The 57,671-nt window shown below is 44.9% G+C and carries 48 protein-coding genes, 3 tRNA genes and 1 pseudogene; 26 read left to right on the top strand and 26 right to left on the bottom strand.

Annotation, left to right across the window (positions count from 1 at the left end):
• Positions 1-248 precede the first annotated feature (248 nt).
• A complete protein-coding gene (locus Aso01_RS14155) occupies positions 249-482 on the bottom strand; it encodes a DUF456 domain-containing protein (protein WP_004932406.1) in 234 nt (77 codons plus the stop codon).
• A gap of 429 nt (positions 483-911) precedes the next feature.
• Positions 912-1,604 (bottom strand): DsbA family oxidoreductase, encoded by a 693-nt coding sequence (locus Aso01_RS14150; RefSeq protein WP_004932408.1) that lies wholly within the window; start codon positions 1,602-1,604, stop codon positions 912-914.
• A 173-nt stretch (positions 1,605-1,777) separates the two neighbouring features.
• Between Aso01_RS14150 and Aso01_RS14145 the strand changes: the two genes are divergently transcribed.
• Both Aso01_RS14145 and Aso01_RS14140 read left to right on the top strand, forming a co-directional pair.
• Positions 1,778-2,542 (top strand): hypothetical protein, encoded by a 765-nt coding sequence (locus Aso01_RS14145; RefSeq protein WP_004932410.1) that lies wholly within the window; start codon positions 1,778-1,780, stop codon positions 2,540-2,542.
• 19 nt (positions 2,543-2,561) lie between these two features.
• The gene (locus Aso01_RS14140) at positions 2,562-3,119 is read left to right on the top strand and encodes an RBBP9/YdeN family alpha/beta hydrolase (protein WP_004932412.1); all 558 of its coding nucleotides are present in this window, start codon (positions 2,562-2,564) and stop codon (positions 3,117-3,119) included.
• A gap of 45 nt (positions 3,120-3,164) precedes the next feature.
• Here the strand turns inward: Aso01_RS14140 and fadA are convergent, their stop codons facing one another.
• Positions 3,165-4,337, bottom strand: coding sequence for an acetyl-CoA C-acyltransferase FadA (gene fadA, locus Aso01_RS14135; protein WP_004932414.1), 1,173 nt, complete (start codon positions 4,335-4,337; stop codon positions 3,165-3,167).
• 13 nt (positions 4,338-4,350) lie between these two features.
• Complete coding sequence (fadB, locus tag Aso01_RS14130) at positions 4,351-6,504, bottom strand: fatty acid oxidation complex subunit alpha FadB (RefSeq protein WP_004932415.1); 2,154 nt, start codon at positions 6,502-6,504, stop codon at positions 4,351-4,353.
• A gap of 455 nt (positions 6,505-6,959) precedes the next feature.
• Between fadB and lpxO the strand changes: the two genes are divergently transcribed.
• The 7 genes from lpxO (at position 6,960) to Aso01_RS14095 (ending at position 13,686) form a co-directional block, all read left to right on the top strand.
• Entirely contained in the window at positions 6,960-7,874 is a 915-nt protein-coding gene (lpxO, locus tag Aso01_RS14125; RefSeq protein ID WP_004932417.1) for a lipid A hydroxylase LpxO, read from the top strand.
• A 178-nt stretch (positions 7,875-8,052) separates the two neighbouring features.
• Entirely contained in the window at positions 8,053-8,631 is a 579-nt protein-coding gene (locus tag Aso01_RS14120) for a CHAP domain-containing protein (RefSeq protein ID WP_004932419.1), read from the top strand.
• A gap of 102 nt (positions 8,632-8,733) precedes the next feature.
• Positions 8,734-10,533, top strand: coding sequence for an excinuclease ABC subunit UvrC (gene uvrC, locus Aso01_RS14115; protein ID WP_034435207.1), 1,800 nt, complete (start codon positions 8,734-8,736; stop codon positions 10,531-10,533).
• A gap of 96 nt (positions 10,534-10,629) precedes the next feature.
• Complete coding sequence (locus Aso01_RS14110; protein ID WP_004932425.1) at positions 10,630-11,421, top strand: thioesterase family protein; 792 nt, start codon at positions 10,630-10,632, stop codon at positions 11,419-11,421.
• A 107-nt stretch (positions 11,422-11,528) separates the two neighbouring features.
• Positions 11,529-12,116: a CDP-diacylglycerol--glycerol-3-phosphate 3-phosphatidyltransferase gene (gene pgsA, locus Aso01_RS14105; RefSeq protein WP_004932427.1), complete on the top strand. Its 588-nt coding sequence runs from the start codon at positions 11,529-11,531 to the stop codon at positions 12,114-12,116.
• A gap of 109 nt (positions 12,117-12,225) precedes the next feature.
• Positions 12,226-13,074, top strand: coding sequence for a bifunctional transcriptional activator/DNA repair enzyme AdaA (locus Aso01_RS14100; RefSeq protein WP_004932429.1), 849 nt, complete (start codon positions 12,226-12,228; stop codon positions 13,072-13,074).
• A 3-nt stretch (positions 13,075-13,077) separates the two neighbouring features.
• The gene (locus Aso01_RS14095; RefSeq protein WP_004932431.1) at positions 13,078-13,686 is read left to right on the top strand and encodes an alpha-ketoglutarate-dependent dioxygenase AlkB family protein; all 609 of its coding nucleotides are present in this window, start codon (positions 13,078-13,080) and stop codon (positions 13,684-13,686) included.
• 32 nt (positions 13,687-13,718) lie between these two features.
• Here the strand turns inward: Aso01_RS14095 and Aso01_RS14090 are convergent, their stop codons facing one another.
• Positions 13,719-14,495, bottom strand: coding sequence for an IclR family transcriptional regulator (locus tag Aso01_RS14090; RefSeq protein ID WP_004932434.1), 777 nt, complete (start codon positions 14,493-14,495; stop codon positions 13,719-13,721).
• A 453-nt stretch (positions 14,496-14,948) separates the two neighbouring features.
• Between Aso01_RS14090 and Aso01_RS14085 the strand changes: the two genes are divergently transcribed.
• Genes Aso01_RS14085 through Aso01_RS14075 form a run of 3 tightly spaced genes read left to right on the top strand, consistent with a single transcriptional unit; the run spans position 14,949 to position 18,289 of the window.
• Positions 14,949-17,039 carry an FUSC family protein gene (locus tag Aso01_RS14085; protein WP_004932436.1) on the top strand — a complete coding sequence of 697 codons (2,091 nt, stop codon included), beginning with the start codon at positions 14,949-14,951 and terminating at the stop codon, positions 17,037-17,039.
• Positions 17,032-17,241, top strand: a complete 210-nt coding sequence (locus tag Aso01_RS14080) for a DUF1656 domain-containing protein (protein ID WP_004932438.1) — start codon at positions 17,032-17,034, stop codon at positions 17,239-17,241. The genes Aso01_RS14085 and Aso01_RS14080 overlap by 8 nt, the downstream gene beginning before the upstream one ends.
• Positions 17,242-17,275: 34 nt before the next feature.
• Complete coding sequence (locus tag Aso01_RS14075; protein WP_004932440.1) at positions 17,276-18,289, top strand: HlyD family secretion protein; 1,014 nt, start codon at positions 17,276-17,278, stop codon at positions 18,287-18,289.
• A 39-nt stretch (positions 18,290-18,328) separates the two neighbouring features.
• On the opposite strand, the gene ruvX is transcribed toward Aso01_RS14075, so the two are convergent.
• The 3 genes from ruvX to recN all read right to left on the bottom strand — a co-directional run bounded on the left by ruvX (position 18,329) and on the right by recN (position 21,096).
• Positions 18,329-18,772 carry a Holliday junction resolvase RuvX gene (gene ruvX, locus Aso01_RS14070; RefSeq protein WP_004932443.1) on the bottom strand — a complete coding sequence of 148 codons (444 nt, stop codon included), beginning with the start codon at positions 18,770-18,772 and terminating at the stop codon, positions 18,329-18,331.
• Positions 18,765-19,319 carry a YqgE/AlgH family protein gene (locus Aso01_RS14065; RefSeq protein WP_004932445.1) on the bottom strand — a complete coding sequence of 185 codons (555 nt, stop codon included), beginning with the start codon at positions 19,317-19,319 and terminating at the stop codon, positions 18,765-18,767. The genes ruvX and Aso01_RS14065 overlap by 8 nt, the downstream gene beginning before the upstream one ends.
• Before the next feature lie 115 nt (positions 19,320-19,434).
• The gene (recN, locus tag Aso01_RS14060) at positions 19,435-21,096 is read right to left on the bottom strand and encodes a DNA repair protein RecN (protein WP_004932448.1); all 1,662 of its coding nucleotides are present in this window, start codon (positions 21,094-21,096) and stop codon (positions 19,435-19,437) included.
• 125 nt (positions 21,097-21,221) lie between these two features.
• Between recN and Aso01_RS14055 the strand changes: the two genes are divergently transcribed.
• From Aso01_RS14055 to Aso01_RS14040, 4 genes are all read left to right on the top strand, one after another.
• On the top strand, positions 21,222-22,526 hold the full coding sequence (locus Aso01_RS14055) for a tetratricopeptide repeat protein (RefSeq protein ID WP_004932450.1): 1,305 nt from the start codon (positions 21,222-21,224) through the stop codon (positions 22,524-22,526).
• Positions 22,527-22,610: 84 nt separating this feature from the next.
• Positions 22,611-22,937, top strand: coding sequence for a pyrimidine/purine nucleoside phosphorylase (gene ppnP, locus Aso01_RS14050; RefSeq protein ID WP_004932453.1), 327 nt, complete (start codon positions 22,611-22,613; stop codon positions 22,935-22,937).
• Positions 22,938-23,038: 101 nt separating this feature from the next.
• On the top strand, positions 23,039-23,785 hold the full coding sequence (gene rlmB, locus Aso01_RS14045; RefSeq protein WP_004932455.1) for a 23S rRNA (guanosine(2251)-2'-O)-methyltransferase RlmB: 747 nt from the start codon (positions 23,039-23,041) through the stop codon (positions 23,783-23,785).
• Between the two features lie 37 nt (positions 23,786-23,822).
• Positions 23,823-24,752 (top strand): DMT family transporter, encoded by a 930-nt coding sequence (locus tag Aso01_RS14040; RefSeq protein WP_004932459.1) that lies wholly within the window; start codon positions 23,823-23,825, stop codon positions 24,750-24,752.
• Here the strand turns inward: Aso01_RS14040 and coaE are convergent.
• Genes coaE through pilB form a run of 4 tightly spaced genes read right to left on the bottom strand, consistent with a single transcriptional unit; the run spans position 24,728 to position 29,155 of the window.
• Positions 24,728-25,327 (bottom strand): dephospho-CoA kinase, encoded by a 600-nt coding sequence (gene coaE, locus Aso01_RS14035; protein ID WP_004932462.1) that lies wholly within the window; start codon positions 25,325-25,327, stop codon positions 24,728-24,730. The two genes, Aso01_RS14040 and coaE, sit on opposite strands and share 25 nt — an antisense overlap.
• Before the next feature lie 2 nt (positions 25,328-25,329).
• Positions 25,330-26,190 (bottom strand): prepilin peptidase, encoded by an 861-nt coding sequence (locus Aso01_RS14030; RefSeq protein WP_004932465.1) that lies wholly within the window; start codon positions 26,188-26,190, stop codon positions 25,330-25,332.
• Positions 26,190-27,416: a type II secretion system F family protein gene (locus Aso01_RS14025; RefSeq protein WP_004932468.1), complete on the bottom strand. Its 1,227-nt coding sequence runs from the start codon at positions 27,414-27,416 to the stop codon at positions 26,190-26,192. The genes Aso01_RS14030 and Aso01_RS14025 overlap by 1 nt, the downstream gene beginning before the upstream one ends.
• A 23-nt stretch (positions 27,417-27,439) precedes the next feature.
• A complete protein-coding gene (gene pilB, locus Aso01_RS14020) occupies positions 27,440-29,155 on the bottom strand; it encodes a type IV-A pilus assembly ATPase PilB (protein WP_004932470.1) in 1,716 nt (571 codons plus the stop codon).
• Positions 29,156-29,418: 263 nt separating this feature from the next.
• On the opposite strand from pilB, the gene tpiA reads away from it, so the two are divergent.
• From tpiA to Aso01_RS13975, 9 genes are all read left to right on the top strand, one after another.
• Positions 29,419-30,216: a triose-phosphate isomerase gene (tpiA, locus tag Aso01_RS14015; RefSeq protein WP_004932474.1), complete on the top strand. Its 798-nt coding sequence runs from the start codon at positions 29,419-29,421 to the stop codon at positions 30,214-30,216.
• A gap of 9 nt (positions 30,217-30,225) precedes the next feature.
• The gene (gene secG, locus Aso01_RS14010; RefSeq protein WP_004932477.1) at positions 30,226-30,555 is read left to right on the top strand and encodes a preprotein translocase subunit SecG; all 330 of its coding nucleotides are present in this window, start codon (positions 30,226-30,228) and stop codon (positions 30,553-30,555) included.
• A 56-nt stretch (positions 30,556-30,611) separates the two neighbouring features.
• Positions 30,612-30,696 (top strand) — tRNA-Leu (locus Aso01_RS14005).
• Positions 30,697-31,184: 488 nt separating this feature from the next.
• Positions 31,185-31,261 (top strand) — tRNA-Met (locus Aso01_RS14000).
• 87 nt (positions 31,262-31,348) lie between these two features.
• Positions 31,349-31,425, top strand: a tRNA-Met gene (locus tag Aso01_RS13995).
• 204 nt (positions 31,426-31,629) lie between these two features.
• A complete protein-coding gene (gene rimP, locus Aso01_RS13990; protein WP_004932478.1) occupies positions 31,630-32,154 on the top strand; it encodes a ribosome maturation factor RimP in 525 nt (174 codons plus the stop codon).
• Positions 32,155-32,189: 35 nt separating this feature from the next.
• Positions 32,190-33,674: a transcription termination factor NusA gene (gene nusA, locus Aso01_RS13985; protein WP_004932481.1), complete on the top strand. Its 1,485-nt coding sequence runs from the start codon at positions 32,190-32,192 to the stop codon at positions 33,672-33,674.
• Positions 33,675-33,685: 11 nt separating this feature from the next.
• Positions 33,686-36,391: a translation initiation factor IF-2 gene (gene infB, locus Aso01_RS13980; RefSeq protein ID WP_004932482.1), complete on the top strand. Its 2,706-nt coding sequence runs from the start codon at positions 33,686-33,688 to the stop codon at positions 36,389-36,391.
• Positions 36,391-36,792, top strand: a complete 402-nt coding sequence (locus Aso01_RS13975; RefSeq protein ID WP_004932486.1) for a ribosome-binding factor A — start codon at positions 36,391-36,393, stop codon at positions 36,790-36,792. Before infB ends, Aso01_RS13975 begins: the two co-directional genes overlap by 1 nt.
• A 43-nt stretch (positions 36,793-36,835) precedes the next feature.
• Here the strand turns inward: Aso01_RS13975 and Aso01_RS13970 are convergent, their stop codons facing one another.
• From Aso01_RS13970 to Aso01_RS13905, 14 genes and pseudogenes are all read right to left on the bottom strand, one after another.
• Entirely contained in the window at positions 36,836-37,240 is a 405-nt protein-coding gene (locus Aso01_RS13970) for a Na+/H+ antiporter subunit G (RefSeq protein ID WP_004932488.1), read from the bottom strand.
• Positions 37,241-37,249: 9 nt separating this feature from the next.
• Positions 37,250-37,525: a monovalent cation/H+ antiporter subunit F gene (locus Aso01_RS13965; protein WP_004932491.1), complete on the bottom strand. Its 276-nt coding sequence runs from the start codon at positions 37,523-37,525 to the stop codon at positions 37,250-37,252.
• Complete coding sequence (locus Aso01_RS13960; RefSeq protein WP_004932493.1) at positions 37,522-38,049, bottom strand: Na+/H+ antiporter subunit E; 528 nt, start codon at positions 38,047-38,049, stop codon at positions 37,522-37,524. Before Aso01_RS13960 ends, Aso01_RS13965 begins: the two co-directional genes overlap by 4 nt.
• Positions 38,050-38,051: 2 nt before the next feature.
• Complete coding sequence (locus Aso01_RS13955; protein WP_004932495.1) at positions 38,052-39,860, bottom strand: monovalent cation/H+ antiporter subunit D; 1,809 nt, start codon at positions 39,858-39,860, stop codon at positions 38,052-38,054.
• Positions 39,860-40,228 (bottom strand): Na+/H+ antiporter subunit C, encoded by a 369-nt coding sequence (locus tag Aso01_RS13950; RefSeq protein WP_004932497.1) that lies wholly within the window; start codon positions 40,226-40,228, stop codon positions 39,860-39,862. The genes Aso01_RS13955 and Aso01_RS13950 overlap by 1 nt, the downstream gene beginning before the upstream one ends.
• 2 nt (positions 40,229-40,230) lie before the next feature.
• Positions 40,231-43,074 (bottom strand): monovalent cation/H+ antiporter subunit A, encoded by a 2,844-nt coding sequence (locus Aso01_RS13945; RefSeq protein ID WP_004932499.1) that lies wholly within the window; start codon positions 43,072-43,074, stop codon positions 40,231-40,233.
• Positions 43,075-43,399: 325 nt separating this feature from the next.
• Positions 43,400-44,770 carry an AAA family ATPase gene (locus tag Aso01_RS13940; RefSeq protein ID WP_004932502.1) on the bottom strand — a complete coding sequence of 457 codons (1,371 nt, stop codon included), beginning with the start codon at positions 44,768-44,770 and terminating at the stop codon, positions 43,400-43,402.
• Positions 44,771-44,784: 14 nt separating this feature from the next.
• Positions 44,785-46,287, bottom strand: a complete 1,503-nt coding sequence (locus tag Aso01_RS13935; protein WP_004932507.1) for a UvrD-helicase domain-containing protein — start codon at positions 46,285-46,287, stop codon at positions 44,785-44,787.
• A 9-nt stretch (positions 46,288-46,296) separates the two neighbouring features.
• On the bottom strand, positions 46,297-47,070 hold the full coding sequence (gene hisIE / locus Aso01_RS13930; RefSeq protein WP_004932512.1) for a bifunctional phosphoribosyl-AMP cyclohydrolase/phosphoribosyl-ATP diphosphatase HisIE: 774 nt from the start codon (positions 47,068-47,070) through the stop codon (positions 46,297-46,299).
• 228 nt (positions 47,071-47,298) lie between these two features.
• Positions 47,299-48,918: an ABC1 kinase family protein gene (locus tag Aso01_RS13925; RefSeq protein ID WP_004932515.1), complete on the bottom strand. Its 1,620-nt coding sequence runs from the start codon at positions 48,916-48,918 to the stop codon at positions 47,299-47,301.
• Between the two features lie 13 nt (positions 48,919-48,931).
• Positions 48,932-49,597, bottom strand: a complete 666-nt coding sequence (locus Aso01_RS13920) for a ubiquinone biosynthesis accessory factor UbiJ (protein WP_004932518.1) — start codon at positions 49,595-49,597, stop codon at positions 48,932-48,934.
• Between the two features lie 13 nt (positions 49,598-49,610).
• Positions 49,611-50,555 (bottom strand): bifunctional demethylmenaquinone methyltransferase/2-methoxy-6-polyprenyl-1,4-benzoquinol methylase UbiE, encoded by a 945-nt coding sequence (ubiE, locus tag Aso01_RS13915; protein WP_004932521.1) that lies wholly within the window; start codon positions 50,553-50,555, stop codon positions 49,611-49,613.
• A gap of 170 nt (positions 50,556-50,725) precedes the next feature.
• Positions 50,726-51,430, bottom strand: coding sequence for a DUF8198 family protein (locus Aso01_RS13910; protein ID WP_004932524.1), 705 nt, complete (start codon positions 51,428-51,430; stop codon positions 50,726-50,728).
• Between the two features lie 236 nt (positions 51,431-51,666).
• Positions 51,667-52,484 (bottom strand): annotated as a pseudogene (locus tag Aso01_RS13905) (IS5 family transposase); the annotation flags it as partial.
• Positions 52,485-52,991: 507 nt separating this feature from the next.
• Between Aso01_RS13905 and Aso01_RS16070 the strand changes: the two are divergent.
• Positions 52,992-57,671, top strand: a 4,680-nt coding sequence (locus Aso01_RS16070) for an ESPR-type extended signal peptide-containing protein (protein WP_052406678.1), incomplete at its 3' end; no start/stop codon positions are given.

Below are 57,671 nucleotides of genomic sequence, written 5' to 3'. Positions count from 1 at the left end.
TGTTGTGTTTTCATCATGTATCAAATCGTTATTATCAAACTTATACTGGTCACTGTTGTTGATTTGGCATGTAAAATCAAGACCATCAACAAAATAAAATAAATTTAATAACATAAGCCTCTTTAACTCAAGCATGATTCAGGCTTTAATCAAAAGGTTGCTTGACACGCATAGAAAAATGCCCCTCATTTGAAGGGCATATTGATCATGAAATAAATATGATGATTAAACACAATCATTGATTATGATTAAGCTGTTTTAGCACAGCGCCGAGAATAGAGTTTACCTGCAACTCCCCCAATCAGGGCACCGCTAAATGTACCAAATACTGGCAGGACACTGCCTGCAACAGCACCAATCACAGCACCTTTAACCGTTGGAGAAAAGCGAGATTTTTTCTTCGCTACAGGTTGCTCCGGTTGATCAGATGGTTCAACAGAATTAAGTGGGCGTGCTGTGTCTTGATTCTCTAATGTCGTCATTGTTTATCCCTCTTGTTTAAAATACAGATTTGATTCGATGTCGCGCCAAAGCGAACGAATCATATTGCTTAAACATTCATCTAAACACAAAAGCAGGGTGTGCGTGTGGTGAACATGTTAAGTTCGCAAGGGCTTCAGTTAAAAATGACAATGTTTGATTACAACAGCAGATCTCTTGGTAATTCACGTTAAGCTATGTAATAAAAATGCAATAAAAAAGCCTTCTAATCCCTAGAAGGCTTTTTTAAGAAAAAGTTCTCAATGATCGAGAGCAAAATAAGAAACTACAGCGCATGAATACAATAAATTCAAGAGTTGTATCTTAAAAAGAAAGTTCTGCCATGTATAGTCATATTTTTGCAACGCTGCATTGCAGTTTTGCTTAATAATTGTTCAATAATCGTGAAATGTGCTACACCACAAATTTGATTAGTGATTTGTATCACATTTTTCATCTGAGCAGGTATTGGCATCTGTTGGCGATTGCTGTTCAATTTGTGCCAAGCTCTGATTGAGAACTTGCAGAAAAACTTCACGCGGCTGTGCACCTGAAAGTGCAAATTTTTGATCGAACACAAAAAAAGGGACACCTGAAATATTCAGTTGCTCATGCGCGATTTTCTCATCGTGACGAACAAAGTCAGCCAACTCGTCACTTTGCAGTACGTATTCGACCTCGGCATGATCTAAGCCGATCCGTGATGCAATCTCTTCAACCACTTCGCGTTCGCCAATCGCTAAACCTTCGGTCATGTAAGCGTGAAAAAAGGCTTCCTTGGCCTGATTGCCCAAGCCTTTGCTTTGCGCAAGGTGAATGATGCGATGCGCATCGAAGCTGTTGCCAGAGTTGGCTTTTTGCCATTGAAAATCAATCCCTTCCTCGGCTGCCATTTGCGCAATGTTTTGCTGCATCTGTTGCATCTCCTCGACACTTCGACCGTATTTTTTGGCCAAGCGTTCGGTATTTGAGGTGTCATGATGTGCCGGTGCATCTGGATCAAGCTCAAAACTATGCCAGTGAATGTCCAGTTCCACTCCAGCTTCGGCAGCCACATGCTCAAGGCGTTTTTTACCAATATAACAAAATGGGCAGACCACATCGGACCAAATATCTACGCGCATAGTAACATCTCAAAAAATCACAGATTCTCCATCATAAGCATGAAATAATCAGAGATAAAGGCATAAAGATGTAATTGCCTGTTGCGTCGTATGCAACACACCCATTTTATGAAATGATCACGTATCAATAACAACAGCGAGCAATCAACAACAACAAGATGAAGGAGAGGAGTATGCGCCGTTTTCAGATCATCATCGCAATCCTGATTGTGATCCTGTCCCTTGGTTTTTTTTCTTATCATTATATTCAACAGCAACAGCTCAAAGACACCAGTCAGATGTTTGATCAGGTCATGTCTGAAAAAATGGCACTGCTTTATGATCAGGCACAAGACTGGTCTAAACCTGTACAACTGGATATTCATGATCGCCGATTGGCGGGAAATTATAAAAAGATTTCCGAGTTTTTACTGAATTACTGGGTACAAAACATCAATGCACGTAATGCTTATTTACGTGCCCTTAAGGCAGCCCAGTGGGATACCTTTTTAGATGTGACACGGCTTGAGCAAGATCAGAAACAGCAGTATGCGCAAACACAAAAGATGCTCAATGATGTGCGGCAGGCATCCGTGCTGTATCAAAATCAATATGAACAGATTCATCAAGCTTTTCTGGCCGAGGCCAAAACCTTGTCGGTAGAGCCGGATATGCGGATTTTGCTGGAAAAGAAACTTGGCAGCAACCAGAAAGTCGATCAGGATCATGCCATTTTCTTGCTGGAAATGCAGATTTTAGATAAAGCCGATGCCATGTTTGCCATTTTAAAAACCCATGCATGGGAACGAAACGGCAAAAAAATTCTGTTTCGAGACACCGCGCAGGTGAAGGCATTTAATCAGTTATATCAGGATGTATTACGGCTTAATGCCAAAATTGAGAGTATTAAAAAGCGCAATATGGCTGCGCTTGATCAGCAGTTAAAAGATGCAACTTGATTGAGTGAGGGAGCAGTTCATGCAACATGTATATGTACTTCATGGTTACTCTGCCTCACCAGAGGATCATTGGTTTCAAGATATTAAAAATCAGTTAAATGGTGATCAGACACAAGTCACCTTAATTCACTTTCCAGATTCAGCTTATCCAGATGTAAAGGCATGGCAAGGCACGCTTGACCATCACATCCCCAAAATTGATGACACTACATTCTTTGTCGCGCATAGTTTGGGGGTTATCAGTCTGTTGCATTTTTTTCATCGGCACCAAATACAATATTTGGGAGGAATGTTGCTGGTTTCTGGCTTTCGAGAAGCTTTACCCGCATTACCAGAACTAGATGATTATATTGCGCAGAGTCAACAGATTCCGCAGACTCTTCAACTCAGGGCTGGCGCCTATATGTATTTGTCGGATCATGATGCTTATGTCCCTCCAGAGTGGAGTATTCGCTTGGCGCTGGAGCTGAATATACCATATGAACAAATTGCACACGCGGGACATTTTCTGGCAGAAGATGGTTACACCACGTTTCCAGCATTGGTCAAACGCTTACATGATATGCTACGGGCATAAAAAACCCCGCAATTTGCGGGGTTTTTCTTTTATTTGAAAGTCATATTAAACACGTTCGATAATGGTCGCGATGCCTTGGCCCAAACCGATACACATGGTGGCAAGACCAATTTGCGTGTCTTGTTGTTCCATCACATTCAGTAGGGTAGTGGTAATACGCGCACCCGAGCAGCCTAAAGGATGGCCCAGTGCAATCGCACCACCGTTTAAGTTGATGATGTCTTGCTTTTCATACACACCCAAACCTTTCATGACTGATAGACCTTGAGCAGCAAAAGCTTCGTTCAATTCGATGGTCTGAATATCTGCCATGCTCAAGCCCGCACGTTTGAGTGCTTTTTGAGTGGCTGGCACAGGGCCATAACCCATGATTGCTGCGTCACAGCCAGCAACCGCCATTGAGCGAATCACGGCACGCGGTTTTAAGCCGAGGGCTTGCGCACGTTCTGCCGACATCAAGAGCATCGCAGAGGCACCATCAGACAATGCAGATGATGTGGCTGCTGTTACGGTGCCGCCTTTCGGATCGAATACAGGACGCAACGCCTTAAATGCTTCTAAGTTGGCATCTGGACGAATCACTTCATCGATGTCGCAAAGGATTTTAAAGCCATTGGCATCGTGGCCTTCAACACCCACAATTTCATGTTTAAAACGACCTTCTTGGGTCGCAGCCCAAGCACGGCGATGTGACTCTACACCAAACGCATCTTGCTCTTCACGGGTAATACCGTTCATGCGTCCGAGCATTTCTGCAGTTAAGCCCATCATGTTGGATGCTTTGGCATAGTGCTTCGAGGCTTCTGGGTTAAGATCGATACCATGCATCATACCGACGTGGCCCATGTGCTCGACACCCCCAATGATAAAGATATCACCTTGGTTGGTGGCAATTTGCGCCGCCGCAGTATGAATTGCCTGCATCGATGAACCGCACAAACGGTTGACGGTTTGCCCTGCAACCGTTTTAGGTAAATCAGCCAATAGACCAATATTACGGGCAATGTTCATCCCTTGTTCGAGTGTCTGGTTCACACAGCCCCAGATCAAGTCTTCTACTTCATTGACATCAAATTGGTTACGTGCAATCAGCGCACGTACCAATTCTGCAGATAGGCTGTCGGCACGTACATTTCGGAACATCCCGTTTTTAGATTTGCCCATGGCAGAACGAACACCATCAACAATCACAACGTCACGTGGATTTAAAGTAGTCATTCACGTTGCTCCCTTAACCGTAAAATTTCTTGTTGTTTTCAGCCATATCGCGCAGCATTTGCGGTGCTTCGTACGCTTTGCCGAGATGTGCATATTTGTTGCAAAGCGCAACGTATTCTGGCACGCCAGTCTGATCGATATAGCGGCATGGGCCACCACGGAACGGCGGGAAGCCAATGCCCATAATCATGGCCATATCCGCTTCAGCAGGAGTGGCGACGATGTTGTCTTCAAGGCAACGAACCGTTTCGTTACACAGTGCCAGCATCATGCGGTCAATGATTTCTTGCGGATCAAACTCGTGTTTTTCACCTGTCACAACCGATGCAATCACTTCATAGGCGCTTGGGTCAACCGTTTTGGCTTTTTTGCCTTTTTTGTCGAGTTCATACTTATAAAAGCCGACATCATTTTTCTGGCCCAGACGTTTGGCTTCGTACATGGTCTGGATTGAACCTTTAAAGTCTGGTTTCATACGATCAGGGAAGCCTTCTGCCATTACTTCGGCGCCGTGCACACCCGTATCGATCCCCACCACATCCATCAGGTAAGCAGGGCCCATTGGCCAGCCAAATTTTTCCATAACTTTGTCGATTTGCTGGAAATCTGCACCGTCTTTAAGTAACAAATCAAATGCACCAAAGTACGGGAACAACACACGGTTGACCAAGAAACCCGGACAGTCATTCACCACGATTGGGGTTTTGCCCATTTTTTGTGCCAGAACAACGGTCGTTGCAACCGCTTCATCGGAGGTTTGTTCACCCCGGATGACTTCGACCAGTGGCATCATGTGCACCGGATTGAAAAAGTGCATACCGACAAAATTTTCCGGACGCTTTAACGCTTTGGCCAAACGTGTAATCGAAATGGTCGAGGTATTTGAGGCAAGAATGGTGTTATCACGGACTTTGGCTTCGGTGTCGGCCAGTACCGCTTCCTTGATCTTTGGATTTTCGGTCACCGCTTCAATCACGATATCGACGTCTTTAAACTCGTCGTAGCTCAAGCTTGGACGAATTCGCGCCAGTGTTTCACCCATTTGAGCCGGCTTCATTTTTTTACGTTCAACTTGTTTGGTTAACAGGTTGTTGGCTTCTGACATTCCAAGCGCGAGCTGAGGGTTCCCAATATCTTTCATGATAATTGGCGTGCCTTTGCTTGCAGCTTGATAGGCAATCCCGCCGCCCATAATCCCGGCGCCCAATACAGCAGCTTGATTAACAGGGTGCGCGCCTTTTTCGTGTTTTTTCGATACTTTCTTGATGATTTGGTCGTTGAGGAACAAACCAATCAGTGCTTCAGCTTGCGCAGTGACCGCAGCTTTGGCAAAGCCTTCTGCTTCAACCTTCAGCGCATCGTTACGGCTGAGGCTTGCACCGGCCTGCAATGAATCAATCATGAGTTTAGGTGCAGGGTATTGCGCTGGATTGGCTTTGGCCAAAACGGCACCTTTCGCAGTATTAAACGCCATCATTTGTTCAAGCGGTGCCAGTTTAACTGGATCGATTTTTTCCTGACGCTTGGCTTTCCAGTCCAGACGTCCAGCGAGGGCTTGTTTCACCAGATCAATTGCAGCATCTTGTAATTTGTCGGCAGCGACCACGGCATCGACGGCACCATCTTTTAAAGCAGCAGCCGGTTTTTTCGGTGCGGCCATCGCAATCCATTCGACGGCATTGTCAATCCCGATCAAACGGCTCAAACGCACGGTACCACCAAAGCCCGGGAAAATTCCCAGTTTGATTTCTGGTAAGCCGACCTGTGCGCTTTCAGACATCACACGGTAATCGCACACCAAGCACATTTCAAAGCCACCACCTAATGCCATGCCATTAATGGCAGCGACTTTAGGGATGTCTAGATCTTCAAAGCTGTTAAAAATCTCATGAACAGGTAAAGCCCACTCCACAATCGCGCTTTCGCCCTGTGCAAAGTTATCGCCAAATTCGGTAATGTCGGCACCCACAATAAAGGTCGATTTGCCGCTGGTGACGATCAAACCTTTTACTTCAGAATGGTTTTTAACTGCTTCGATGGCAGCTTTAAAATCGTCTAGGGTTGCACGGTTAAACTTGTTGACTGACTCACCTTGTAAGTCAAAGCGGAATTCTGCAATTCCGTCCTGAAGCATTTGGACGGTAATGGCATTGCCAGCGTGGATCATGCCTGATCTCCTTTATTCTGGAGGATTTATACGTTGATGTTGTGACGTGTATATTGCGTTATACAGTTAAAATACCTCGTCAATCTTACGATAACTATATCGAAAAAGAATCTAACAAGTTGTATCTAGTCGTGACGCAAGGGTCACCTATTTTTCACGGGTCATTTGGGTGAATATACTTAAAAACCCATACATATTCGTGTTGAATAATTTTATCACTATGATTTATCTATTTTTTTATAAGTGATTTTGTACATTAAGCCTAGTCTTCACTCAAATTTAAAAGTTGTGTTTTTGTAATAAGACTGTCAATAAAGTCAATTCGCCATTTTGAAGGTCTTTTTTTATGCTGGATTTTACCTTTATAAGATCATTCATTTAGAGCAGGATACATTGGGTAGATGATCAAAACATAAGTTGTTAAAATACACGCAATCTTTTTTGAGTGGGTCTTCATGATTAAGTGGATCATATTGGCGATTTTTGTGATATCAGCGTTGTATATCCAGCATCGCGGTAAAGTACGACATTCGTTTTATCGTCAGTTTTTCGACCATTCGACTTTGCTTGCCCCGATTAATTTCTTGATGTACTTATTTTCAAAAGTGCCCAACCAGCCGTATATCGATACCCAACATTTTAAAGATTTAAAAGTGCTGGATGAAAACTGGGAAATGATTCGCGATGAAGCACAGGCCTTATATCAGCAAGGTGGCATCAAAGCATCGAGTACCTACAATGATTTAGGCTTTAACTCATTTTTTAAAACAGGCTGGAAGCGTTTTTATTTAAAATGGTATGACTCTGCGCATCCATCGGCGGCAGAACTGTGCCCAAAAACCACGGCGCTACTCAAAACCTTACCGACGATTAAAGCGGCCATGTTTACTGAACTGGCGCCAAACAGCCGTCTGGTACGCCATCGTGATCCCTATGCTGGCTCATTACGCTACCATTTAGGTTTGATCACGCCCAATGATGATCGTTGCTTTATCGATGTCGATGGACAGCGTTATTCATGGCGTGATGGTGAGAGCGTGGTGTTTGATGAAACCTATATTCATTATGCTGAAAATACCACAGACCAAAACCGGATTATTTTCTTTGCCGATGTAGAGCGCCCACTCAAAACCCGTCTCATGGAAAAATTTAACCACTGGTTCGGTAAAAACGTGATGACCGCAGCCAGCTCACCGAACGAAACGGGTGATAAAACGGGTGGCCTCAATAAAGCCTTTGGTTATGTTTATCAGATCCGAATCAAGGCCAAGGCACTCAAAGCCAAAAACCGCAAATTGTACTATGTGCTGAAATGGGCACTGATGCTGGGTATTTTCTTCCTGATTTTCGTACGCCCTTATGTGTTTTAAGAGATAAAACCAAACGCCCTGCGGGGCGTTTTTTTATTGAAGTACACACTTCAAGGCTGTTGTGTGAACCGCGTCGCGGGCTCAAGAAATTGTTACAACTATTAAAGTTCAATTCATAAAGTTTGGTTCTACAATGGCACCGTTTTGAAAAAGTGGTTCTTCGAAGTAGGTTTTTACAATGGCTCATGTTCATCACGCAGTCCATGTTCACCATGTGCAGGTGGCTGAAAAAAAAAGTGCGCATGTACATCATCACGCTCGCCCGCAGACGACGCATAAAAAATCTGCGTCGCATCATGCAGCACATAAAACGCAAAGTAGCCATTCGAGTACCGCACATCGTAAAAGCCATAGTACGCATAGCGCAGGGCATCATAAAAAGCATGTCAGCCGCGATATCGATTTACATAAATTTTCCCATAAGCTTGAAAGTATTTCCGCGCGCCATAGCAAGAAAAAATGTGCACGCAATATCCGCATTGCCTTGCAAACGGCAGGTGCCGATGTATCCAAACATCCTGTCGCTGCATCGGATTGGGGGCATACTTTAGAAAAAAACGGCTATAAAAAGATTAAACCGGCTTTTGGTCACCCGCAACCGGGCGATATTTATATCATTCAGCGTACAGGCGATCATGTTTATGGTCACATTGCCGGTTATACGGGCAATGGCTGGATTTCAGATTTCCGTCAAAAAAACTATGCGGTATATAAAGAAAAAGATTTGAAATACACGTATTACCGTCTTGAGTCTTAGATCAGTTTAAGCACGCGTTATGATCTGATTTACAGTGATGGCTTGAAAACAGCGTATGGAACCGTCACATTAACAGTCTGACCTTTAGCTAAGACCATGATTGTGAATTCAAACGCGCGTCCACATATTGAAAAACTGCTCGCCAACATGACCCAATTGCCTGGGGTGTATCGCATGTTGGGTAAAGACGGCGAACTGCTTTACGTGGGTAAAGCTAAAAATCTGAAAAACCGTGTCTCCAGCTATTTTGTCAAAACCATTGAGCACCCCAAAACGCAGGCATTGGTGGCGCGTATTTATGATATCGAGACTTTGGTCACGCGTTCGGAAACCGAAGCGCTTCTGCTTGAACAAAACCTGATTAAACAGCATCGTCCGCCTTACAATATCATGCTGCGCGACGATAAATCCTATGTGTACATTTTTGTTTCGAGCGACAAACCGTATCCGCGGATTGCCAGTGGTCGTGGCAAAGGCAAACATCAAATCGGCAAGTTTTTTGGGCCTTACCCGAGTGCCTATAGTGCCCGCGATACATTACTGGTGTTACAAAAACTATTTAATGTACGTCAGTGCGAAAATAGCTATTTTGCACAGCGTAAACGGCCGTGTTTGCAGTATCAGATCAAGCGATGTTCGGCACCGTGTGTGGGGCTGATTTCACCTGAAGACTATAAACAAGATGTCGAAAACTCGATTCGGTTTTTACAAGGCGATACCAAAGAGCTGAATCAGGAGCTGATTGCCAAAATGGAGGAGGCAGCCGAGCAACTGGCGTTTGAAAAGGCAGTATTTTATCGCGATCGACTGGGGTTGCTGCGTGAAGTACAGGCACAGCAGGCGGTGTTTAAAATTAAAGGTGAGGCCGATATATTGGCGATTGCCTTTCAGGCTGGCGTGACCTGTGTGCAAATCATGCACGTCCGCAATGGACGCATGCTTGGTGGAAAAAGTTATTTTCCGGATATGCTCAGTGATGATCTGGGGCAAATGCTCAGTGATTTTATGGCCAACTTTTACTTTCAGGTGGCCGATGAAATTCCGGTAGAATTAATTGTGAATATGGAGTTGCCGGATAAAAAAGAGCTGGAGCAGGCATTTCAGACCGAATTTGGTAAGAAAATCCAGATCAAGCACAAGGTGCGTGAAACCCGAGCTGAATGGCAAGAACTGGCTGTGATGAATGTGCAGCATGCCATTAAAGGCCAGCTCAGTAATCATTTAGAGCTAAATGAGCGTTTTTATCAGCTTGAACAGGTGGTTGGGCGTCCGATCGATCGGATTGAATGTTTTGATATTAGCCATACCATGGGCGAAGCGACGATTGCCTCATGTGTGGTCTTCGATCAAGGCGGTGCACGTAAACGCGATTATCGTCAGTTTTCCATTGAAGATATTACTGCTGGTGATGACTATGCGGCCATGCGTCAGGCGCTCACGCGGCGCTATAAAAAGAATTTGTTGCCCGATTTATTGCTGATTGATGGGGGGAAGGGACAGTTACATATGGCCATGGAAGTGATGCAGCAGTTGGGGCTAGATGCTTTTATGATTGGCGTTTCAAAAGGCGAGGGGCGTAAACCTGGTCTGGAAACCCTGCATTTTACCGATGGCAGCAAAATTCAACTTCCAGAAGACCATAAAGCACTGCATTTGATTCAGCAGGTGCGTGATGAAGCGCACCGCTTTGCGATTACGCGCCATCGCGCCAAACGTGATAAGCGACGCGCATCGTCGGTACTTGAAGCCATTCCGGGCTTAGGGCCGAAGCGCCGTCGTGATTTGCTCACGCATTTTGGCGGCATTCAGGGTGTACTCAAGGCCTCTGAAAAAGAACTCACCTTGGTTCCGGGGCTGGGTCCATCTATGGCCCGTACCATTTATAAGATTTTGCACGAGTAAATTGACCAAAAGCATCAGTGACTCTTGGGTCATCTCCCATTTTAGTTTGTTTAAAATCGGTCACAATAGCAGCGAAGAAAAAACAAGAGTGAACTTATGTTGCTAAACGATGCATCACCACAAGTGAATCACCGCAAGGATATTCAGATTTCATCGGGCTGGTCGCAGGGACGTACCGTCTACGGTGGACTGGTTGCCGGTCTATTAATGCAAAATGCACTGGATGTGGTTGCCAATCCACATCAACAAGTTTTAAGTTGCAGTGTAACCTTCGTCGGGCCAGTGAAGGAGGGTGCGGCACAGTTAACTGCCGAGATCTTGCGTAAGGGAAAGTCGGTCACGACCATTGAAGTACGACTGTGGCAGGCAGGTGCGGTTCAAAGTATTTTGCTGGCAAGTTTTGGCGAGCCGCGTTCGTCTGAAATTGTGGTGCATCAGTTACCAGAAGCTCCCGATTATTTGTTGCCAGCGCAACTCTCACGAATGCCTTACGTGCCCTTAATGCCCGAATGCTATCAGCAGTTTGATTTACGCTGGGCCGAAGGGCATTATCCGATTAGCAATAAACTGCCCGATTTTGGTGGATGGTGCCGATTTGATCCTGAGCTACATGCTGAACGTGCATTTAATGTGGCCGACTTATTGATTTTAATGGATATCTGGCCACCAGGGGTATTGCCGATGTTTCAGCAAATTGCACCGGCCAGCTCGCTGACTTGGCACTTAAGTTTTGTTCGCCCGATTGAATATGCTTTACATGACTGGTTTAAATATAAAGTGGTGACGCAGCACGCCGCGTTTGGTTATGCCACCGAATATGCGCACTTGTGGGATGCACAAAACCGGTTAATTGCGATATCTAGACAGACCGTTACTGTCTTTGCGTAGTCGACACTGTGACACATTTCGTATAAAGTTGGCGGTAGTTAAACATGCATGAAACCTTAATTTGCCATATTGGCATGATCTAATGAGGGGCCTCACAGGCGGTGTCTATGACAACAGGTCGAATCCTGAATATCCCAAATATTTTAACACTTGCTCGAATCGCCCTAATCCCGGTATTTTTGATGTTGGCCTATTGGCCACCAGCCATTGGGGTGAATTTTCATGAGGGGAGTTTTTTACGGCATATCGTGCTGACCGCGATTTTTATTTTGGCTGCAGTGACCGACTGGTTCGACGGCTATTTGGCGCGCGCGCTGAATCAGACTTCGGCGTTTGGTCGTTTTCTGGATCCGGTGGCAGACAAGCTCATGGTGGCATCGGCGCTGATTGTTCTGGTGCAATGGCAACCTACCATTTCTATGGCCTTTGCAGCGATTGTCATCATTTCCAGAGAGATTACCGTATCGGCGCTACGTGAATGGATGGCCGAGCTAGGCGCTAGAACCAATGTTGCAGTGTCGACGGTAGGGAAATATAAAACAGCGTTTCAAATGATTGCGATCAGTGTATTTCTGCTCAACTGGAAGCCACTAGATTTACTGGCGTATGCCTTGCTTTATACCGCGGTTATCCTGACTCTATGGTCGATGTTTATTTATCTGCGTGCCGCATGGCCGTATCTGAAACAGCCTTAAATTAAAGACCTTTCTTCGTGAAAGGTTTTTTTATGGCCAAGTGCAAGAATCGGGTCGATTGCTTGCACCAAGCTGGGATAAAGTACTTCAAGAGCAGGAGAAGAGTGCGATGAAAACTTTATCGACAGCGCAGTTTACGGTGATTGCCGAGGTGATTGCGTATTTATATAGCCATGCATCACAACAGCCCAGCCTTGAAGAAGCTGCCGCTCAGGTTGGCTGGAGTAGCAGTTATTTTCAGCGCCAGTTTCAGGCATGGGTTGGCATTAGCCCCAAAAAATTTATTCAGTACATCAGTGTGCAACATGCCAAAGCCTTGCTCTTACAACAGCATTCGGTGCTCGAAACTGCCCTAGAGACTGGATTATCCGGTACTGGTCGCCTGCATGATTTATTTGTGCATCTTGAAGGTGTATCTCCAGGAGAGTTTAAGCAACTAGGTCATAACATCGAGATTGATTACTCTTATGAGGCAACGCCCTTTGGCGATATTTTTATTGCCAGTAGTGCGCGTGGTGTCTGTTCTGTCCAGTTTGTACTTAATGAGCAATCAGCGTGTCCACTCACAACCTTGGCACAGCAATATCCATACGCGCGTTTTCAAGCCCATTCGCGCCACTGGCACAAACAAATCGCACAGTGGATATGTGGTGATTTAAGCGTGAGCCTATCTCAGAAAATTCCGCTGCGTTTACGTGGTACGCCTTTTCAGCTGAAAGTATGGGAAGCGCTCCTGAAGATTCCAGCAGGGCAACTTTACAGCTATCAGCAAGTGGCTGAACATATGGGACAACCTTCGGCCGTTCGGGCCGTGGCCAGTGCAATTGCTAAAAATCCAATTGCTTATCTGATTCCCTGCCATCGGGTGATTCGCGCGTCGGGCGTTGTCGGGGAGTACCACTGGCACACATCACGTAAATTAGCATTGCTATCTACAGAGCTTGCAATGGTGAGATGACATATGACCTTGGATTTATTCGCTCCTGAGCCGCGGCAGAATATATTGCCTTACGATGGTGATGTACAAGACTACGGGTGTATTTTTAGCCCTGATGAAGCCGACGCTTATTTTCAGTATTTGTTACAGCACTTACACTGGCGTCATGATGAAGCCAAGCTGTATGGAAAGCACTTTGTGACCGCAAGACAGGTGGCGTGGTATGGCGATCGACACTATCGCTACAGCTACTCCGGCGTGATTCGAGATGCATTGACTTGGGACCCTGAACTCCTAAAACTCAAGCATCGCCTTGAGCAGTTGCTGTCAGAGCGCTTTAATTCGTGCTTGGCCAATCGTTATGAAGAAGGCACACAGGGAATGGCATGGCACAGTGATGGCGATATGTCGCTGGCCAAAGAAACCACCATTGCATCACTGAGTTTTGGTGCAACACGGAAATTTTGTTTCCGGCATATGCAGAGCAAGGAAAAAGTCGAGTTGCATTTGCAATCGGGGCAATTGATCGTGATGCGGGGGCAAACCCAGCAGCACTGGCAACATGCGCTCATGAAATCACAAAAAGTTATACAGCCACGAATCAACCTGACTTTTCGCCAGTTTCTGCTTTAAAGGGTTAGATCACTGTAGATGATGACAGTCGCTTAGGGGTGTTCAATTTGAGACAAAGCCAAAAATTTCTGCTCAATTTGAACGGCGTTAGTTTGCAAAATCTCAATCAGTTTTTCGATATTGATAAATTCAAAGCGATTTTTGGAGGCCACCAAGGTCAGTGCCATGGGTGATTCTTTGCTGTTGGCAAATTTGATCGGAACTGAAAGCCCGGTTACCAACGGATTGAGCTCGCCGTGAGAAATATAATAGCCATCTTTTTTGATTTTTTTCATACGCTGTAAGAAGCCTTCTTCGTCATGGGCAAAATCGACATCGGCCAACTGGCTAGAAAAACGCTGATAGTAATCTTGAATCTGGCGTTTACTGAGCTGCGCCATAATGACTTTAGGTGAAGACCCCATATAGACCGGGCGTGGACAGCCACGACCATAAGACAATAAGTCGGCGTTTCGAAACACTTCGTGATGGACATCGATACAATAATCACGGTTCAGGTGGGTCAGTAAGCAGCACAGTTCGGTTCGTTCGGCAATTTCGCGCATAAATGGGCTGCTGATTTGTACAATTGGGTCGGTGGTACGAGAAATGTAATCCATGACCGCAATTTTAGGGCCCAGCGTATAGTCACCTGAAGTGCCACTGATGCGCTGTAAAATTTCGCTCGACACCAACTCCTTTAAATAGCGATAACCCGTCGGTTTTGACAAGCCCAGCTCATCACAAATCGTATCGACATTAATGACGGGACGATGAACCGAAAATAAGTCGAGAACTGTCAATATCTTACCAAAACTTGAAAGCGCCATGATGAACTACTTCACTAAATCATACTGAGGAAACGAACCGAAGATTCTTTATAACAAATTGCCTATCATCTTGCAGCGATATTTCACTGAGAGGATTAAATTATCCAAAATTGAACTAAAAAAGTGCAATAAAAATATATTAATTATCATAATAAGATATTTTGTTGACGTATTATGTTTTTTTTGAAACAATATTTGAACCAAAATATCGAATCAAGAAATTTCTGATTGTCGGTTTTTGCGTTTTTCTTCTCTTTCTTCTTCCCTGAAAGAATCTAAAGGTCTGGATCTTCCTGCTCCAGATTAGGCGGTCAACCGCCTTTAAAAAATGTTGAATATTATTTTGATTCGTCAGAACAATAGTAAAACATTTGTAGTCATCGTTATCGTTTTCGATCTAGGCCATGTGGTGGGGTTGTTGAGCACCGCTGTGTCTGATGTAGAGATATATTCATGCTTTGGAAACAGATCTTGGCGTTTCGGCCCAGTCGAATGGATTTGATTTTTGCCGTCAAAACCTTTATCGCCATGATGCTCGCGCTCTATATTGCCTTTTCACTGGATTTGACTTATCCGATGTGGGCCGCGGGCACCGTCATTATCATTGCACAGCCTTATGCGGGTATGGTGTCGTCTAAAGCGCTGTATCGTTTATTGGGTACGGTCGCTGGTGGTGCGGTCGCGATCTTTCTCACACCGCATATGATCGATATGCCGATTCTGTTTACCTTCGTGTTGTCGCTCTGGATTGCACTGTGTTTGTATATTTCCCTGCTCGATCGTACACCGCGAAGCTACGTATTTATGCTGGCCGGATACACCACCGCCATGGTGGCCTGTAGCTCGATCAACAGTATTGATACTTATAGCGTTTTTGATATGGCTTTAAGCCGTGTTCTGGAAATTTCGGTGGCGGTGATTTGTAGTGCTGTCGTTTCTGCCACAATTTTTCCAGCGCATCTGGGCACACAACTGCAACGCCGAGTACAAAAAACTTTAGACGATACCCGCGAAGCATTCGAACGTATTTTGACAGATGAACAGCATAGTAGTCAGTACACGCAATTGCTGGCAGGTGTAGCACGTGATACTTCCGATATTCATGGCTTGGCTGTACATTTGGCCTACGAACGAGGCGAATTGCGAGGCATGACCAAACCGTTGCAAGAGCTGTTACACCAGATCACCATGATTGTGGCCAATCTGGTCTCGATGTCTGAGCGTATCGCACAAATGGATGAGCTGGATCTACGTTATCGTCAGGTTTTGCCGCAGCTGCATACGCATGTGGTTCGCTTTTTGCGTGAGCAGCAGGATATCCAAGACGATCAGCTAGATCATTTACCTGCCGAATTCACAACGGATTTTCAGCACTTATTCGAGCTGATTCATCCTTCGCAACGGGTGATGTTGCAGGCTTTTCAAATGGATGTGCGTCATTTTATTCAAAATGTCATGACCATCAAACTCCTCTGGACGCGTATCCAGCGGGGCGATAAACGCATTCCGGATCGGATTGCAGCGCTCACGACACAATATCCAAGTTTACATCGTGATCACGGGATTGCTGTGCGCAGCTCGATTGCAGCAGGTATTGCAACGGCAGCCTCGTTTTTGCTCTGGATTTATAGCGGCTGGCATGCCGGTTATATGATGGCGCAGCTCACAGCGGTGAGTGCCTGTATTTTATCGACACTCGATAATCCTGTGCCTGCGCTTAAGCTATTTATTAAAGGATCGATCTTATCGGCTGTGTTAACGGTGTTTTATGCCTTTATCATCATGCCGGAAGTGAAAGAATTTTGGCAACTGGCCTTTGTACTGGCACCAATGGCCATTTATTTGCTGTCGATGTTTCCGCAGCCTGCATTGATGGGATTGGCACTGCCGATGCTGATCAACTTTGTGATGAGTTTGAATTTGCAAAACCATTATGCAACCAATGCGGTAGTGCTCATGGACACGGCCATGGCAGGCGTGATGGGGCCGATTATTTCCATTTTAGCGATCCAGTTTATTCGTGCGATGTCTCCCGAGACCAGTGCCACACGCATTTTGGCGTTACATTATAAAGCGATGCGCGAAGCTTTATATTTGCCTTATGGGGTTCGCTTTCGGGTTCATTTACGCAGCATGCTTGATCGCATTGGTATTTTAAATACCAAAATGGTGCAGTCTGATGAGCTGAAGCAGGCGATGAATCGTGCGCTGATTGAAGCCAGCGCTGTGGTGAATTTGAGCCGTATTGCTGAGGTGCTGCATGGTGATACAGGTTCTACCGAGTTAAAACGGGCGTTATTTCGTTTTCAACAGTTACTCGATCGTGGCTTTAAAGATCAGGAAAAACGATTAGAAACACCACAGGCTTTGCAAGAGAAATTACTGGCACAAATACAACAGATTGAAACGGTATTGGCAAATGAGCCGAACCTCAGCTTAAAACAGCGTATTGAAGTGAGTATGAACAACATCCGCAGCAGTATTTTTCATGCGCAGCAGAATAAACCAGCCGCGCTGATGTCTAAAGGGGAAAGCAATGGGTGAGTTTAATGCATACGGGGTGTACTTTCCGAGCTTTCTGATTCAGGCCATTTGTGCCTTTATCGTCTTTAAAATCGTAACGCGTGGAACCGACCGCCTCATTGCAGCAGGCTGGATTGGATTTCCCGGTGTGTTTAACCTGTGTTTATACATCATCCTGTTGATGGGCATGCACTGGATTTTTCTTTGGCAGTTTGGTCGATGACAGCATCGTTACTAAGTGAAATTGGAACAACACAATGAGTAAGGTAGATTTACGCAAATTCGTTCGACCCGTGGTCACACTGATCATGGTGATTGTCGCGGTTTTTGTGATTGTGCATTTGTGGAATTACTACAATGCCTCGCCATGGACACGTGACGGGCGAGTGCGTGGCGATGTGGTTCAGGTGTCTTCAGATGTATCAGGACTGGTCACTGAAGTCTTGGTGCACGATAACCAGAGCGTCAAGAAAGGGCAGGTGCTATTTAAAATCGATGTGGCGCGTCAGCAACTCGATGTTGAACAGGCACGATCAGATTTGGCCAAGGCCAAAGCCGGGCTGGCACAGTCACAAGCGAACCTGATTGCGGCAAAGGCCAATTTAGCCAAGACTCAAGCCAATATGGCTTTAGCCGAAAAAAATGCAGCGCGTTATTCAAGTTTGCTCGATGGTGCAATTTCCAAGCAGGAACAAGATCAGGTCTATGCCACACGTGATCAGTCACGTGCCGAGATTGCGCAGATGAAAGCATCTATTGAACAGGCCGAAGCTACCATTACGGAACAAAAATCGTTGATTGATGTGGCGCAAAGTAATTTAAATCTGGCTCAGCTCAATCTAAATCGCTCACAGGTGGTGGCACCAGCAGATGGCACCTTGTCTAACTTCGATTTACAGGTGGGAAATTACGTTAAGACGGGGGACGCAGTAGCCGCCTTGGTCGACCGTAAGCAGCTCTACGTGGTGGGATATTTCGAAGAAACCAAACTCAATCACATTCATGTGGGCGACAAAGCCGTGATCCAGTTGATGGGAGATGATCAAAAAATCAAAGGTCATGTTCAGGGGATTGCATCGGGCATTGAAGATCGTGAGCGTTCGACCAGTTCAACCTTGCTGGCCAATGTCAATCCGACTTTTACTTGGGTCCGTCTGGCACAGCGTGTACCGGTCAAAATCGTACTTGATGAAGCGCCTCACAATCCACTGGCGTTTGTGGCTGGGCGCACTGCGACAGTCAGTATTATCGAGTCTGAACAGCAAAAGTAAGTCTTAGAAAAAGGCTCCTCAAAATGTGGAGCCTCAGTATTAAGGTGTGATACCTGTCGGGTTGCGATACCAGCTTTGAATCAGTAGTCCCGCAGCCAGACTATCGGCCGCCACCCCTTTGGCGCGCCCCTGACTGTGGTAATGATCGAGTTCATCGCGTGCTTCACGCGTGGTTAAACGTTCATCGACCATCCATGTGGTGATATTGGTTTGATGGCGTAAGCGTCTGGCAAACTTACGTGCGCGTGCTGAAAGCTCCGACTCACTATCATCCATATTCAGTGGCAAGCCCACCAAAAATAATGTGGGTTTCCACTCCTGAACGATTTTAAGCAGTTGCTCCCAGTTGGGAATGCCGTCTTTCATGGGAAAGAGAGCCAAAGGCGTGCTGCTCTCGATGGCCGCCTGACCAATGGCAATTCCCATTTTTTGAGTGCCAAAATCGAATGCCATAATCATGCTGTGTGTAGAAATCTCAGGCATGACCAATCTCGGATGATAACCAGTTCCGATCGACGCCGAGTTTTTTATACGCAGCGTCCCAACGTTCGTCATAAGGTAAGTTAAAAATCAGATCCATATCGGCGTCGCAGACCAGCCAGTCGCCACGAGAGATCTCGTCTTCAAGCTGGTTTTTTGTCCAGCTGGCATAACCCAGCGCAATTTGATAGCGGCCAACTCCTTCGTTATGTGCAATCGCGTCCAAAATATCTTTACTGGTGGTAATGCATAGGTTTTCGCCTACTGCAATCGAGGAGTGCCATACAGGTTGACCGGTATGTAACACGAAACCAGCCTCCGGGCGCAATGGCCCACCTTGCAAAACTTCATGCGGCTGTACGTGATCGGCATCGATATCCAGATCATTGAGTAACTCACGAACCTGAATGCCTGATGGCCGGTTGATGATCAGGCCCTGAGCACCATCACCGTCATGACGTGCCAGATAAATCACGGTATTTGCGAAAAAATCATCGGCCATTTCTGGAGGGGCAATCAGACAACGGTGTGTCAAATATTGTTTGGTCACCTAGACGCTTCTCCTTTAAATCGGTCGCTTTGAAAGATAGATTCTTCTTATCAACATACAAGAGTAAATGGATTTCGCCAATCATTTTCCATGATTTATTTCTATGACCAAATCTCTAGGCATGCTGGAATTTAAGCTGTCTTAACTGTCTGGCGTGCTGTAACGTGGTTTCATTAATTTCCACACCGCCAGACATTCGGGCCAGTTCAAGAACGCGTTGTTGTTCATCGAGTTCGATGATGGTGCTGCTGGCGGGGTCGGTTTGTTGTTTCTTGACCAGCAGATGTTGGTCGGATTGAGCAGCCACTTGAGCCTGATGGGTGATACACAGTAACTGCACATGCTGCGCCAGATCGGCCAGTAGCCGTCCGACCACTTCGGCTGTGCCACCGCTAATACCCACGTCAATCTCATCAAACACCAAGACTTCGGCTTCGGTTTTCTCCGCATTCATCACTTGCATCACCAATGCGATGCGCGACAACTCGCCGCCTGATGCCACACGCGCAAGCGGTTGGGGTGGAATCCCTTTATTTGCTGTAAAGAGTAATTGAATGAAGCTTAAGCCCTCGGCAGACGGTTGCTCCAGCGGTTCAAACTTAAATTCGAAATGTGCCTCCGGCAAGGCTAAAGGTTTCACTTGCTCGGTCAGCTGTTTGGCCAGCGGTTGTGCGGCGTCACGACGGATCTGATCCAGATATTCAGCTTTTTCCAAGAATTCCTGATGGGCAATGTCGACTTGCTCGGCCAGTGTTTCAGGGTCTTCAAGTTGATGTAATTGATCTAGCTCAAGTTGCCACTGTGCATAATCCTGTTTGAGCTGTTCAGGCTGTGTGCGATATTTACGGGCCAGACGATGAAATACTTCCAAGGTACTGTTGAGTTCTTCCATACGTTCTGGATCGAAGCTTTGGCGGTCGATAAACTGGCGTAAATTGGCCGTGGCATCGTCGATTTCACTTTGTGCATTGAGCAATGAATTATAAATTTCAGACAACTGCTCACTACGACCAGCATGTGACTCAAGCCGACGCAGTAACGAGGCCAATTCTTGGGTAATATTCGGCTCAGCCTCATCGAGTAAATTTAGACCATAGCCACAATCTTGCATGATATGTTCATGATGACTCAGTCGATCAAATTCTTGTTCAAGCTCTTTGTAGTCGATTGCGACTATGTCTTCAAGTTCTTCAATTTGTAATTCCAGTGTGGCGATGCGCTGCTGGCGGGTGGCCTGTGCATCTAGTGCCGCCTGATGCTGACGAATAGTATTTTGCCAGTCATTGTAGGCCTGTTTTACTGCATGTGCGGGCGTGTAAAAGTTGTAGTAACGATCGAGCCAGTGTTTGGGATAGGGCGGTTCAAGTAATTGTTGCTGACTATGCTGACTATACAGTTGTACCAGCAAGCGCCCCAACTCACGTAGTTCAGACAAGCTGCTCGGGCGGCCGTTAATCCAAGCTTTGCTCCGGCCAGTGGCGAAAATGACGCGACGCAAATGAATTTCACCGGAGTCATCATCGAGTTCATGCTCTTTGAGCCATTCGGCCTCTGCGCTGTGTTCGCGATAACTGAAAGTTGCGGTGATATCGGCTTTTTCTGCCCCATAGCGCACGTAATTGGTGTCGGTACGCTCGCCCAAACTTGCTGATAAGGCATCTAAAAGCAATGATTTTCCAGCCCCTGTTTCCCCGGTCAGAACGTTAAATCCGTGTTCAATATCCAAGGCAAGGTGATCGGCCAAAGCAAAATTGATAAGAGTTAAATGTGTCAGCATAAACGCATCCAAGGCGCCAAGAGTTTTTTGTTTAAGATGTTTAAGATAGTGAACTTTTGGACTTGTCACAAGAGATTCGTTATTCTAAGTCCATTATAAGAATAGCAAGATTTGTCAGTCAGAAAATGAAAATACGTCTTCCCATACCTAAACCTGTACAAAAAAGTGCGCAATCGCCAAAAAAAGTAGCGCAGCTCAATCAACAGCTTGCAGCACTATCGGCACAATTTCGCCGTGCAAGTGCGGCAGCAGATTATCAGCAGGCTTATGAGCTGGTACGGCAGGTAATTGATCTTGTGCCTCAGCATCCGGTGGCCTACATGGATTTGGCTTACACAGAACTTCAGTTAAAGCGTTATTTAGATGCTTATGCGCATTATCAGCACGCCATTACGTTAAGCAACGGATCTGTCGATCCCAATATTTATGACGGACTTTGTGAAGTCTGTTTTGCGCTTAATCGCGCGCAAGACATGCAGCACTTTGGCCGTCTTGCCATTGAGCGTAAACAGCAACAGGCAAGCCAAGAACCAAAATTGACACTGCCACAAGCAGCACCCGAACGCTTTCTGGCAGAAAATCCTAACCAGAATATTATTTCATTTTCATTATTTGGAGATCATCCGCGTTATTGTGAAACCGCAGTGTTAAATGTTATTCGAGCCAAAGAACTCTATCCAAATTGGCGCTGCCGCTTTTATGTCGATGATTCAGTGCCGACGCCCATTTTGCAGCGATTAAGCCAGCATGGTGCACAGCTCATTAAAGTGACCGAGACTCAGCCTCAGATTTCAGGGTTGTTCTGGCGCTTTTTGGTGATGGATGATCCGCAAGTTAAACGCTTCTTAATCCGCGATGCCGATTCACTGATTTCACCACGAGAGGTTGCAGCCGTTCAGCAATGGCTGGACAGCGACCGCTGGTTTCATGTTATGCGAGATTACTATTCGCACACCGAATTAATCTTGGCGGGGATGTGGGGCGGATGTACAGGCGTTTTTCATCAGGTTGAAGCTTTGATTAGCGATTATATTTATTCCGGACGTTATCTAAATACGCGGGTCATGGATCAGCATTTTTTACGTTATTGTATCTGGCCAACCTTATGTCAGAGTGTCATGACTCATGATCGATATGGATTTGACCCTTCTGCCGAAGCATTTCCAGGCGATCAAAAGCAAGATACGCCAGTAACACTGACCCGACACGCGCATGTGGGAATGAATGAATCGAGTGCAGTGGTCAACGTAACTGTGCCTGATTCAATGGCCCGCCAAATTCAATGGATTTTATACAACAATAAAAAGCAAATTGTGTGTCAGTACCGCGCCACGGTGGATGAATCTGGATCAATCGATCTACATTTGCCAGAATTATATGCGGCGCAGATCCGTGTAAAGGCATGGAATTTGCAGATTTATCCTGTTTAAAACTGATTGATTAGTTATTTCGCCACAATTAAACTACATCTGTCATTACCTCATATAAATGCGACATTTTTTGGAGACGTACGCATGAGTTCTACTCAATTTGATCACGTGAGTGTGATTAAAAAATCAAATGTATATTTTGGTGGTTTATGCATCAGTCACACCGTTCAGTTTGAAGACGGTACAAAAAAAACATTAGGTGTGATATTACCGACTGAACAGCCACTGACATTTGAAACCCATGTTCCTGAGCGTATGGAAATTATCTCTGGCGAATGTCGCGTAAAAATTGCCGATAATACTGAAAGTGAATTGTTCCGTGCCGGACAATCGTTTTATGTGCCTGGAAATAGCCTATTTAAAATCGAAACTGACGACGTATTAGATTACGTTTGTCATTTAGAAGGCTAACTCATCAGCTGTTAAATCAGTTAAAATGGTCGCGTTAAAAAATCCTGTGAAGCTGGCTTTACAGGATTTTATTTTTTTATCTGTGCTTTTAGAGGGTCACCATGGCTAAACCAGAATATTATTATGGCGTTCATTCGGTGGAGTCATTGTTAGAGTTGGAGCCTGAGCGGGTTTTGACCCTGTTTACACTCAAAGGCCGAGATGATCAGCGCTTGCAAAAAATTTTAGAGCTGGCCGAACCATTCGGGATTAGTGTACAAAAAGCCAGCCGTGACAGCTTGGAAAAACTGGCTGGTTTGCCGTTTCATCAAGGCGTGGTGGCTGCGGTACGCCCACATCCGGTGTTAAATGAAAAAGACTTAGATCAATTGCTCGAGCAGCAAGACAATGCCTTGCTTTTGGCTCTCGATCAGGTCACCGATCCGCATAACCTTGGTGCATGTATCCGTACGGCGGCGGCGATGGGCGTGGTGGCGGTGATTGTCCCGCGTGACCGTTCTGCCGGACTCACACCCACTGCACGTAAAGTCGCTGCTGGTGGCGCAGAAAAAGTGAAGTTTATTCAGGTCACCAATTTGGCACGTACATTGGCGCATATTAAAGCGCAGTTCTTTGTCAAAGTTGTGGGCACTATGCTGGATGAAAAAGCATTACCTTTACAAGAGTGTGATTTTTCTGGAAACGTTGCCATTGTGATGGGGGCTGAAGATACGGGTTTACGTCCGATCACGCAGTCGCAATGTGACCAAACCGTGTATATCCCAATGTCGGGAAATCTTCAAAGTTTAAACGTGAGTGTTGCCACAGGAATGGCGCTCTATGAGGCCTGCCGTCAACGTTTGGTTTAAGCGTTAAATTCGGCATTGTCAAAGGTTAAAGATTGCCATGTCACCCAGATTACAAGGGTACGGTTATGTGGCCATTACCATGTGTATTTGGGGTGGCTTCACGATTTTTTCTCGACTCAATGCCCAGTGGCATATCAGTGCCTGGGACATTGTGGCAATGCGTTTTGCAATCGCCTTTTGTCTGTTGGTGCCTATACTGATCTACAAAAAAGACTGGGCCTTTTTATGGCAGCCCAAAGCCATGATTTTGGCGCTGATTGGCGGTGTGGGCTATTGCCTGACGGTTTATAGTGCGTTTTTGTATGCACCCGCCGCACATGCCGCGATTTTTTTAAATGGCACCATGCCGTTATGGACAGCCATTGCAGCCTTTGTGCTGTTCGGGCAACCCTTTGACCGCCATACATGGCTGAGCTTTTGCATTATTCTGGCTTCAATTGGCCTGATGAGCGTATTGATGCTTCGCCAAAATCATAGTGGTTTTGGCGTTGGTGATGTGCTTTTTGTATGTAGCGCAATGTGGTGGGGAGTTTTTACCATCTTGCTCAAGCAATGGAAGCTGAGCGCATGGCATGCTATGACCAGCGTAGCCATCTGGTCGACATTATTTTATTTACCCGTTTATGCGTTGTTTCTGCCCAAACATTTTAATCAGGTTGAGCCGCTTCACTTAGTGGTGCAGGGGCTGTTCCATGGCGTATTTGTGGTGATTTTGGCCACACTGACCTATATTGCCGCGATTGAACGTTTAGGTGCGTTTAAAGCGGGCAGTATCGTCAACTTGGCGCCATTTTTGGCGGCATTGATTGCTGTTCCCTTACTTCATGAGCCGCTGAGTCTATCGCTTTTGTTTGGTCTAATTGGAATGGGAATAGGCGCGTTGCAGCCGTGGCGCTGGCGCTTGAAAGACACGCTCACCCGAGAGCTTGAAAAGCAGAAAAATCAATCAGGCGAGCGTGTTAAATAATCGGTGTGTAAACGCATCAATTGCTGATACAGCTCATCGAGCGTGCCTTCATTATGTACCACATCATCTGCGCGTTTTAATTTTTCAGAACGCGGCATTTGTGTGGCTATAATTTTCTGGATCTGTTCGGTTGATTGCGCATCGCGTTGACTGGCTCTTTTCAGTTGGGTGGCTTCGCTCACATCGACCAGCAGGTTGCGATGGGTCATTCGATCTTGACCGGTTTCAAACAATAACGGCGAAACCAGAATCACATACGCACTCTGTGCCTGTTGCAACTGCGACAAAATCGATTGTCGGATGATAGGGTGGGTAATGGCTTCGAGCTGTTGGCGTGCCTCCGGATGCTGAAAAATATAGTCACGTAAGGCGCGGCGATCCAGTTGACCGTCTGCCTGCAAAACCCAGTCACCAAAGTGCTGTGCAATTTTTTCCAGTGCGGGTTGTCCCGGTTGAACAACTTCACGTGCGACCACATCGGCATCGACCACATCAATGTCTTGATGTTCAAACCATTGGCTGGCAGCCGATTTACCACTTCCGATTCCACCTGTAAGCCCCACGATGTACGGCATACTCATCCTCCTAGATATACCCGCATAATTGCATCTCCCCATAAAAAGGCAATCCAGCCCGCAATGGCAATAAAGGGACCAAATGCAAAAGGCTGATTTTGCTTGCGAATACGCAAAAGTACAACACCAATAATCGCCCCCACAAACGACGATAACAGCACAATCAGCGGCAGCATTAGCGGCCCCATCCAAGCCCCCAGCGCTGCCAGTAGTTTGAAATCGCCGTATCCCATGCCTTCTTTTTTGGTGAGCAGTTTAAACAGGTAATACACCACCCATAAACACAAAAAGCCGATGACATAGCCCCAGATGGCTTCATTGGGAGAAACATACACATGCGCGCTATTGGTGGCCAAGCCTAATCCTGCAAGGGTGAGGGTATAGCGATCTGGTAAAAGCTGAGTATCAAAGTCGATAAAGGTCAGCGCAATTAACATCCAAGTGAGCACTAGCCCAAACAACATTTTAAGCGTTGGCCCCAAAACCATCAGCACAGTCAGTGAGGTTAACAGCGTAAGCAATTCAATGGCGGGGTAGCGGATTGTAATCGGGTGGTCACACGCATGACATTTCCCGCGTAAAGCCAGCCAGCTTAGCACTGGAATATTGTGATACCAGCGAATTGGCGCACGACAATGCGGACATGAAGATGCAGGTGAACTTAGACTGAGCTTTTCGGTTTCAATTACGACCTGTTCTGGATGCAGCAACAACTGGCATTCTTGTGTCCATTCCTGCTCCATCATTTTGGGTGTGCGGTAGATCACCACATTTAAAAAGCTGCCAATACACAGGCTTAAGATACCAATCGCGAGATAAAGCGCAGTCGAATTGGTAATAAAATACGAGAAGATATCAGACATTACACCACTGAACCCATTTGGAAAATCGGAAGATACATCGCAATCACCAGACCACCCACTAAAATGCCCAGAATTGCCATAATCAAGGGTTCCATCATCGATGTAAGACCGTCTACTGCGTGATCGACTTCACTTTCATAATAATTCGCAACTTTATCCAGCATTTCATCTAGTGCCCCGGATTCTTCACCAATGGCCACCATTTGAATGGCCATCGTGGGAAAACGATTCGACACCCGCATGGCAAAATGAAGCTGCTGGCCTGTAGACACATCGTCACGAATTTTAAGCACAGCACGTTCATAAATACTGTTATTGGTTGCACCTGCGGTAGATGCCAGCGCATCAATCAGCGGAACACCCGCTGCGAAAGTGGTGGCAAGGGTACGACTATAACGGGCAATAATGGCTTTATAGACCAGATCACCCACAATCGGCAGACGAAGCACAAGTTGATCTAGACGATCACGAAAAGTTTTGCTACGTTTACGTGCCTCTAAAAAGCCAGCAATGACCGCACCGATAATGAAAATGAGCAATATCCAGTAAGACTGCATCCAGTTGGACATGTTCACCACCATCTGGGTAAAGGCTGGCAAGTCGGCGCCAAAGGAGGTAAATAAATCTTTAAATACCGGAACCACTTTCACCATCAAAATAATGGTCACCACGATCGCGACCACAATCACCATGGCCGGATACTTCATGGCTTTTTTGATTTTTTGCTTTAATACTTCACTTTTTTCTTTATATACCGCAACTCGCTCTAGCATGGTTTCAAGCGAACCCGATTGTTCACCCGACTCAATTAGAGAGCAAAACAGATTATCGAAGTGCTGTGGATATTTGCGCAGCGCACCAGCAAAAGTATTGCCTCCTTCGACATCTGTTTTGAGTCCGAGTACCACCTCGCGCATGGCAGGATTATCCAAGCCCTCAGCGACAATTTCAAAGGCCTGAACCAGCGGTACACCTGCTTTCATCATGGTTGCCAACTGGCGAGTAAAAATCGTGATATCGAGCGGTTTAACTTTTTTCTTAAATAGTCCTTCAAGCAGGTTGCGGCGCTTTTCACGAATGGTTCGAATGGTAATGCCTTGTTTACGCAAGGTGACTTTGGCCAATGCCATATTACGGGCAGAAAGCTCCCCTTTAAGTTTGATCCCCTTGCGATCAACACCTTCATACGCGAAAGTGGGCACTGTTTGTACTTTTTTTGCTGCCATCAGATGATCCTTGCTTTGCCCCGTTATTCTTCATTCGTCACACGATTGACTTCCTGTAACGATGTGACCCCCTGCATCACTTTTTTTAAGCCAGAACGGCGTAAGTTGCTAAATCCAAGCTGTTCAGCGGCTGCTGCAATTTCAAGTGCATTGCCGTCTTGCATAATAATTCTTGAGATTTCTGGTGTAATTTTCATGACTTCATAAATGCCCACACGTCCTTTGTAGCCCTCCCGACATTCTTTACACCCCACCGGTTCATAGATCTGAAAGTCTGGAGCATCTAAATCGGTTTCGGTAAATCCCATTTCGAGTAAACTGGCACGTGGCACGTCGATACGCCGTTTACACTGATTACACAGGCGTCTGGCAAGGCGCTGCGCAATCACCAGATTGACCGAGGTGGCGATATTAAAGGTCGCCACCCCCATGCTTCTCAGGCGTGTAAGTGTTTCGGCAGCGTTATTGGTATGCAGTGTCGACATCACCAAGTGACCGGTTTGAGCCGCTTTAATGGCAATCTCTGCGGTTTCTAAATCACGAATTTCCCCCACCATAATGATATCAGGGTCTTGACGTAAAAAAGAGCGTAATGCCGCAGCAAAGGTCAGGCCGACTTTGGGATTTACATTGACCTGATTAATACCTTCAAGATTAATCTCGACTGGATCTTCGGCGGTAGAAATATTGGCATGTTCGGTATTGAGAATATTTAAGCCGGTATACATCGATACGGTTTTCCCCGAGCCTGTAGGGCCGGTAATCAGCAGCATGCCTTGTGGTCGATTCAGCGCTTCGGTAAACAATGCTTTTTGCTCAGGCTCGTAGCCCAGTGCATCGATACCCAGCATCGCGCTCGCAGGATCCAGAATCCGCAGTACAATCTTTTCACCAAATAGGGTCGGTAGGGAGTTGACCCGAAAATCGATGGTTTTGGTTTTCGACAGTTTCAGTTTAATACGACCATCTTGCGGAACACGCTTTTCCGAAATATCCATTTGAGACATCACTTTCAAACGCGAGGCCAGTCGGGTAGCCAGTTGTAAGGGTGGTGTTGCAATTAAACGAAGTACACCATCGACCCGATAACGGACCCGATACATTTTTTCATAAGGTTCAAAATGTAAGTCTGATGCATTCATACGAATGGCATCAATCAGTAATTTATTGATGTATTTGACCACCGGGGCTTCATCTTTACTGATTTCTTCATCGTCGTCGTCATCTGAAGTGGGGGTATTCACTTCCAGATCCAGATCAAAATCTTCGGTGTCAAAGTTAAAACGGCTATCTTCGGGGAAATATTCGTTTAACAGTCGCTCAAGCTTATCGTGTTCTACAATAATCGGTTCGACTTTGAGTTTGCTGTTAAAACGGATGGCATCCATCGCTTCAAGATTGGTCGGATTGCAGGTCGCGACATAGAGCACATGCCCACGATGAACCAACGGCATTACACGATACTTGCGAATCAGCTTTTCATCGATACGATCTTTGAGAATCAGCGCAGGATCAAAAACATCCAGATCAAATAGCGGTTCGCCAAACTCGACCGAGATGGTTTCAGCAATGGTGATCGGGGTAATGGCATAATGGTCGATCAAATAAGGAACAATATCTTGCTTGTTTTTTTTGGCGCTCTCTTGAGCCATTTGCATGTCGTGTGCATCAATATGACCTTCTTCGACAAGGCGCCGAATGAATCCTGAAAATTTAGGTGATGCGGTAACTAATGACATGGGACTGCCTTGTAACATTGATATCATTATAATTTGTATATAGAAAATTATACGGCGCCACAGAAAAAATACCACCCTGTACAGCCAGCTTTCCATACAACAACGCGTCTATTTTGTTACTGGGAATTGTTGAATTGTCTTGTATCTAACAATTGTGGTGCAAAAAGGTCGATCGCTTTACACATGCGATGTAAAAGAAATCGTTCTAATTTCGCTTAAAATCCGTGTAGAATGAGCTGCATTTTTGAAGAAAGGTTAGCAATATGTCGGGCTCGACTATTATTCCTTGGGTTGTCGGCAATTGGAAAATGAATCCTCAACAATCTACTGCCATTCAACTTGTACAACAATTTAAAGATTTATTAAAGCAACAGCCAATTTCTGAGCAGCACTGTCATATTGGTGTGGCGCCAATCTCAATCGCCTTGACGCGTATTCAAAGCGAGCTGGCCAGTGCGAACCGTGCAGTGGCAACCGTTGCCCAAGACGTCTCACGATTTGCAGGCACAGGCGCCTATACTGGCGAGGTCAGTGCAGATTTACTTACCGACAGTCAGATTCAGTATGTTTTGATCGGGCACTCTGAGCGTCGCGAACTGCTCGGTGACCAGGTTGAAATTTTAAAACAAAAAATGACGCATGCCTTACAAGCAGGTATGACGGTGATTTATTGCGTCGGTGAAAGCCTTGAACAGCGTGAGCAAGGGCAGGCTGAGCAAGTGGTGTTGCAGCAAATCTGTGATATCGCCTCTGTGGTCAGTGCCGAGCAATGGCAGTCGCAAATCGTGATTGCATACGAGCCAATTTGGGCAATTGGAACAGGGCGGACGGCATCACCAGAAGATGCACAAGCCATTCATGCCAAAATCCGTGAAGGTTTATGTCAGATTACCCCGGCAGGCGCACAAATTGCGTTACTTTATGGTGGTAGTGTTAAACCTGAGAATGCAGTAGAGTTGGCGGCCTGCGCTGATATCAATGGCGCTTTGGTTGGCGGGGCTTCCCTCAATGCCGAATCATTTTATCAAATCGCTCAGGCATTTGCCCAAACACAACAATAGGAGGTCAGCATGCATACATTTGTGTTGGTTGTACATATCATCTTGGCCGTTATGATTATTGGTCTCGTATTGATTCAACACGGTAAAGGCGCTGATGCCGGTGCATCTTTTGGTGGCGGCGGTGCTGCAACCGTATTTGGTGCTTCAGGTTCAGGTAACTTCCTGACCCGCGTGACGGCAATCTTAACGGCATTGTTTTTTGTGACCAGTTTAAGCTTGGCCGTCTTTGCGAAAAAACAAACTACAGATGCTTATAGCTTAAAATCCGTACAAACAACGAACTCAGCTCCTGCAACAACGCCTGAAACTTCGCCAAATGCACCTAAGTCGAGTCAATAATTGAAAATTGCTCTTTATTTTTGTGTAAGAAGCGACTAGAATTCCTGCCACAAGCTGCGGTGGTGGTGGAATTGGTAGACACGCTACCTTGAGGTGGTAGTGCTTTCGGGCGTGGGGGTTCAAGTCCCCCCTTCCGCACCAATCTTCAAGTCATTTGATGATTGGTGTATGCAGCAGTTGAAGGAGTCGCATTGAATGCGAACATCCTGAGATTAAAAAAAGGTATCTTTTATAAGATACCTTTTTTTGTTTGTGTAAATTAAAAATATAACCCTAATTTCTTGTTAGGTGCTGATCAGAAGATGATGCGCCGTGTAACGGGATCTGATCTTAAGAATTACACATCAAAATAAATCAAAACCCGAAATAGCCCCCAACATCCTTAACACCAAGAAAATGTGTGCTTGTCAGATGGAAAATCTCGATTTTGAGTGTAAATTGTGCGGTGTTGTTCGATAATTGGGCGTTTGGTGAGTGTAAAGCTGAATAATCGGAATCATTGGTTGACAGGGTGGGTTTAACTCTCTATAGTTCGCTTCACCAGAAAAGTTGCACTGTTTGTGAGACACACAACAGGCTAAGATGTTAAAAATCTTGGTGCAAACTTTTTGCCACACAAAGTGTGTTGATGCGGGATGGAGCAGTCTGGTAGCTCGTCGGGCTCATAACCCGAAGGTCGTTGGTTCAAATCCAGCTCCCGCTACCATTTTCAATTTGAGTTGCAAAGTCAAATTGGAGCATTGGTTGAAAGATTGACTTTTTTCAATGAATGTATATAATATTTGCACGTTGATGCGGGATGGAGCAGTCTGGTAGCTCGTCGGGCTCATAACCCGAAGGTCGTTGGTTCAAATCCAGCTCCCGCTACCAAGTTTCTAAGAGGGCTCACAGATAGGTGGGCCTTTTTGCACAGTGGATTTTAGGTTGCTGTGCAAAAATATAGGGGCGATTAACGCCCTTTTTTATTGGCTATCGTGTAGTGTCGACATCAATTGGTCAAATAGTCATGCTTCACTATAGTAAGTCTGAATCGGTCAAAGGACCGATTGAATCGCACAAAAATGACGAGAGTAAATGAAGTTATCAAACAAAACCCAAGCACTCCAAGATCTAATCGCTCCTGCAGTGCAAGCCTGTGACGTCAATCTTTGGGGAATTGAATTTATTCCACAAGGCAAGCGTTCATTATTGCGTATTTTTATTGATAAGCCCGTAGATGAGACTGCTGAACCTGTTGTAAATGAAGACGGGGAAACTGAGCTCGGACGTGGTATTGGCGTTCAGGACTGTGTTCGTGTGACCCAGCAAGTGGGTGCCATCTTGGACGTTCATGATCCGATTTCAGGTGAGTATGCACTTGAAGTTTCATCACCAGGTTGGGATCGACCGTTTTTCCAGCTTGAACAAATGTCTGCATATATCGGACAACAAGTCGCTCTGAGATTAATTAGCGCTGTCGAAAATCGTCGTAAGTTCCAAGCAAAACTGTTGCTCGTAGACCTTGAAAATGAAATGATTCAAGTAGAAGTGGACGGTAAGCATGTGCTTGAGATTGATAGTCATAATATCGACAAAGCAAACTTGATCTATCAGGACTAAATTCATTTAAATTAATAAGAATCTGTAGGTGACTTATGAGCCGTGAAATTCTTACCGTTGTAGAAACGGTTAGTAATGAAAAAGGTGTTAGTCGTGAAGCGATCTTCGAAGCGCTAGAACAAGCTCTTGTTGCGGCAACGAAGAAAAAATTCTACGAAGGCACAAATGCAGAAGAAGCGCAGTTGCGTGTTGAAATTGATCGTAAAACAGGTGACTACCGCACGTTCCGTCAATGGACACTTGTGGCCGATGAAGATCATGAAATGCCAGCATGTCAAGACGCGATTTCTGATGTTGATTCATCAAAATGGTCAATTGGCGATGTGCGTGAACTTGAAGTAGAGTCGATCGAATTTGGTCGTATTGCTGCTCAAATTGCCAAGCAAGTGATTGTACAAAAAATCCGTGAAGCAGAACGCGCACTGATTGCAGATGCTTACGAGTCAAAAGTGGGTGAGCTCATTTATGGCGAAGTGAAAAAGCAAACTAAAGACGGTTTCATTATCGATCTAGGGGACAATGCAGAAGCGTATTTGGCACGTGAAGAAATGATTGCCAAAGAAATTTTGCGTCCTAAGCAACGCGTTAACGCAATTTTGTACAGCGTAAACCGTGAAGGTCGTGGTGCGCAGTTGCTCTTGTCACGTGCACGTCCTGAAATGCTGATGGCATTGATGAAAAAAGAAATTCCAGAAATTTCTGAAGAAATTATTGAGATTAAAGCAGCGGCACGTCAGCCGGGTGTTCGCGCAAAAATTGCCGTGAAAACCAACGACCATCGTATCGATCCTGTTGGTGCATGTATTGGTATGCGTGGTACGCGTATCCAAGCGGTTCAGCAAGAACTCAACGGCGAGCGTATTGATGTCGTGGTATGGTCAGACGATCCAGCACAATACATCGCAAGCGCGCTTGAGCCAGCTGATGTATCGGGCATCGTACTCGATGAAGATACACGCAGTGCCGACATTATTTTTGCAACCAATGATCAGTTGGCGCGTGCAATTGGTTCACAAGGCCAGAATGTACGTCTTGCATCTGAATTAACTGGTTACAAACTCGACATGATGCTTGAAGAAGAGTATCGTGCTCGTCAACAAAATGAAGCACAGCAGTATTTGGACATGTTTGTCACACGTCTGGATATTGAAGAAGATCTCGCAATGGCGCTGGTTGAAATGGGCTTTACTTCTCTTGAAGAAATTGCTTACGTACCATCAGAAACCTTTGATGAAATTGAGCTTGATCAAGAGTTGGTTGAGTTACTTCAAAGCCGTGCAAAAGAAGCCGCATTAACAGATGCATTAAAACAGCAAGAAAATGTTCAAGAACCAAGTCAAGAACTTCTCGAAATGGAAGGCATGACTCGTGAGCTTGCATACGCTCTTGCAGCACGTGGTGTCGTGACAGTTGATGATCTTGCCGATCAAGCAACCGATGATATTTCTGATATCGAAGGTCTTGGTCAAGAAAAAGCAGGTCAACTGATTATGAAAGCACGCGAATCTTGGTTTAATTAAGGGGGTGGTACATGACGGACAAATCCATTAAAGAGTTAGCACTCAGTGTTGATCGTCCTGTTGAAAAGCTCCTTGAACAGGTTCGTGAAGCAGGTCTGCCACAACGTACAGCAAATGACATTATTACCACTGAACAGCAAAATACCTTGGTGAATTACTTGAAAAAGGTTCACGGGCAGGAAAGTGGTGCAGGAAAAATCACGTTGAAACGTAAAACTACCAGTACGGCAAAAGTGGCGAGCACATCAGGCAAAGCCAAAACCATTAACGTAGAAGTTCGCAAGAAGCATACGTTTACCAAGCCAAATCCTGAACAAATCGCGGCTGAAGCCAAAGCGCGTCAGGAAAGCGAAGAAAAAGCACGTACACAAGATCGTACGCGTCAAGTGGCGGAACAACCAAAGCGTGACGAAGTTGTAGAAAATAAAGCGCAAGCAACGTTAAACGCGATGCGTGCTGCTCAGCAAAAAGAAACCGCAAAAACCACAACAGCAACAGCTGAGGTGGTGGTAAAACGTAAATCGACCAATAAACCAATCAAGCCTGTCAATGTAAAACAGGTGGAAACGGCCGAACAACGTAAAGCGCGTGAAGCAGAAGCGGCTAAACTTAAAGCGACAGAAGAAACAGCGCGTCGTAAAGCAGCGGAAGAAGCGCAACAGCGTACACTTGAACAAATGCGCAAAATGGCGTCTAAGTATTCAAGTGACGAAGCGACTACGACAATTCGTGTGATTGATGATTCTCCACTTGCTTCAGGTCTAGTTGGCCAAGCTTATGAAGATTCATTTAAGCAAGAAGACCGTGAAATTAAACGTGGTAGCGCAACCACCAATCCGCGTGCGGGTAAAAAAGGTGGCCGTCGTGGTCAAGAAGAGCAAAGCTTTGTTAACCACAATAAACGTGGTTTGAAATCAAGCCAGGCAAATAAGCATGGATTTGAAAAGCCAGTTAAAAAGCAAGTTTATGATGTAGAAATCGGTTCAAGCATTGTTGTTGCCGATCTTGCACAAAAAATGGCAGTCAAAGTACGTGAAGTCATCAAATCACTAATGAAAATGGGTGAGTTGGTTAATCAAGATCAAGCGATTGATCAAGATATCGCTGCACTTGTTGTTGAGGAAATGGGCCATAACCCTGTTTTAGTTTCTGATACACAAGCAGAAGATAACTTGCTTGAAGCGGCTGAAGAAGCACGTGGTGAGCAAACGACTCGTCCGCCGGTTGTGACGATCATGGGTCACGTAGACCATGGTAAAACTTCGTTGCTTGACCGTATTCGTCGCTCGAAAGTGGCAGCGGGTGAAGCGGGTGGTATTACCCAGCATATTGGTGCTTATCACGTTGAAACGCCAAAAGGGATTATTACTTTCCTAGATACTCCGGGACATGCTGCATTTACCTCAATGCGTGCACGTGGTGCGAAAGCAACGGATATCGTGGTATTGGTAGTTGCAGCAGATGACGGTGTAATGCCACAAACTGCAGAAGCAATTGACCATGCGCGTGCAGCAGGTACGCCAATCATTGTTGCAATCAACAAGATGGATAAAGAATCTGCTGATGTAGACCGTGTGTTAAATGAATTAACAACGAAACAAATCGTTCCAGAAGAATGGGGTGGTGATGTTCCGATTGCTAAAGTTTCTGCACACAGTGGACAAGGGATCGATGAACTTCTTGATTTGATTTTGATTCAATCAGAATTGATGGAATTAAAAGCATCTTCTGAAGGTGCTGCGCAGGGTGTTGTGATTGAAGCACGTGTCGACAAAGGCCGTGGTGCAGTGACCTCGATTCTGGTGCAAAACGGTACATTGAACATTGGTGACCTTGTACTTGCAGGTTCATCTTATGGTCGTGTTCGTGCGATGTCTGATGAAAATGGTCAGCCAATCAAATCTGCAGGTCCTTCTATTCCAGTGGAAATTCTGGGCTTACCAGATGCTCCAATGGCGGGTGATGAAGTGCTTGTGGTCAATGACGAGAAGAAAGCTCGTGAAGTGGCTGATGCGCGTGCAGACCGTGAACGTCAAAAACGTATTGAGCGTCAAAGTGCAATGCGTCTTGAAAACATCATGTCATCAATGGGCAAAAAAGACGTTCCAACCGTCAATGTGGTCTTGAAAGCAGACGTACGTGGTACGCTTGAAGCCTTGACTGCAGCCTTGAATGAATTGTCGATGGACGAAGTTCGCGTTCGTGTGATCAGTTCAGGTGTTGGTGCAATCACAGAATCTGACGTAACGCTTGCAGAATCGTCTGAAGCAGTATTGCTTGGCTTTAACGTTCGTGCCGATACAACCGCACGTCAAAAGAGCGATCAAGACGGCATCGACATTCGTTACTACAGCATCATCTACGAATTGATTGATGATGTGAAGAATGCCATGAGCGGTAAGCTTGCACCTGAACACCGTGAAACCATCTTGGGTGTTGCTGAAGTACGTGAAGTATTCCACTCAAGCAAGTTTGGTGCAGCAGCGGGCTGTATGGTACTTGAAGGTATGTTACATCGTAATAAGCCGATTCGCGTATTACGTGATGACGTGGTGGTCTTCCAGGGCGAGCTTGAATCTCTTCGTCGTTATAAAGATGTGGTAGATGAAGTTCGTGCCGGTATGGAATGTGGCCTTGCGGTGAAAGGTTATAAAGACATCAAGGTCAAAGACAAGATCGAAGTCTATGATGTTCAATTAATTAAACGGAGTCTTTAATGGCGGGTAGCCAACGCTTAAAGCGAATGGCGGATTCAGTGCAGCGTGAGTTGTCTGAACTGATCCGTCAGGAGCTGAAAGATCCTCGCTTAGGTGGTCTAGTGACCATCTCGGCGGTGAAAGTCAGTGCAGACATGGGTTATGCTGAAGTTTATGTCACAGTAATGGGGCGTGAGCTCGGTGATGAGCAAAGTGAGGCAGCAAATAAAGAAACGCTAGACGTTTTAAATAAAGCATCTGGTTTCTTGCGCCATGAACTAAGCCGTCGCATCAAGACACGTATTACGCCTAGATTGCGTTTTCATTATGACAAAACCAATGCCTATGGTAATTACATGTTTGGTTTGATTGAAAAGGCAGTACAAGATCTGCCGGAACAGTCGCCTGAAGATAAATCTTAAATAAAAAAAAGCCACCTTCGGGTGGCTTTTTTTTGCTGCGCTTTTAATCCTTGGGAGGATCCATAGGCGGTTTAGTCGATGAGAAGCGTTGACCGAATTTATAGCGATCCCACGGTAAAGGACGATTAATACTTTCAGGCACTTCACCACTTAAAGAGCGTAAACGCAAATGTAATGCCGCCTGTGCCATCAAGTTGGCTGAAACGGGTGCTGTGATAAATGCCAGTAAGGTAATGATCAGCTCTGCAAAGCCGAAGCGACCATGAAATGCAGAATAAATAATTGAGGCAATCAAAAAACCGCCCAAACCTAAAGTACTGGCTTTGGTGGGTGCATGCAGGCGCATAAATAGATCGGGCAGGCGAATCATGCCAATTCCACCAATCAGAATAAAAAAGGCGCCAATCAATAAAAAGATCGAAACCAGAATTTCCATGATCAATTGCATGAGTTGCTCCTAGTCAATGACATGCCCAGTGGTAAAATAACGTGCCAATGCGACAGTCGAAACAAAGCCCAGCATGGCAATCAGCAATGCGCCTTCAAACAGATTGGTGGTGGCCCAGTAAATTCCCAGCACAATCACCAAGCAGGTTGCATTTAAAAACAAGGTGTCGAGTGCCAGTAGTCGATCAATAACCGAAGGCCCCATGACCAAACGAATCAGGCAAAGAAACATCGAAATCGTAATGGCAACCAAACAGATGCCTAAAGCATAAGGAAGTATGGTCATGCGCGATCTCCTTGATTTGGATCGACCTCAAAAATGGCAAGTAGCGGTTTTTCGTAGCGATCTTTAATATCTTGAATATCCAGCTCAGTATCGTCTGTGCTGAGTGAATGCACCAGAATATCACCACGTTCCTGATCAATACCCGCAGATACGGTGCCAGGTGTGGTGGTAATAATCATCGCCAGCAAACTGTTCACCTGTTCATGCTGGGTTTCTAGCGGTACACGATACCATTTGGGACACAAACGATCGGTTGGCCCTAGCACCAATTTGGCGACGCGAATGTTGGAGATTACGATATCCCAAAGCACCACAAAAACCAGCTTGATGGCCAGCGTCCAGTGAATGTGCGGCGTACGTTTGATAAACGGACGCATCATTCGTGGAATAAAAATACCCAGTAAAGCTGCCAAGAGCAGATGTCCAAACTCCACGCTATGCGACAGCATGAGCCAGCTCAATACTACAATCACTGAAACAAATGGATGAGGAAACCAACGTTCAAGTAAAGAATCTTTTTTCATCTCTATTGCTCCATTGGTTTGAGTTGGGCATCACTTGGTGCAACTTGCTCGTTTTTAAGCTGCTGTTCAATCTGGCGCAGTTTATAAGACGAGATATGTTCACCGTTTAAACTATTTGGCGACAAAACATACGGAATATAGTGTGCATTGGCATCCGGCGCTTCTCCGCCATATTTGGTTTCCGGCAAATAGGTTGGATCAAAAGCTTGAATGCTAATCACTTGGCCTTCACGATCTTTTTTCAATACCTGATCGATATACAAAGAGCGATCACGTATTTGCTCGGCAGTCGCTTGCGTGTATTGCTGAATGGGCGATGCAAAAACGACGTAAGCCGTTAAAATACTTAAAAACACATAAATCGTGATGTTGTTGCGTGCCGGAGCACGGTCAGGTAAAGCCTGATAACGTACATATTCTGGTTGTGTTGGATCTTGCTCAGGACGGCTTGAGCGCCAAAACAGCACAAAGCCCACACGAGTCAGTGCAATAATACTGAGCAAACTCACGATCAAAATAATGGCAATAATCCAGCCCTGATGCGCCGACTGTGCTGTGGCCTGTAAAATAAAGACTTTACCAAGGAACCCACTAAACGGGGGTAGGCCTGCAAGCATGAGTGCAATCAGTAGATAAACAATCGAGAGTAGCTTGTCTTGTTTCATTTGCGGCGCAATTTTAAGGTGATCCTTAAACTCACCACGTTGCGCAGTAATCCAGCCTGAAAACAGATAAAATGCTGCTGCAATCAGGGTGCTATGCACCATATAATACAGTGCTGCAGCCCATGCTTGCGTGTTGGCCATGGCAATGGCAATCAGTAATGTACCGACCGACGATAAGATCATAAACCCGATAAAGCGACGTAAACGATCTGCTCCAATAGCGCCAATCACACCATAAATGGAGGTGATCAGGCCAATTGGCAGTAGCCATTGCTGTAACATCGCTTGTGAGAAGGTGTCATCAAATACCGTACCATTAACACGTAAAATGGCATAAATCCCCACTTTGGTCATAATGGTGAAAATTGCAGCGACGGGCGTTGTGGCCACAGCATAGGTTTTCGGTAGCCAAAATCCAACGGGAAGCATGGCTGCTTTAATTCCAAAAACCACAAATAACAATAAGCCACCCGCTGCTGCAAGTTTGTGTGCATCAGGCTCAAGAATTGGCATTAAGCGCGCCACATCCGCCATATTGAGACTGCCGACACTGCCATAAATCATCCCGAGGCCAATCAAAAATAGTGCAGAAGCCAGCAAGTTGATGGTGACGTAATGTATTCCCAATTGAAATCGCGCTTTGCCTTGTGTATGTAACAGCAGTACATACGATGCCAACAGCAAAACTTCAAAAAAGACAAACAGGTTGAATAAGTCGCCCGTTAAAAATGCCCCGGACACGCCCATGAGTAAAAAATGAAACATGGTATGGAAATAACGACCACGCGCATCCCACTCTTTGCTGGCAAACCACAGTACAGGTGCAGCAAGGGCATAAGTAAGCAACAGCATGAATGCAGACAAGCGATCCAGAATCAACACAATGCCAAACGGTGCCGACCATTCTCCGAGTTGATAAACCGTAATCTGGCCGGTATTGGCGATCATGAAATAACTAATCGCGGTTGCCAGACTCAACAAGATTGAAACTAAACTGATGCCGCGACGCCATGGTTGGCGCGGATCGTGATCTAAAGCGCCGGATCCGGGATTCCCCAACAAAATGAGTGCAAATGCAGTAAAAGCCGGAATTAAAATACTCATGATTGGCGCATGAGCATGCCAGAAGGTCATAAAATCAAACATTATGGCTTGTCCTCACGCGGGTCATAGTTCAGCGATGGATCTTCTTTTGAATCGACATGATCGGTTCCAGACTCATAACGACTGCGGATGGCCAATTGCACCACAAAGGCTGTGGTCGCAAATCCAATCACAATCGCAGTCAACACCAAAGCCTGAGGTAAGGGGTCTGTTACATTGGCTGTTTCGGTGAGTACGGCAGGAGAGTTTGTCTGCAAGCGTCCCATGGCAAACAAAAATAAATTCACAGCATAACCAATCATGGCCAGTCCCAACACGACGGGAAAGGTACGCGCACGTAGAATCAAATAAATACCAGTTGCAACCAATAATCCGATTGCAGAGGCCAGTAAAAACTCAAGACTTATCATGGTCAATCTCCTTCACGTAGAACAGGACCAGACATGGTGGAATGTCGAGAATCCCCCAAGACTGAAATCAGCAGCATGGTGGCGCCCACAACCGTGGCATAAACGCCCACGTCAAAAGCTGCGGCACTGGCCAGATGCATTTCTCCCAAAAGTGGCGGATGTACATAAATATGCGCACTGGTCAAAAATGGACGTAACCAGTACCATGCGGCTAAACCCGTAAGCCCTGCAATCATGAGTCCTGAACCAATCCAGATTTCATATAAGCGACCAGACTTGGCTTGCAATAGACGCTCAGCGCGATCCTGACCCTGTGCAACATACTGAATGATCAATGCCATGGAGGTAATCAAGCCAGCAATGAATCCGCCTCCAGGATAGTTATGCCCACGTAAAAAGATATACAGGCTCACCACCAATGCCACAGGAAGTACCCATGAGGCTGTGGTTCTGAGCATGAGAGGAGAGGGATTAAAACGATAGGTCAGACCTGGTGTCACGCTGGTGCCGTGGATTCGCATGCCATCCATGAGGCACAGTGCACCCAAGGCAGCAATTCCGAGTACCGTGATTTCACCGAAGGTATCGAAGCCACGGAAATCGACCAGAATAACGTTGACCACGTTTGAACCGCCGCCAAGTGGAAGCGATTGTTGTAAGAAGAACCATGAAATTGAATTGTGATCACGCGTTAGAATCAGCCATGCAATCCAGCCCACCCCAGCACCACCCAAAATCGCGATACTGGCATCGCGCCAGCGACGCGTACGTTTGGATTCATACGGTGTAAGTTGTGGTAGCAACGACAAACTCATCAGCAATAACACTGTGGTCACCACATCGACGGTAATTTGGGTCAAGGCAAGGTCAGGTGCAGAAAGGCCGACAAATACCATGGTCACCACCAAGCCAATCGCACCGCTGATCAAGACAGCTTTGATTCGTTCATGATGGAACCAGATCATCATCCAGCAGGCACAGAAAAGTACCAGCCATAACACCACAGCAGCCCACGGTGCCAGTAACAGCTCACGTGTTCCTGTGGTCAAGCCCTGATTCACCAGAGGTGTGGCGACAATGGCAATGCTAAAAAGTAAAATCCAAAACAGATAAAGCTGTAATGATCCGGTTTCTGTGCTGAGCTTGATTTTACGACTGCCCAACAATAAATAATGAAGGAAACGATCAAACAGCTCACGCCCTTGCAAGCGCCCCAAATAAGGGTCTAAATCGATATCGCGCAAGCGCTGACCTTTTGCAAGTGCAAAATAAAACAATGCCCCACCTACCAGTGCGATGACACTCATCAGCAGTGGCAGATTAAAACCATGCCAAATTGCCAGATGACTTCCTGCAAAATCTGGTGTCATCAGGCTTGCACGGGTGGTTTGATTAACAATGTTTTCGACCAAGAGCGCCGGTAAAATACCGACTAAAATACACAAAGTTGCCAGCAAGATTGCAGGTAAACGCATGCCGATTGGTGGTTCATGTGCATTTTTATTGGGAACTTTACTGCCGATTGGACCATCAAAAAATACGCCGTGTACCAGTCGAATCGAGTAACTCACGGCAAAAATACCCGCCAGTGTTGCCACGATAATCGAGAAGATCAGCGCACCACCCGAAAGATTGGCCACCAACTCGGTAAAGAACATTTCTTTAGAGATAAAGCCATTGGTGAGTGGGACGCCAGCCATCGAAGCGGCAGTGATCATGGTCAGGGTGCCGGTAAAAGGCAGCATTTGCCAAATTCCGCTGAGTTTGCGTAAATCACGTGTTTGGGTTTCGTGGTCTATAATTCCCGCGATCATAAACAGCGCTGCTTTAAAGGTGGCATGGTTAATGATGTGAAAAATCGCCGCAGCCACCGCAAGCGGTGATCCGATACCGAGCAAACACACAATAAGCCCTAAGTGGCTGATGGTGGAATATGCTAAAAGACCTTTTAGATCTTCTTTAAAAATCGCAAAGAAAGCAGCCATACATAAGGTAAATAGGCCGACAAACGTCACGATATTATGATACAGCGCTGCACCCACAAAAATTGGGGCCAAACGTGCCAGCAGGAAAATTCCTGCCTTCACCATGGTTGCAGAATGCAAATAGGCCGAGACAGGTGTAGGGGCTGCCATGGCATTGGGTAACCAGAAGTGAAACGGGAACTGCGCGCTTTTGGTAAATGCACCCAGTAGAATCAGCAGCAAAGCCGGTACAAACAGGCTATGTGATTGAATCAGCTCTTTCATTCCGAGCAGTTGATCAATCTGATAAGTTCCTGCGATTTGACCCAGCAAAATAAATCCACCCAGCATCGCAAGACCGCCCATACCTGTAATGGTAAGTGCCATACGTGAGCCACGCTGTGCCGCTTCGTAATTCCCCCAATATCCCACCAGTAAAAAAGATGAAATACTGGTCAATTCCCAAAAAATCAGGAGCAGAATGAGGTTATTGGAAAGTGAAATTCCCAGCATGGCTGCCATAAAAATCATCAGCAACATATACAGCTTGGAGAGGGAATTTTTGGCGCTCAGGTAATAATATGCATAGATGTAAATCAGTGTACCGATGCCGGTAATGAGGAGGCTAAACAGCAAGCCCAACGCATCGAGACGAAAACTGAGATTGATTCCAAGTTGAGGTAGCCATGCCCAGCTTTGCTGAACAACGGCACCACTAAATACCGCCTGAGCTTGGGTCAAGAGCAAACTGAAACTGGCGAGACTGACCCCAATGGCACCGAGTGCGGTGATCCCTCGAGAAAATCGCTGCAGAAATAAGACAAGTGTTGTGCCTAATATTAACGGTAATAAGATAATGATCGGTAACACGCTGGTATCCATGTCATGAGTTAGGCCGCAGCCTAAACGTGAATCTTATCTTTTAAGCGGTCTAGGATGACAAAGAGCCTTCCAAATATTGATCACTTAAAAACCAAAATAGAACAAAGCAAGGAAAAAACAAGCTGTATTGCGCAACTTGAAAAAACAAAATAAAACTATCCAAAGCAGTATACAGGATAGAAAATAAACACACCTCAACGCTTACATGAAAATAACATTATCAAAGACTTAAATGAAGACTTCAGGCTAAGATAGTGATTTTCATTGATAGGTAATTTCAATTGTAACACAAAATCTGATTTAATTTGTTAATTATTCAGCCTATTTATCGTGCGGAATCAACATGCGGTTCATCTGAGGGTAAATCTGGCTTGAGCAGCTGAATCAGTTGCTGTTTTTGTTCTGGCGAAAGTGACTGAATTTGCGCCACTAAACCATCTAGTTGCTCGGTGCCAGCCAGTAAGCAAGGCGACTCATCGGGAGCCGATTCAGTCGCTTGATTAAACAGTCGATTATAGATTTGATCATAAAGATGTACTGGGGCACTGGGTTCAATAGTGTGAATTTGAAAATGGATCAGTTTCAACGATTGATAATCGCTGGCATGCTCAAGTAATTCGTCCCGATTGCCTGTCGCGATAATTTGAATGGCCGGAAAGGCTCGACTCAGACGCTTTAATATTTCATGCGAAAGCTGATGGTCCAGCTGTGCATCGATATGGTCGATCATCAAAATCCCTTCGCCTTCAAGGCAAGGGTACAGACTAAATGGATTCAGCAAGCATAGGCGTCTGACCACATCTCCCACCAGTGCGATCCAGACTTTGAGTGAGTTAGACAATTGTTGATAAGGGAGGAGCTGCCCTTGATAGCGCACCATAAGTTGCAATTTAGGGTGATACTCAAGATAAAGATCGGTCAATTCAGGAAAAACCATTTGCAAACTATTTTTCAGTGCTTGTAAATGTGGCGTTTTTAATTGAGCCTGCGCATGAAACATTACTTCTTCAAGTGGTGGTGCATTGCTGTCTTCATCATGTTGGGTGACGCGTTGTAGAAGCTGAGCAGCCTGAGCATTTTCAACATCACTGACTTCACGCAACCATTCAAAAAAGCGTGCAAATGTGGTGTAGGGTGGCGTCACAGTTTCATAGGCAGAAACGGATTGAAACACCGCCGGAATATTTTTGCTGAGTAAATTTACTTCGTGAATAAAACGATCGGCAGGGTAGTAAGCGATCAGAGGCAGGCCTTGTAAGGGATCTTGATGTATGGCGTGCTGATAAAGACTAACCAGTTGTTCAAGTTGTTGCGTATCAACTTGACTGATGCCTGTCCCACTGGCCGATAAGGTTTTAAATAGTCGCCATGTGCATCCGTGAGCGTCGTATTGTTGTACATCGCTGCTTTCTGTGATCACACCTATTTCAGCAGGAAATTGGACATCCAATTGAATTTTTGCCTGCGTTTTTTGAAAGCTGATATCTTGATCTTGCATGACAATGCCGGCAGCACGCGCGTCTTTAAAGCGTGCAGGAAACCAACTGAGCGCCTGAAAAAGATGCTTGAGCAGCGTGGTTTTACCTGATGAATGCTCACCCAGAATCAATGTGACGGGCTTTTGAGCGTAATCGAACTGTACGTCAAGGTTTTGAAATGGACCAATATGTTTGAGACGGATCGATTTTAGCTTCATCAGTGGCTCACTCTCTATACGACAGATGTACTCAAGCGCTGTGACGAGCGTAACTTGAGCTGTTGCACAAGATCATAAATATGATGGATGTTCAAACTTACTTTAGCACGGGTACAAGCCACATAGAGCAGACGAAGTTCTTCATCTGTAATTTTATGCTCTAAATTGTTAATTTTAAATTGGTAGTCGTCTTCAATATGCACACGGTTCCACTCAAGACCTTTGGCTTTATGTGCCGTTGAGATCACATAGTCTGCTTGCTCAATCGGCGTAATCTTGGATAATGCCTTTTTGAGAGGGGCTGTACCGTGGTCATCGACCAGTTTCACCAAAGGCTTAATGTCACTGCCATCATTGGTTTCACAATATTCATGTACATCATGCCATGAATTGAACCATGCCAGCTCTGGAACGTCGGTCACACGTTTGCCCTGTTTGAGCTGGCTGGCCGCATCGACAAAGCGATTGAGTTTATTGTGATCGGCTTGCAGGCTGACTTTATCGCCATGAACCAGACCAGAGAGGAGTAACTCCATGGCACGGGCATTGGTTCTGCACAAAATCGCATCACGCTGTTTGGTATGCGGTTTGTTGACGACTTTTGAATTCAGTTCGGGATTGCCCAGCAGCGGGATGGTTTCATTCAGTCCATGCAGCAGATGATTGGCAATATCGGCAATACTTTCGCCAAAGCGAAACGAGGTGGTCAGGCGTGACTCAGGCAAGGGCAGTTGTTGCATGGCATTGACTGCACCGCGCCAAGCATAAATTTGCTGATGCGCATCCCCTACATAAATCACTTGGGTACTACGTTGTTTGAGCAAGATGCCGAGCATGAGTGGATCGGCATCTTGTGCTTCATCAAATAGCACATAATCGGCTGGAATGACGGGATTTGATAACGCCCAGAGCTTGAGGTAGATATCGTGCCCGATACCCGCCTGATGCTGTGGATCAATCGATTCTAGCCAGCGCCGCTCAACTGCCGGATAAAGATGCTGTTGAAGCTGATCGATGTCATCGGGATGCAGCCAGCTCGGTGCCTGAATATGTCGAGGTGCAGGATATTGCGAGTTGGTCGAGCAAAAGTAACTGACCGTGTTGGCCACTAAACTGGCTAGACGACTGGGCATCAGCACATATTTTTCGTAACGCCCGCCCATCAGTCGACGTAAAGTAATCGGCTCAAGCCGATAATCCTTGGCCATAAAGCTGGGGCTGAGTCGTGGTAAGCGAAGTTTATCGGTAACGCCGCGTGGCACACTACGAAATGCCAATGAATGAAAGGTTCTGCAATCCACTTGTCGATGAAACTTTTGCTGTGCCTCACTGGCAATGGCTTTGTTAAAAGCCAGATACATGCCACGCCGTGCAGGCATGGCATCACTGATCATTTGCAAGGTGGTGGTTTTTCCTGTGCCTGCATAGGCAATCACCTTAAACGATTCACCCAAACGGGCATTGTCAATTGCGGTCGCTTGTTCGTATGTGGCTTTTGGTTTTTCTTGGCTCGACACAGGTGGCAGTTATCCTTTTATCCGATTGGCTTTTTCGACCAGACCCGATAGGCCTTGACGTCGTGCCAGTTCATTGAGTACCAATTCAGGACTGAGATCGAAATAGCCCAGCATGATAATGCTATGGAACCAAAGATCGGCTGTTTCATAAATTAAATCATTGCGCGTTGCATCACTTGGTTGGTGTGCAAACTCTTTAGCCGCCAGCAGGGTTTCAATATTTTCTTCACCCACTTTCTCTAAAATCTTGTTTAGGCCTTTTTGATACAGACTGGCCACGTAGGAGCTGTCTGCTTGTGCCTGCTTACGCGCTTGCATGAGCTGACCAAGGTAGGCAAGAACATCGATTTGATCATCGGTCTTGAGAGTGTCGTGTGGCTCTTGCTTGGCCGTTTCACCATAAATGGCGGTTGGATCTTTGAGCTGCGCATCAACGATTTCCCAGCCTTGCGGAGTCAGTACGCGATAAAAACAGGATTCACGGCCTGTATGGCAGGCAATGCCTCCGTGCTGCTCGATCTGTAAGATAATGACATCCGCATCACAGTCGAGACGAATTTCATACACGGTTTGAAAGTGCCCAGATTCTTCGCCTTTATGCCAAAGCTTTTGACGCGAACGTGAGAAATACACGGCCTGTTTTTTTTCTGCGGTTAAAGCCAAGGATTCACGATTCATCCAAGCGACCATCAAAATACGACCGGTTTGATGATGCTGCGCGATGGCTGGAATTAACCCTTGTTCGTTAAATTTTACTTCATCGAGCCATTGCACGTTGTTCATGAGACATCACCAATATGGAAATAGAAAAAGAGTTGTTGGTCATTTAAGACGGTTATAGTGTACGGCATCTGACCGGATTTGCGAAAAAAAACTCGATCTTTTGGCCAGATTCATGGTGAGCTTTACCGGCATATACGAAAAACTGGGCCATATGGCCCAGTCGGATTGGCGTACTTCATTAGGCAGATAGCGCTCATGAAGCAGCCTGCACGAGATTACGCCGTGCTTTTATTTGGTCACGCGCCAGAGCGCAATTAGTGTAGCCACGACAATTAAAGGAGCTGAGAAATACCACGGTGCAATCACCGCAATACTGAGTAAAATTGCAATCATGCTGCCAAAGATCCAGCTCCGCTTTTGTTGCTGTTCCATTTGCAAACGTAATTGCAGAATTTCACGCACCTGACGATCTTGCCATGCAGATTGATTTTTTAATCCGTTTAAACTGTCGATCATTAAGGTCGGGAGGTCATGCGCGCCCAATAACAGATCAGGAATTTGCTGACCCAGCGCCTTCATGTTTTTGACTGGATTCATTTCCGCTTTCACCCATTCAGTCAAAATAGGTTTGGCTAGTTTCCAGATATCCAGTTGTGGATACAAATCGGTGCCCAAACCTTCTACATGAACCAATGTTTTGAGCAGCAGCATTAGTTGAGGTGGAATTTCCAAACGAAAGCGTCGGGCAATATCCATCACCTGCAATAAAATACCGGCAAAGTCGAGCTGATCCATGGGTTTAGAGACCATCGGGCCCACGGTACGGCGCATTTCACGAGCCAAAGCATCCTGATCGGTGCCGGGAGGAATCCAGCCCGCTTGGTGTACAATCTGAATCAGCTGCATAAAGTTGCTGTTCATCACTGCCAGTAGCATGCGTGCAACGGTCATCTGATCCGATTTGGACAACTCGCCCATAATCGCACAATCGAGTCCAATGAAACGTGGATTACTTGGATTGAGGGTTTCAACAAAGACATTGCCAGGATGCATGTCGGCATGGAAAAAGTTGTCGCGGAAAACCTGTGTAAAGAAAATCGTGAGACCTTTTTCGGCCAGTTGTGCACGATCCATACCAAGGCGATCAAAGGTAGCGGTATCGGAAATCGGCACACCTGTAATGCGCTCGGCCACCATCACGTCGGTACTGTCCATATAAACTTCGGGCACATACATCATGCTTGAGCCCGTAAAGTTATGGCGCATGCGACGGGTATTGTCCGCTTCAAGTGTGAGATCCAGTTCATTGAGAATGATCTGACGGTAATCTTGAATAATTTCAGTTAAATGCAGTGCGCGTGCGGCCTCAATCCGGCTTTCGAGCCATTGACCAAGCCATGTGATAATTTCAAAATCTTGCAGAATCTGACTGCGAATATCGGGACGTGTGACTTTAACCACCACTTCTCGACCATCAAACAAAGCCGCGGTATGCACCTGTGCAATTGAGGCAGCGGCAAGGGGCTGTTCGTCAAAACGTGCAAAGAGTGTATTTACATCGGCTTTCAGCGCATTCTGGATCCGCTGTTTGGCAATCTGGGTATCAAATGGCTTAACCTGATCTTGTAATAATACCAATTGTGCCAAAATTTCAGGTGGAATTAGATCACGACGTGTCGAGAGCAATTGCCCCATCTTGATGGCCAGTGGCCCCATATCTTCAATGGCTTCTTTGAGCTTGAACGGATTTTTACGTTCACGGCTCGACCATGCGGCAGGATGTAGACGGATCAGATTAAGGGCATGGCGTGCTTTGGTAGGCAATTCTTCCGCAGGAAACAGGGTGTCGAGCCGATAGTGTGCAGCAATACGCCAGAGTTCGAGTAACCGTGAAACGTGCGGAACCATAGTCAGTTGTCACCTAATTGTTGGGTAGTATCTTGGTTTTAAGTTGTGAAAGTCTGGCTTCGAGTCGATCCAGCTCTTGATTCAATTTACGGGTTTGGCCTTGAAGCGCGTTCATTTGCCAGCGTGAAGCGAACAAACCGGTATCTTCTTTGAGTGCATCCTCAGCAAAAAATAATCCGCTTTCGACTGCACGTTTGAGGTGTTTGGGCACACCGCCGAGTTTGCCCAGTTCATGTGCAAGCGCAGGGCCAATCCACGGACTCAAATGTGATGCAAGGTCAGGTTCAGCTTCATTTAAAATACGCTGAATATCTTGCAACAGATGATAATCACCTTGAAGCGGTACATTACCGATCTGCTCTGGATCGCTGAGGAGCAATTTAAGGAGCGAGATGACATTGGGCACATGCAAGGTAGCGGTGGCGTCGATGACGCAGTGTTGTTGATCAAAAGGGCGCTGTTCAAAGATTGACGCTTTCTCGGCATGTCCTGTCACTGTAGGTTCAAGACGCACCTTGTGTTCATCAAAAAACACATCCACCGACAGCTGCGGACTGTCAATCACCACACGCAGCAGCTTGCCTTGAAGACGGTTGAGCTGGATGCGGGTAATGGCATCCAGATCGATAAAATGATGAATACAGCGTTCGATTGCACCTAGCGCAAGAATCGACCACATCAGATTACATCCTTTAAAGTTTGAATCCGCGGTGAACAGCTACAATACCGCCGGTCAGGTTGTGATAGTCGCAGTTTTTAAAGCCAGCCTGCTCCATCATACTTTTTAAGGTACGCTGATCAGGATGCATACGAATCGATTCGGCCAGATATTTATAGCTTTCGGCATCGTTGGCTACAAGTTTGCCCATGATTGGTAAGGCGGTAAATGAGTAAAAATCGTAAAGCTTTGAAAAAGGTTCAAAGACGGGTTTTGAAAACTCAAGGACCAACAGGCGACCACCCGGTTTTAGTACACGATACATCGCTTCAAGTGCGGCATCTTTATCGGTGACGTTACGTAAGCCAAAGCTGATCGTCAGCAGATCAAAGCTGTTGTCTGCAAAAGGTTCGAGTGTTTCGGCATTGGCCAGTACAAAATCTACATTGGTACAGCCTGCATCGAGTAAACGGTCACGCCCGACGTTAAGCATCGACTCATTGATATCGGAAAGTACAACACGTCCTTGAGGGCCGACTTCACGGCTAAACACTTTGGCAAGATCCCCAGTACCGCCCGCAATATCCAGCACATGCTGCCCACGGCGCACACCCGACATATTAATTGCAAAACGTTTCCACAAACGATGAATACCAAATGACATCAAGTCATTCATGATGTCGTATTTACTCGCCACGGAGTGGAACACTTCGGCCACTTTTTGGGCCTTATCTTCAGCTTTTACAGTTTGATATCCAAAGTGTGTGGTATCACCGACATTGCCTGTTTTACCTGCACCCCGTGGTAAATTGTATTTTGGTACATTACTGATCGGCGCATCGTTGAATTCTTGTTGTAACGACTGTTGTTGACCTTGTGGTGTGCCTTGAGGAAGTGGGCTATTCAGGAAAGGACTGGTACTGTCTGAACGTTGAGCCGGCTCAGTAGGAGTAGTGGGCGTTTGATTTTCGTTAGACATGATGTCGCTCCTGAATGTAAACACACATGATCAAATGATAATGGCTGTGCATGATGACAGAGTTTGGAGTTGTTTGACAGACGTCATCATGCAATTGTTATTAATACTATACATAAAATGCAGCAGTGCAAGCATGGCATGCACCCTGCTGAAAACGCAAGGAAAGCAGATCAATAAAATGGATCAGGATGCCCTGCATGAACCTTTTCAACAATCTCACGCTCTTTGTGGGTAAAGGCCTTGATAAACGCTTCAGCCGACTTCATGGGTTTCATGGCGCGAAAGCCTTCATCAATAAAGTGATACATCAACTCAAAGTTATGCTTCATGACTGGCCCTTTGGCCATTTTAAATGCGGTATACATTACAAATGAGCGCATATATTTATCAAGCGCTTTGCCCAGATCATCGAGTAAAGCCAACTGATGTAGTCGCTGCGCTTTCTGGTCGAGCTGAATTAAAGTTTGACGCATCATTTCGTCTGTAATGGGCGTGTCGACTGGATAGTCTTTAAGAAGTTGCAGTGCAATTTGTTCGTCTAATTCTAGCGCAAGAATGGCTAAACTAATCGATTGCGTCCCCGTTTTGATGGCATTGTCGGGCACCAGTTTTTCAATTTTGTGGGCATATTTGAGTAATCGTTCAATTTGAGCCGCCAGTGGATCAAAGTCGGGGCCACCATATAAACGATTTAAAAAATAATCTGTCATTAAGCGATATTGTGGTTGTTCAAACAGATCGGAATGGGTATGTATCATGCGGGCTTTGAGCCAGCTTTGTGCATCAAAAAGACGATCGCGCAAAATCGGATCATGATGATGCGCAAGCGCATGATACTGCTTTAATAAGTCATCAAATGGAGCAAGCTTGGACATAACGAACGTGCAAAAAGAACATATTTAGAAAAGCATACGTTGCTTTCATGAGTAGAGCTATGGCTATTCAATTTCTAAATTAAAAAAATAGTCCAACAATGACGTTTGTGCGTAAATTGATTTGGTAGGAATTTATAATGATTAAAAAAGCTATTTTTTTTTAAAAACTATTTAGCGGTAATTGGGTTCTATTGCATAAAGTATTTAAAGGTAAATTTCGTATGGGTAGCTAAAATTCAAGTGATAACTTGGGTGCGAGAACGATGTAACTCTGTAAATTTATCTAAAATTGCTATGAACTTCATTGACTTGACTTTAAAGGTTCATAGCACTGAATTTATCGCCTAGTAATTTGATGTAATCCATCTTGGTTTCGACTAAATTTCGGCAATGATAGTCTGATTATTTTTTTATAGTGTCCTGCCGAAAAGTTAACTGTTTGAAGTCATTCATTTCGCTCTCGTGAATGAACTCTATTATCTTAAAAAGACCCTGCATTTTTTCCTGAATGAAATCACTGCTTGTTCTTACCGATTTGGAATGACCTGACGAGATTGTTTATATCATTAGCTTTATCTGTATAGATTGAATCAATCTGCTCATCCAAGGGGAGATTTGATTAAATAAATCCCTCAAAATTTGTGAATCACTGACATTATTTTTTGTAAGCTGAACTGCTTGCATATGAAGGCTTTTGTCATTTATACCAATATGCAGTCTTACACTATTGACGACGATATTCGGGCTGACTTTTCTTGCTTATCCATTTACCTTCACCTAACTAAAAACTTTAAGCTAGTAGAGTTGAGAAGTAGGTGAACTCCATCACTACTTTTCTGATAGCTGATTACAGCATCAATATCCCTTTGTCTTATACAAATGACGGAATACGAATATCACTGATATTGGGAGCTATCCAATTTAAAGTCAAAGCTTAATGAGGCTTTGCAAAAAAACAGTGACCATAAGTAAAGAGACGAAATAGTGATTTGATCATAATGTAGCATTAAATAGCCACATCAGAATAAGTTTGATTTGGTCTGTGTTTGCCTTTTAGCTATGTATATCATTGAGTAGTCGCATCAAACTAGATCGAGAGATTTTGTCGATTAATTAGCGCTTAAATATAAGAATATCAATTGGTTGTGCGATAGATTTTAAGGGCGAGTTTATTTACTCCGAAATTATATTGCTTAATAAGTTATCAAAAATAGGTTTGTATGACTAAGCCTTTATCGTGTTAATTTTTAATAAAAAGATATTATTTTAAAACAAATATAAAAATTTAATTTAATTAACTCAAGTTGATTTTGTAACAATACGTATAATTGCTTTAAAACAGCAATATGCCCTTAAGTTTTTGTTTAAATTGAAAAAAATTTAATTAAACTCTTTGCTGTTTTCTGTGGTGAATTTTATGTAAATAAATAAAAATGTGATGTGATTGTCAATTTTTTTAATATATTATTTACACAAAGTATGCAAATCTTAACACAGTTTGTATAAGTAGTTAATTTATTGCAACTCACGTCACAATTTACTAATTTAGGGTAAAGTAAATATGAATCAAGTTTACAAGGTTGTTTGGAATGCATCTCTAGGTGCGTGGGTTGCGGTATCTGAACTAGCAAAAAACAAGACAAAAACAAGAACTGTTAAAAGTATTGCTGCTACTATTTTAATTGGTGTAGCTATTCCTGCTTACGCTGATGTCATAGCAGGAAATAATATTACAGTAACAGCTATAAATGGGGATACAAAAATTGAAACCACGGATAATCCAAATTTTAGTACCGTAACGGCAACTGGAACAATCAAAGGGCAAACCTTGGAATCTACGGGTGCTGCCACAGTAGGAAATGGATTAACTGTAACTGCTGGAACAACTTCACTTAAAGATACGACTGTAAATGGGGTACTTAACACAACGGGTGCGGTTAATGCAAATTCATTAAATGTAACCGGCAATACAACTGCAAGTAATATTACAGCTAGTGGAATAATCAAAGGTCAAACCCTAGAATCTACGGGTGCTGCAACGGTAGGAAATGGATTAACTGTAACTGCTGGAACAACTTCACTTAAAGATACGACTGTAAATGGGGTACTTAACACAACGGGTGCGGTTAATGCAAATTCATTAAATGTAACCGGCAATACAACTGCGAGTAATATTACAGCTAGTGGAATAATCAAAGGTCAAACCCTAGAATCTACGGGTGCTGCAACGGTAGGAAATGGTTTAACTGTAACCGCGGGAACAACTTCACTTAAAAATACCACTATAAATGGAACGCTAAGCACTTCAGGTATTGCTAGCTTAAATGGTGGTGCTAGTCTAAATAACAAAATTATTAATAATCTGGCGGCTGGTACAGTGGATACCGATGCTGCGAACTATGCACAGGTTAAAGCTGCTAAAACACAAATAGCTGCGAGTGGGAAAAATACAAGTATTACATCTACCACTGGTAGTGATGGTCAAACAATTTATACAGTCAATACGATTGATAATCCTAATTTTACAAGCGTAACAACAACTGGTGCGGTAACTGTAGGAAATGGTTTAACTGTAAACGGTGGAGCAACATCTCTCAAGAACACATCTGTAGATGGTACTTTAACGACTTCAGGTGTTGCTAGCTTAAATGGCGGTGCTGATTTAAATAGTAAACAGATTAAAAATTTAGCTTCAGCAACAACGGATGGTGATGCTGTTAATTTAGGTCAAATTAAGAGCTTACTGGGCGTAAATGATCCTAGCGTTACTTATAATGGTATTAAGTATTTCCGCACTAAATCTATAAATGCAGATGCGCAAGCAAATGGTGATGAATCAGTAGCTATAGGCCCTCAAGCAAAGTCAGATGGGTTGAGCGCTATTTCAATAGGAGATCAAGCATTAGCTTCTGCCGATTCGAGTATTAGTATTGGTAAGACAGCAAAAGCATCTGCCGCTGGCAGCATAAGTTTAGGTGAAAAATCTCTGGCTTATGGTCAAAACAATGTTGCTATTGGTAAAGAATCATCTGCTTTAGGTTTAAATAGCACTGCAATAGGTGCAACGACGGGAACTCCAAGAACACCACAATTGACAAGAGATACCAATAACAATAATCGTATTATTGCAGTGGATGGTATTCCTGTCACTACAGATCCAAATTCAACAGGTCAAAATATTTCGAATATTATAGCGATTAATAATACTCCTGTAACACCCGCTCAACTGAATAGCTTTATGAGTCTGTTAAGTAGTGGTGCCAATCTCTCTGCTGGTAAAAACAGTCTTACAGTAGGAACATCGAACATAGCGACAGGTGATTCAAGTGCCTCTATTGGGGCGATAAATGCTGCTACCGGAAATTCAAGTACTGCTGTTGGGTCAGGAAATAAAGCGATTGGTTCTTCTAGTATAGCGATTGGTGATAATAGTATTGCAAATGGGGGCGGTTCTACTGCAATTGGTAAACAGGCTTCTTCTAATCGACAAAATGCAGTTGCTATCGGTAGCGGAGCAACCGCTGATACTGATTATGGTATCTCGATTGGTCAAAATGCGGGTCAAGGTTCATCTCAAGGAGCGACAAATGATCGTGTCGAGCATGTTGCTATAGGCAAGAATGCTGGACAGAACGTAGTTGGAAATCAGAATATTGCGATTGGCAGTGGTGCTGGCTCAAATTTATCACCTGACAGCAATTCTAGTTCAGATAGTAATATTGCAATTGGTATTGCTGCTGGTAGTGGTATGAATGGTGACGATAATATTTCTGTGGGCCGTAACAGTAATATTAACGGTGGTGCAATCTCGCGCTCAATCACACTGGGATCTGAGACGAAAGGCTCTAGTCAGTCTGTGGTAGTTGGAAGTGCGTCGAAAGTAAACTCGGGAACTGATGCAACTATTGTCGGTTATAATGCTCAAGTAAATGGTTCAGGTGGTGTTGCCATAGGTTCAAATACTATAGCAGCAGCCAATAATGTTGCATTAGGAACAAATAGTAACGCCAGTCTGAATTCAACAAAAAATGCATATTTGGTGCCTGATACTATTGCAAACGTTGCAAGTGTTGGTTACAGCGTTGTCTCTGTAGGAAATGGAACCACAACCCGAAGAATTACCAATCTTGCCCCTGGTGGTAGTCCAACAGATGCTGTAAATGTCAGTCAGTTAACACAACTACATCAAGATGTATCGACCATACTTGGCTTGTCAGGTTCTACGGATAGTAAATTTGGCGACGTAAATGTTAATGGTACAAAATACTCAAGTCTTATTGCAGCGATTGCAGCTGGTACTAATGGCGGGGTATTACCAACTGGTTATTACGTGACTTATACCAATGCAGATCAGAATAATATTGTTCTTAGTTCAAACGGAGGACAGGGAACAACGATCAATAATGTTGCGACTGCAACGACAAATGATCAAGCTGTTAATTTAGGACAAGTAAAAGCCCTTACGAAAGATGCAACTGTTAAATATGTGTCAATTAATAGTACTGATGGTGCTAACATTTCAAGTGACCAAGCAGTGGCGAATAACTCACTGGCGATTGGACCAAGTACTGGTACATCTTCTACTGCTGAAAATAGTATTGCTTTGGGAAGTAATGTTCGTACAGAAGCTATTAATAGTATTGCAATCGGGAATGCTGGAACTAGAGCTAAAGGTAGTAATTCAATCGCAATTGGTAAAGAAAATACAACTATTGATATCAATAATATTGCATTAGGAACTCTAGTAAGTACTAAAGGAGCAGATAGTATTGGAATAGGCAAAAATGTACAGATAGATGCTACAAACAATACTACAAATTATGCTGTTGCGATTGGTAGTGAAGCAGAAGTACAAAATGCAGATCAAGCAATTGTCGTTGGCAGAAAAGCTATAGTAAGCGGCGATAATGGTATTGCATTTGGTAATCAAGCTCTTACTCAGGGTGAGCAAGGCATTGCAATAGGTAGATCTTCGCTTTCCTCCGCTCAAAATAGTACAGCAATTGGTAATAATGCACAGTCAACAGCTATCAATGCGAATGCTTTGGGCAACACAGCTAAGGCATCAGGACAAAGTGCTAATGCAATAGGTGATGGTGCAATTGCATCTGGTCAATATTCTACTGCGCTAGGTACCGCTTCAGCTTCAGCTGATAATACGATAGCTATTGGTAAGCAGGCAGAAACATCAGCACTTAATGCGATTGCTATTGGTACTGGTGCAAAATCTGAAGGTCAACAAGCAATTGCGCTTGGTCAACTCGCAAGAGCATATGATGAAAGTTCAATAGCAACAGGCACGGGTGCTAATGCCTACAAAAAGAATACGATTGCTACAGGTACAAACTCAAATGCTTATGCAGAAGCTTCTATTGCTCTGGGGGCTAATGCAACAGTCAACAATACGCACAATAATGCTGTAGCGCTAGGTAGTAATTCTATCTCAGGTGATTACAATCAAACCACCAAAAGTACGATTAATGGTAAAGAATATAGTTATGCAGGTGCAGGCACAAACTTATCGACCGTAAGTATTGGCGCTATAAACAAAGAACGTCAAATTATAAATGTTGCTGCCGGGCGTGTTTCATCAACTAGTACTGATGCAATTAATGGTAGTCAACTTTTTCAAACGAATGAAGAAATATCAAATTTAGCAAATAAAACTGCACAGGCATTAGGTGGAGGAGCTGTTTCTAATCAAGCAACTGGTGGTATATCTGCGCCAAGTTATACGGTTACAACAAATCCTGCAGGAAATGGTAGTAAAGTCACCGTAAATAATGTGGGTGCTGCGCTTTCAGCTTTAGATGGTGCTGTTAATCAATCGATCGGCTTTGCAGGAGATACGGGAAATAATGCTTCACGTAAATTAGGTGAAACTTTAAACTTAAAAGGCGGTGCATCTGGTACATTGACGACTAGTAATATAGGTGTTGTCGCAAATGGATCGAATCAACTTGATATTCGACTTGCTGAAAGTATTAATCTTGGAACCAATGGTAGCGTAACAACAGGTTCGAGCAGTATCAAAAACAATGAAGTAAAAGTGGGCTCAAACTCATTGACGAATAGTGGGTTAAATATTGGTAATGTTAATATTAACAGTACTGCTAACACAGTTGTAGGATTGAACAATACAACTTGGAATCCGGCAGGAACTTATAATAGTGGTCGTGCTGCAACTGAAGAACAATTACTTTCTGCGCAAAACCAACTGAATACGACATTGACCAATAAA

The organism is Acinetobacter soli (assembly GCF_000760595.1).
In the GTDB taxonomy this organism is placed as follows: domain Bacteria; phylum Pseudomonadota; class Gammaproteobacteria; order Pseudomonadales; family Moraxellaceae; genus Acinetobacter; species Acinetobacter soli.
This window is presented reverse-complemented; position numbering and strand designations above follow the sequence as displayed.

Coding starts and splice junctions, on each gene's coding strand:
- secG (WP_004932477.1), top strand. CDS start 30,226: ATGCATACATTTGTGTTGGTTGTACATATCATCTTGGCCGTTATGATT.
- Aso01_RS13920 (WP_004932518.1), bottom strand. CDS start 49,597: ATGTGGTCGATTCTTGCGCTAGGTGCAATCGAACGCTGTATTCATCAT.
- Aso01_RS14055 (WP_004932450.1), top strand. CDS start 21,222: ATGAAAATACGTCTTCCCATACCTAAACCTGTACAAAAAAGTGCGCAA.
- Aso01_RS13950 (WP_004932497.1), bottom strand. CDS start 40,228: ATGATAAGTCTTGAGTTTTTACTGGCCTCTGCAATCGGATTATTGGTT.
- Aso01_RS13925 (WP_004932515.1), bottom strand. CDS start 48,918: ATGGTTCCGCACGTTTCACGGTTACTCGAACTCTGGCGTATTGCTGCA.
- Aso01_RS13910 (WP_004932524.1), bottom strand. CDS start 51,430: ATGTCCAAGCTTGCTCCATTTGATGACTTATTAAAGCAGTATCATGCG.
- Aso01_RS14090 (WP_004932434.1), bottom strand. CDS start 14,495: ATGGCGCTTTCAAGTTTTGGTAAGATATTGACAGTTCTCGACTTATTT.
- fadA (WP_004932414.1), bottom strand. CDS start 4,337: ATGACTACTTTAAATCCACGTGACGTTGTGATTGTTGATGGTGTTCGT.
- Aso01_RS14025 (WP_004932468.1), bottom strand. CDS start 27,416: ATGGCAGCAAAAAAAGTACAAACAGTGCCCACTTTCGCGTATGAAGGT.
- fadB (WP_004932415.1), bottom strand. CDS start 6,504: ATGATCCACGCTGGCAATGCCATTACCGTCCAAATGCTTCAGGACGGA.
- rimP (WP_004932478.1), top strand. CDS start 31,630: ATGAAGTTATCAAACAAAACCCAAGCACTCCAAGATCTAATCGCTCCT.
- ppnP (WP_004932453.1), top strand. CDS start 22,611: ATGAGTTCTACTCAATTTGATCACGTGAGTGTGATTAAAAAATCAAAT.
- Aso01_RS14155 (WP_004932406.1), bottom strand. CDS start 482: ATGACGACATTAGAGAATCAAGACACAGCACGCCCACTTAATTCTGTT.
- ubiE (WP_004932521.1), bottom strand. CDS start 50,555: ATGTCTAACGAAAATCAAACGCCCACTACTCCTACTGAGCCGGCTCAA.
- Aso01_RS13955 (WP_004932495.1), bottom strand. CDS start 39,860: ATGTTTGATTTTATGACCTTCTGGCATGCTCATGCGCCAATCATGAGT.
- hisIE (WP_004932512.1), bottom strand. CDS start 47,070: ATGAACAACGTGCAATGGCTCGATGAAGTAAAATTTAACGAACAAGGG.
- ruvX (WP_004932443.1), bottom strand. CDS start 18,772: ATGCCTGAGATTTCTACACACAGCATGATTATGGCATTCGATTTTGGC.
- coaE (WP_004932462.1), bottom strand. CDS start 25,327: ATGCCGTACATCGTGGGGCTTACAGGTGGAATCGGAAGTGGTAAATCG.
- Aso01_RS14040 (WP_004932459.1), top strand. CDS start 23,823: ATGTCACCCAGATTACAAGGGTACGGTTATGTGGCCATTACCATGTGT.
- Aso01_RS14095 (WP_004932431.1), top strand. CDS start 13,078: ATGACCTTGGATTTATTCGCTCCTGAGCCGCGGCAGAATATATTGCCT.
- nusA (WP_004932481.1), top strand. CDS start 32,190: ATGAGCCGTGAAATTCTTACCGTTGTAGAAACGGTTAGTAATGAAAAA.
- Aso01_RS14150 (WP_004932408.1), bottom strand. CDS start 1,604: ATGCGCGTAGATATTTGGTCCGATGTGGTCTGCCCATTTTGTTATATT.
- Aso01_RS14140 (WP_004932412.1), top strand. CDS start 2,562: ATGCAACATGTATATGTACTTCATGGTTACTCTGCCTCACCAGAGGAT.
- Aso01_RS14030 (WP_004932465.1), bottom strand. CDS start 26,190: ATGTCTGATATCTTCTCGTATTTTATTACCAATTCGACTGCGCTTTAT.
- Aso01_RS13945 (WP_004932499.1), bottom strand. CDS start 43,074: ATGGATACCAGCGTGTTACCGATCATTATCTTATTACCGTTAATATTA.
- infB (WP_004932482.1), top strand. CDS start 33,686: ATGACGGACAAATCCATTAAAGAGTTAGCACTCAGTGTTGATCGTCCT.
- Aso01_RS14120 (WP_004932419.1), top strand. CDS start 8,053: ATGGCTCATGTTCATCACGCAGTCCATGTTCACCATGTGCAGGTGGCT.
- lpxO (WP_004932417.1), top strand. CDS start 6,960: ATGATTAAGTGGATCATATTGGCGATTTTTGTGATATCAGCGTTGTAT.
- pilB (WP_004932470.1), bottom strand. CDS start 29,155: ATGTCATTAGTTACCGCATCACCTAAATTTTCAGGATTCATTCGGCGC.
- Aso01_RS14075 (WP_004932440.1), top strand. CDS start 17,276: ATGAGTAAGGTAGATTTACGCAAATTCGTTCGACCCGTGGTCACACTG.
- Aso01_RS14080 (WP_004932438.1), top strand. CDS start 17,032: ATGGGTGAGTTTAATGCATACGGGGTGTACTTTCCGAGCTTTCTGATT.
- pgsA (WP_004932427.1), top strand. CDS start 11,529: ATGACAACAGGTCGAATCCTGAATATCCCAAATATTTTAACACTTGCT.
- Aso01_RS14100 (WP_004932429.1), top strand. CDS start 12,226: ATGAAAACTTTATCGACAGCGCAGTTTACGGTGATTGCCGAGGTGATT.
- recN (WP_004932448.1), bottom strand. CDS start 21,096: ATGCTGACACATTTAACTCTTATCAATTTTGCTTTGGCCGATCACCTT.
- Aso01_RS14110 (WP_004932425.1), top strand. CDS start 10,630: ATGTTGCTAAACGATGCATCACCACAAGTGAATCACCGCAAGGATATT.
- Aso01_RS13960 (WP_004932493.1), bottom strand. CDS start 38,049: ATGAAAAAAGATTCTTTACTTGAACGTTGGTTTCCTCATCCATTTGTT.
- rlmB (WP_004932455.1), top strand. CDS start 23,039: ATGGCTAAACCAGAATATTATTATGGCGTTCATTCGGTGGAGTCATTG.
- Aso01_RS14085 (WP_004932436.1), top strand. CDS start 14,949: ATGCTTTGGAAACAGATCTTGGCGTTTCGGCCCAGTCGAATGGATTTG.
- Aso01_RS13940 (WP_004932502.1), bottom strand. CDS start 44,770: ATGAAGCTAAAATCGATCCGTCTCAAACATATTGGTCCATTTCAAAAC.
- Aso01_RS13975 (WP_004932486.1), top strand. CDS start 36,391: ATGGCGGGTAGCCAACGCTTAAAGCGAATGGCGGATTCAGTGCAGCGT.
- Aso01_RS14145 (WP_004932410.1), top strand. CDS start 1,778: ATGCGCCGTTTTCAGATCATCATCGCAATCCTGATTGTGATCCTGTCC.
- Aso01_RS13965 (WP_004932491.1), bottom strand. CDS start 37,525: ATGACCATACTTCCTTATGCTTTAGGCATCTGTTTGGTTGCCATTACG.
- tpiA (WP_004932474.1), top strand. CDS start 29,419: ATGTCGGGCTCGACTATTATTCCTTGGGTTGTCGGCAATTGGAAAATG.
- Aso01_RS13970 (WP_004932488.1), bottom strand. CDS start 37,240: ATGCAATTGATCATGGAAATTCTGGTTTCGATCTTTTTATTGATTGGC.